The 57,671-nt window shown below is 71.1% G+C and carries 43 protein-coding genes, 1 tRNA gene and 1 other RNA gene (2 of these 45 running past the window's edge); 15 read left to right on the top strand and 30 right to left on the bottom strand.

Features of this window, described 5'->3' with window-relative positions:
* Together AC0Z9V_RS12990 and AC0Z9V_RS12985 are read left to right on the top strand one after the other, a co-directional pair.
* A protein-coding gene (locus AC0Z9V_RS12990; RefSeq protein WP_133080320.1) for an ABC transporter ATP-binding protein crosses the window boundary here: on the top strand, nt 1-472 show its 3' portion. The gene continues 461 nt to the left of window position 1, outside the view; only the last 472 of its 933 coding nucleotides appear in the window; its start codon lies beyond the left edge, outside the window; it ends in the stop codon at nt 470-472.
* Nucleotides 469-1,614, top strand: coding sequence for an ABC transporter permease (locus AC0Z9V_RS12985; protein WP_459289161.1), 1,146 nt, complete (start codon nt 469-471; stop codon nt 1,612-1,614). Before AC0Z9V_RS12990 ends, AC0Z9V_RS12985 begins: the two co-directional genes overlap by 4 nt.
* Here AC0Z9V_RS12985 and recR read toward each other — a convergent pair.
* From recR to ffs, 4 genes are all read right to left on the bottom strand, one after another.
* The gene (recR, locus tag AC0Z9V_RS12980) at nt 1,611-2,207 is read right to left on the bottom strand and encodes a recombination mediator RecR (RefSeq protein ID WP_133080322.1); all 597 of its coding nucleotides are present in this window, start codon (nt 2,205-2,207) and stop codon (nt 1,611-1,613) included. The two genes, AC0Z9V_RS12985 and recR, sit on opposite strands and share 4 nt — an antisense overlap.
* A gap of 187 nt (nt 2,208-2,394) precedes the next feature.
* The gene (locus AC0Z9V_RS12975; RefSeq protein WP_485141768.1) at nt 2,395-6,135 is read right to left on the bottom strand and encodes a DNA polymerase III subunit gamma and tau; all 3,741 of its coding nucleotides are present in this window, start codon (nt 6,133-6,135) and stop codon (nt 2,395-2,397) included.
* The gene (gene gluQRS, locus AC0Z9V_RS12970) at nt 6,132-7,085 is read right to left on the bottom strand and encodes a tRNA glutamyl-Q(34) synthetase GluQRS (RefSeq protein WP_485141767.1); all 954 of its coding nucleotides are present in this window, start codon (nt 7,083-7,085) and stop codon (nt 6,132-6,134) included. Before gluQRS ends, AC0Z9V_RS12975 begins: the two co-directional genes overlap by 4 nt.
* A gap of 31 nt (nt 7,086-7,116) precedes the next feature.
* An RNA gene (ffs, locus tag AC0Z9V_RS12965) (signal recognition particle sRNA small type) lies at nt 7,117-7,212 on the bottom strand.
* Between the two features lie 112 nt (nt 7,213-7,324).
* Between ffs and AC0Z9V_RS12960 the strand changes: the two genes are divergently transcribed.
* A tRNA-Ser gene (locus AC0Z9V_RS12960) sits at nt 7,325-7,409 on the top strand.
* 49 nt (nt 7,410-7,458) lie between these two features.
* Here AC0Z9V_RS12960 and AC0Z9V_RS12955 read toward each other — a convergent pair.
* The gene (locus AC0Z9V_RS12955; protein WP_485141766.1) at nt 7,459-8,376 is read right to left on the bottom strand and encodes an oxygenase MpaB family protein; all 918 of its coding nucleotides are present in this window, start codon (nt 8,374-8,376) and stop codon (nt 7,459-7,461) included.
* A gap of 185 nt (nt 8,377-8,561) precedes the next feature.
* Here AC0Z9V_RS12955 and AC0Z9V_RS12950 point away from each other — a divergent pair, with 185 nt between their 5' ends.
* On the top strand, nt 8,562-9,065 hold the full coding sequence (locus AC0Z9V_RS12950) for a glutathione peroxidase (RefSeq protein ID WP_133080326.1): 504 nt from the start codon (nt 8,562-8,564) through the stop codon (nt 9,063-9,065).
* 24 nt (nt 9,066-9,089) lie between these two features.
* On the opposite strand, the gene AC0Z9V_RS12945 is transcribed toward AC0Z9V_RS12950, so the two are convergent.
* Nucleotides 9,090-10,010, bottom strand: a complete 921-nt coding sequence (locus tag AC0Z9V_RS12945; RefSeq protein ID WP_459268849.1) for a Cof-type HAD-IIB family hydrolase — start codon at nt 10,008-10,010, stop codon at nt 9,090-9,092.
* 86 nt (nt 10,011-10,096) lie between these two features.
* Between AC0Z9V_RS12945 and AC0Z9V_RS12940 the strand changes: the two genes are divergently transcribed.
* The 3 genes from AC0Z9V_RS12940 (at nt 10,097) to AC0Z9V_RS12930 (ending at nt 12,090) form a co-directional block, all read left to right on the top strand.
* Nucleotides 10,097-11,026: a ribokinase gene (locus AC0Z9V_RS12940; RefSeq protein WP_485141765.1), complete on the top strand. Its 930-nt coding sequence runs from the start codon at nt 10,097-10,099 to the stop codon at nt 11,024-11,026.
* Nucleotides 11,027-11,099: 73 nt separating this feature from the next.
* Nucleotides 11,100-11,399, top strand: coding sequence for a type II toxin-antitoxin system VapB family antitoxin (locus AC0Z9V_RS12935; RefSeq protein ID WP_133080328.1), 300 nt, complete (start codon nt 11,100-11,102; stop codon nt 11,397-11,399).
* A complete protein-coding gene (locus tag AC0Z9V_RS12930; RefSeq protein WP_485141764.1) occupies nt 11,392-12,090 on the top strand; it encodes a LytR C-terminal domain-containing protein in 699 nt (232 codons plus the stop codon). The genes AC0Z9V_RS12935 and AC0Z9V_RS12930 overlap by 8 nt, the downstream gene beginning before the upstream one ends.
* A gap of 18 nt (nt 12,091-12,108) precedes the next feature.
* On the opposite strand, the gene AC0Z9V_RS12925 is transcribed toward AC0Z9V_RS12930, so the two are convergent.
* The 12 genes from AC0Z9V_RS12925 to AC0Z9V_RS12870 all read right to left on the bottom strand — a co-directional run bounded on the left by AC0Z9V_RS12925 (nt 12,109) and on the right by AC0Z9V_RS12870 (nt 22,272).
* Nucleotides 12,109-12,609 (bottom strand): DUF6328 family protein, encoded by a 501-nt coding sequence (locus AC0Z9V_RS12925; protein ID WP_485141763.1) that lies wholly within the window; start codon nt 12,607-12,609, stop codon nt 12,109-12,111.
* 106 nt (nt 12,610-12,715) lie between these two features.
* Nucleotides 12,716-13,543, bottom strand: a complete 828-nt coding sequence (gene thiD / locus AC0Z9V_RS12920; RefSeq protein ID WP_208740490.1) for a bifunctional hydroxymethylpyrimidine kinase/phosphomethylpyrimidine kinase — start codon at nt 13,541-13,543, stop codon at nt 12,716-12,718.
* A gap of 4 nt (nt 13,544-13,547) precedes the next feature.
* Nucleotides 13,548-14,483, bottom strand: a complete 936-nt coding sequence (locus tag AC0Z9V_RS12915; RefSeq protein WP_485141762.1) for a TIGR01777 family oxidoreductase — start codon at nt 14,481-14,483, stop codon at nt 13,548-13,550.
* A complete protein-coding gene (locus AC0Z9V_RS12910; protein WP_485141761.1) occupies nt 14,480-14,947 on the bottom strand; it encodes a hypothetical protein in 468 nt (155 codons plus the stop codon). Before AC0Z9V_RS12910 ends, AC0Z9V_RS12915 begins: the two co-directional genes overlap by 4 nt.
* Nucleotides 14,944-15,609 carry a TetR/AcrR family transcriptional regulator gene (locus AC0Z9V_RS12905; RefSeq protein WP_485141760.1) on the bottom strand — a complete coding sequence of 222 codons (666 nt, stop codon included), beginning with the start codon at nt 15,607-15,609 and terminating at the stop codon, nt 14,944-14,946. Before AC0Z9V_RS12905 ends, AC0Z9V_RS12910 begins: the two co-directional genes overlap by 4 nt.
* A gap of 103 nt (nt 15,610-15,712) precedes the next feature.
* Nucleotides 15,713-16,603: a L,D-transpeptidase family protein gene (locus AC0Z9V_RS12900; protein WP_485141875.1), complete on the bottom strand. Its 891-nt coding sequence runs from the start codon at nt 16,601-16,603 to the stop codon at nt 15,713-15,715.
* Nucleotides 16,540-17,571 (bottom strand): LGFP repeat-containing protein, encoded by a 1,032-nt coding sequence (locus AC0Z9V_RS12895; RefSeq protein WP_485141759.1) that lies wholly within the window; start codon nt 17,569-17,571, stop codon nt 16,540-16,542. Before AC0Z9V_RS12895 ends, AC0Z9V_RS12900 begins: the two co-directional genes overlap by 64 nt.
* A gap of 374 nt (nt 17,572-17,945) precedes the next feature.
* Entirely contained in the window at nt 17,946-18,455 is a 510-nt protein-coding gene (locus tag AC0Z9V_RS12890; protein WP_485141758.1) for a hypothetical protein, read from the bottom strand.
* Between the two features lie 175 nt (nt 18,456-18,630).
* Entirely contained in the window at nt 18,631-19,893 is a 1,263-nt protein-coding gene (gene tgt, locus AC0Z9V_RS12885; protein ID WP_485141757.1) for a tRNA guanosine(34) transglycosylase Tgt, read from the bottom strand.
* Nucleotides 19,894-19,960: 67 nt separating this feature from the next.
* Nucleotides 19,961-20,830 (bottom strand): DUF6707 family protein, encoded by an 870-nt coding sequence (locus AC0Z9V_RS12880; RefSeq protein ID WP_459289187.1) that lies wholly within the window; start codon nt 20,828-20,830, stop codon nt 19,961-19,963.
* 105 nt (nt 20,831-20,935) lie between these two features.
* Nucleotides 20,936-21,475: an NUDIX hydrolase family protein gene (locus AC0Z9V_RS12875; RefSeq protein WP_133080337.1), complete on the bottom strand. Its 540-nt coding sequence runs from the start codon at nt 21,473-21,475 to the stop codon at nt 20,936-20,938.
* A 95-nt stretch (nt 21,476-21,570) separates the two neighbouring features.
* Nucleotides 21,571-22,272, bottom strand: coding sequence for a VOC family protein (locus AC0Z9V_RS12870; protein ID WP_485141756.1), 702 nt, complete (start codon nt 22,270-22,272; stop codon nt 21,571-21,573).
* Between the two features lie 77 nt (nt 22,273-22,349).
* On the opposite strand from AC0Z9V_RS12870, the gene AC0Z9V_RS12865 reads away from it, so the two are divergent.
* Nucleotides 22,350-22,946, top strand: a complete 597-nt coding sequence (locus tag AC0Z9V_RS12865) for a YdeI/OmpD-associated family protein (protein ID WP_133080339.1) — start codon at nt 22,350-22,352, stop codon at nt 22,944-22,946.
* On the opposite strand, the gene AC0Z9V_RS12860 is transcribed toward AC0Z9V_RS12865, so the two are convergent.
* On the bottom strand, nt 22,943-23,938 hold the full coding sequence (locus AC0Z9V_RS12860) for a glycoside hydrolase family 76 protein (protein WP_485141755.1): 996 nt from the start codon (nt 23,936-23,938) through the stop codon (nt 22,943-22,945). The two genes, AC0Z9V_RS12865 and AC0Z9V_RS12860, sit on opposite strands and share 4 nt — an antisense overlap.
* A 141-nt stretch (nt 23,939-24,079) precedes the next feature.
* Between AC0Z9V_RS12860 and AC0Z9V_RS12855 the strand changes: the two genes are divergently transcribed.
* The 4 genes from AC0Z9V_RS12855 (at nt 24,080) to AC0Z9V_RS12840 (ending at nt 30,287) form a co-directional block, all read left to right on the top strand.
* Nucleotides 24,080-24,865, top strand: coding sequence for an SDR family NAD(P)-dependent oxidoreductase (locus tag AC0Z9V_RS12855; RefSeq protein WP_208740498.1), 786 nt, complete (start codon nt 24,080-24,082; stop codon nt 24,863-24,865).
* Between the two features lie 47 nt (nt 24,866-24,912).
* Entirely contained in the window at nt 24,913-26,076 is a 1,164-nt protein-coding gene (locus AC0Z9V_RS12850; RefSeq protein WP_485141754.1) for an acyl-CoA dehydrogenase family protein, read from the top strand.
* Between the two features lie 296 nt (nt 26,077-26,372).
* A complete protein-coding gene (gene ppc / locus AC0Z9V_RS12845) occupies nt 26,373-29,204 on the top strand; it encodes a phosphoenolpyruvate carboxylase (RefSeq protein ID WP_485141874.1) in 2,832 nt (943 codons plus the stop codon).
* 129 nt (nt 29,205-29,333) lie between these two features.
* Nucleotides 29,334-30,287 (top strand): NADP-dependent oxidoreductase, encoded by a 954-nt coding sequence (locus tag AC0Z9V_RS12840; RefSeq protein WP_485141753.1) that lies wholly within the window; start codon nt 29,334-29,336, stop codon nt 30,285-30,287.
* On the opposite strand, the gene AC0Z9V_RS12835 is transcribed toward AC0Z9V_RS12840, so the two are convergent.
* The 7 genes from AC0Z9V_RS12835 to AC0Z9V_RS12805 all read right to left on the bottom strand — a co-directional run bounded on the left by AC0Z9V_RS12835 (nt 30,284) and on the right by AC0Z9V_RS12805 (nt 41,077).
* Nucleotides 30,284-31,627, bottom strand: a complete 1,344-nt coding sequence (locus AC0Z9V_RS12835; RefSeq protein WP_485141752.1) for a tryptophan-rich sensory protein — start codon at nt 31,625-31,627, stop codon at nt 30,284-30,286. The two genes, AC0Z9V_RS12840 and AC0Z9V_RS12835, sit on opposite strands and share 4 nt — an antisense overlap.
* 19 nt (nt 31,628-31,646) lie before the next feature.
* A complete protein-coding gene (locus tag AC0Z9V_RS12830) occupies nt 31,647-32,282 on the bottom strand; it encodes a DedA family protein (protein WP_459268865.1) in 636 nt (211 codons plus the stop codon).
* A gap of 62 nt (nt 32,283-32,344) precedes the next feature.
* Complete coding sequence (locus AC0Z9V_RS12825) at nt 32,345-33,253, bottom strand: RluA family pseudouridine synthase (protein WP_485141751.1); 909 nt, start codon at nt 33,251-33,253, stop codon at nt 32,345-32,347.
* Between the two features lie 39 nt (nt 33,254-33,292).
* Complete coding sequence (locus tag AC0Z9V_RS12820) at nt 33,293-34,111, bottom strand: Fpg/Nei family DNA glycosylase (RefSeq protein ID WP_133080345.1); 819 nt, start codon at nt 34,109-34,111, stop codon at nt 33,293-33,295.
* Nucleotides 34,104-39,146 carry an Lhr family helicase gene (locus tag AC0Z9V_RS12815; RefSeq protein WP_485141750.1) on the bottom strand — a complete coding sequence of 1,681 codons (5,043 nt, stop codon included), beginning with the start codon at nt 39,144-39,146 and terminating at the stop codon, nt 34,104-34,106. Before AC0Z9V_RS12815 ends, AC0Z9V_RS12820 begins: the two co-directional genes overlap by 8 nt.
* Before the next feature lie 688 nt (nt 39,147-39,834).
* Nucleotides 39,835-40,551: a DUF4232 domain-containing protein gene (locus AC0Z9V_RS12810; RefSeq protein ID WP_485141749.1), complete on the bottom strand. Its 717-nt coding sequence runs from the start codon at nt 40,549-40,551 to the stop codon at nt 39,835-39,837.
* Nucleotides 40,552-40,621: 70 nt separating this feature from the next.
* Nucleotides 40,622-41,077, bottom strand: a complete 456-nt coding sequence (locus tag AC0Z9V_RS12805) for a 23S rRNA (pseudouridine(1915)-N(3))-methyltransferase RlmH (protein WP_459268875.1) — start codon at nt 41,075-41,077, stop codon at nt 40,622-40,624.
* Nucleotides 41,078-41,271: 194 nt separating this feature from the next.
* On the opposite strand from AC0Z9V_RS12805, the gene AC0Z9V_RS12800 reads away from it, so the two are divergent.
* Nucleotides 41,272-41,613 (top strand): hypothetical protein, encoded by a 342-nt coding sequence (locus AC0Z9V_RS12800; protein ID WP_485141748.1) that lies wholly within the window; start codon nt 41,272-41,274, stop codon nt 41,611-41,613.
* 25 nt (nt 41,614-41,638) lie between these two features.
* Here the strand turns inward: AC0Z9V_RS12800 and AC0Z9V_RS12795 are convergent, their stop codons facing one another.
* The 4 genes from AC0Z9V_RS12795 to AC0Z9V_RS12780 form a co-directional block, all read right to left on the bottom strand.
* On the bottom strand, nt 41,639-43,621 hold the full coding sequence (locus AC0Z9V_RS12795) for a serine/threonine-protein kinase (protein ID WP_485141747.1): 1,983 nt from the start codon (nt 43,619-43,621) through the stop codon (nt 41,639-41,641).
* A gap of 85 nt (nt 43,622-43,706) precedes the next feature.
* Nucleotides 43,707-48,005 (bottom strand): FtsK/SpoIIIE domain-containing protein, encoded by a 4,299-nt coding sequence (locus AC0Z9V_RS12790; RefSeq protein ID WP_133080352.1) that lies wholly within the window; start codon nt 48,003-48,005, stop codon nt 43,707-43,709.
* 61 nt (nt 48,006-48,066) lie between these two features.
* Nucleotides 48,067-49,413, bottom strand: a complete 1,347-nt coding sequence (locus tag AC0Z9V_RS12785) for a type 1 periplasmic-binding domain-containing protein (protein WP_485141746.1) — start codon at nt 49,411-49,413, stop codon at nt 48,067-48,069.
* Nucleotides 49,410-52,526, bottom strand: coding sequence for a hypothetical protein (locus AC0Z9V_RS12780; protein ID WP_485141745.1), 3,117 nt, complete (start codon nt 52,524-52,526; stop codon nt 49,410-49,412). Before AC0Z9V_RS12780 ends, AC0Z9V_RS12785 begins: the two co-directional genes overlap by 4 nt.
* 212 nt (nt 52,527-52,738) lie before the next feature.
* Here AC0Z9V_RS12780 and AC0Z9V_RS12775 point away from each other — a divergent pair, with 212 nt between their 5' ends.
* Nucleotides 52,739-53,020 carry a pyrophosphorylase gene (locus tag AC0Z9V_RS12775; RefSeq protein ID WP_133080355.1) on the top strand — a complete coding sequence of 94 codons (282 nt, stop codon included), beginning with the start codon at nt 52,739-52,741 and terminating at the stop codon, nt 53,018-53,020.
* A gap of 278 nt (nt 53,021-53,298) precedes the next feature.
* A protein-coding gene (locus AC0Z9V_RS12770; RefSeq protein ID WP_485141744.1) for a DUF6531 domain-containing protein crosses the window boundary here: on the top strand, nt 53,299-57,671 show its 5' portion. 1,525 nt of this gene lie beyond the right edge of the window; 4,373 of the gene's 5,898 nt are visible here — the first part of the coding sequence; the start codon lies at nt 53,299-53,301; its stop codon lies beyond the right edge, outside the window.

Genomic DNA, 57,671 nt, shown 5'->3' with positions numbered 1-57,671 from the left:
CCACGATCCGGAGGTCCTGCTGCTGGACGAGCCCGCGTCCGGTCTGGATCCAGGATCCCGCGTGGAACTGAGGTCGCTCCTGCGCTCGCTCGCCGCCGGAGGCAAGACCGTCGTCGTCTCGAGCCATGTGCTGTCGGAGCTGGACGAGATCGCGGACCGTGCCGTCTTCGTCAGTCGCGGACAGTCGGTCAAGAGCCAGACGCTCGACGAGGCCGGCAGCCAGATGCGCCGCTACTACGTCCAGGCGGAACCGATGTCGGCGCTCGCCGCCGCCCTGCAGAGCTACGGGGTCCGCTACGAGACGCGCGGGGACTCACGGCGCGAGGAGTTCCTCGTCCAGCTCGGCAGCACCGCGGAGGCATCCTGGCTGCTGCGCACCCTGGTGCTGGGCGACGTCGTCGTCACCGCCTTCGCCCCCGCCGGCGGGGCGCTCGAGGAGACCTACATGAGCCTGGATACGGACAGACGATGAGCACAGCGACCGAACCATCGACCCCGCAACCCGTCCGGAGCACCACCGGCCTGACCTTCTGGTCCGCCGTCCGCACCGTGTTCTCCCTCGAGATGCGACAACGCCTGCGCGGCAAGGGCTGGTACTGGATGCTCGGCATCTGGTTCGTGGTGATCGGCTTCATCTTCGTCCTGGCGACCGGCGTCCTCGGCACCACCGACAACGAGGGCGGCATCCTGTTCGACCTGGTCGTCGGGTTCGTCCTGCTGTTCGGCCTGCTCGTCGCCCCGGGATTGTCCGCCAACGCCGTCAACGGGGACCGGGCCGGCGGAACGCTGGCGATCCTGCAGGTGACCCTGCTGACGCCGGGTCAGCTGCTCACCGGGAAATGGCTCGCGTCGTGGGTGGGTTCGCTGGCTTTCCTCGTCCTGAGCTGCCCCTTCATCTTCTGGGCACTGGCCCTCGGCGGGGTGAACGCGCAGGAGGCCATCGTCTCGCTCCTGATGCTGGCCGTGGAACTGGGTGTCGTCTGCGCGATCGGGGTCGGGGTCTCCGCGCTGGCGAACCGTCCGCTGTTCTCGATCGTCAGCACGTACATGCTGGTGGCGCTGCTCGCGATCGGTACGGTGATCGTCTTCGGGCTGAGCACCACGCTGGTGATGGAGGAGCGGACCATGACGACGTCCTACTACACCTACCCGGAGAGCAGTCTCGACGCTACGGGCACTCCCGATCCGGGCGCCGAGATGGAGTGCGTCACGCAGACGAGCCAGGGCATGATCCCGCGCACCGAGTACATCGCGTGGCTGCTGGCCGCCAACCCCTTCGTGGTGGTTGCGGACGCTGTTCCCTACAGCGTCGAGGACCTTCCCGAACTCGATCCTGCGACCGACGCGGCCGGCCTGCCGCAGGGCGGCCCCTACTACACCCCGGGCATCATGGAGACGATCAGCCAGGGCGTGCGGGCCGCGCAGGCCGGACCCGATGTCGAGCAGTCGTGCGAGGAGCTGGCGGAGTCGCTCCGCCCGCTTCCGCAGGAGACGCCGATCTGGCCGCTGGGCCTCGGCCTCCAGCTCCTGCTCGCCGGGGCGCTGCTCCTCATCGGGCGGCGCAGGCTGACCATGCCCGCCAAGCGCCTCGCCCAGGGCACGCGCATCGCCTAGGACATGGCGCGGCGGCCCTCGAACGCCCGGCCGAGGGTCACTTCGTCGGCGTACTCGAGGTCCCCGCCGACGGGCAGGCCCGAGGCGAGTCGCGTCACAGGGATCCCGATCGTCTTGAGCATGCGCACCAGGTAGGTCGCCGTCGCCTCGCCTTCGAGATTGGGGTCGGTGGCGATGATGATCTCCTGGATCTGCTCGTCCGTGAGGCGTGCGAGGAGTTCGCGGATGCGCAGCTGATCGGGACCCACGCCGGCGATCGGGTTGATGGCTCCGCCGAGGACGTGGTACCTGCCGCGGAACGAGCGCGTGCGCTCGACGGCGATCACGTCCTTCGACTCCTCGACGACGCAGATCATGGTCGGGTCGCGGCGCGGGTCGCGGCAGATGGCGCACTTCTCCTGCTCCGCGACGTTGCCGCAGATGGTGCAGAACTTCACCCGCTCCTTGACCGTGGTGATCGCCGTGACGAGGCGTTTCATGTCCTCACCGTCGGCTTCCAGGATGTGGAACGCGAGACGTTGCGCCGATTTCGGGCCGACGCCGGGCAGGCGTCCGAGCTCGTCGATCAGCTCCTGGACTGCGCCTTCGTACACGGTGTTTCCTCTTCTGAATCAGGTGGTGGTGCCGGTGTCTCCGGCACCGGAGCCCGTCGCCGCAGGACCCGGAGGAGGGGCGGCCGGAGGGTGTCCCTCCATTGTCCGCCCTGCACGGGGCCGGTCCGTCCGGAAGGACGTTCCCGCGTTACGCCCTCAGCGTTCCCGGATCGGCTCGGGCGGGATACTACTGGCCATCGACGCCGCGCTCCTCGATCAGGCGTCCGTTGAGGATGCGCTCGATCGCCGTCCGGCCGACGAGCCCTGATTCCTCGATGGTCTCGTCGTCCGCACTGGGCTCGTCGTCGACGAAGCGCAGGTCGGCGGCGCCCCGGGTGGCAGCGGCTTCCTCGGCGCGCTTCCGCTCGGCTTCGTCCAGCAGCTGCTGGTAGCGACTGACGGGCTTCTGACGGATGTTGTCCGCCGACGCCGGCCGATCCGGTGCCACTGCGGCGCCCGTCGTGCCGGCGGGTGCAGCGCCGACGGCGGACGGCGCAGTGTGCCCGGACGCAGTTGCGGACGTGCCAGCAGCGGCGGCGGTACCGATGAAGCTCGGGACGGCAGCGATGCCGCCGGGGCGCGCGACGCCTGTCGCACGGCCTGCGGCGCCGGGCCCCTCCAGCGATGTAGGCGCGCCACCGGTGGCCTCCGGGTCACCCGTCGGTCGGGTCGTCGTGGACCCGCCCGCCGGCGGGTTCGACTCCACCGACGGACTCCACACCACCGAGCGGGACGCCGCGGCCGCCAGCGCCCGGTCCGCAGTGGGGCGTTCAGGCGTGGGAACAGGGCCGCTCGCGGCACCGCCCGACGCCCCCGGTTGCGCCGGTGCGGGCGTCGCGCTGCCCCGCGTCCTCGTCGAGCCGGTCCGGGCCGGTTCGGCAGGACCGCCCGGCCGCGCCGGGCCCTGGCCGTTCGGCAACGGGCTCCTGCGCTCGGACGGGTCCTCCGGCACCGAGCCCCAGTCCGGTCCAGGATCGAAGGCCTCCTCCGGTGGTTCGACGAGGGCCCACGAGTCGTCGGACATGGACGGATCCCACGCGCTGGTGGCTTCAGGTTCTGTCTCTGTTCGGCCGTCACGCGCACCTCGGGCTCCTCCTGCTGCGCGTGAGGTGGCGGGACCGTCGGGTCGACGGACGGGCGCCTGCCCTCCTGTGGCGGCGGGGGTCGCGGGACCGTCGGGTCGACGGACGGGCGCCTGCGCCGGTGCACGGGGCGCCGACTCCGGCGCCGCGCTGCCGGTCCGGGAATGCCCCGATGAGCTGTCGGACGTGCGGCGCGCTCCGGTATGGGAGGTCCCACTCACGGCGGGCGCGGGAGCGGGAGCGGATGCGGTCGCAGGAGCCGCCGGCCCCCCGGGCATTCCGACGGCACCGGCGGGACCGCTTCGTGCCGGGCCGCCCTCGGCTACGGAGACGCCGACCGGCGCGGACGCCGTGGGAGCACCGGGTCCTGCCGGACGAGTCGGCTCGGAAGCAGCGGGGGGAACGGAAACGGCGGGAGCAGCGGGAGCCTGCGGCGGAGTGCTACCGGTGCTGCCGCCGTCGTGGTGGACGTCCTGCGAACCGCCGGCGGTCGTCGTCGGGCCCTGCGAAAGGTCCGGTGCGGGCGAGGGCGTGGCGGGACCGCGGCCCGGGTTACTGGCCGGGGCCGCCTGGCTGCTGGGTACTTTTGGGCCCGACTCACCCGACCCGCCGGCATCGTGCACCGCTTCGATGGAACAGGTCAGGCCGAGCACCTTGTGGATGGCCTGTTTCAGGTTGTCCATGTGCGGCCCGCGCTGGAATCCGATCGCATTGCCCTGGTTGGCGAACGCGAGGACCAGCTGGTTGCCCTCGAAGGACCGCGGTTTCGCGGAGACGTTGACGATGAGCCAGGTCGCGCGCTTGATCCGTGCGACTTCGTCCATGATCTCGGGCCATGCCCGCCTGACCATCTCGACGTTCCCGCCGGAGGCGGCAGGCTGTCCCTGCTGGGGTGGCTGGGCGCGACGAGCCTCCTGCGGCTGATCCGCCGAGGGTGTGGGCCGCTGCGGTGCAGGGCCTGCGGGCTGCCGGCCACCGGCGGCCGGAGGCTGCTGAGGCCCGGCTGCACCGTCCTGCTGCCCGCGGTCGGCGCCCGGCTGCCCCTGCCGGGGCATCGTGTGCTGCTCCCCGGTGGCCGGCCGGGACTGCGTCGGACGGGTAGCGGGGGGCGCAGCGGCAGCGGACTGCTGCGTCGACTGGGTGCCGGTGGGCGCAGAGTCGACGGGTTGCTGCGTCGGATGGGTGCCGGCGGGCGCAGCGGCCGCGGGGTGCTCGTTGACGGCGGGCTGGGTCGGGTCGTGTCGACCCGTCTCGACACCGGTCCCGGGACGGGCAGGATCCTGGGTGCCGGTCGAGGGGGCCGGAGCCCCGGCGTCCTGCCCTGCCGATGGCTGGGGCTGTCCCGGCGTGCGCGCGGGTCCGGCTGCTGCGGGCTGCTGCGCAGGTGCGGGGTCGGCGAACGCGGTGTCGGTCGAGACGCCCCAGCTTCCGCCCCAGTCGGGTGACGGATCCTCGCCGGCCGGGCGTGCCGGCTGGACGCGGGAGGCGGCGGGCACGGCCGGGGTGTGGGCTCCGGGAACGGCTGCCGGGGCAGCGGCGGCCGCGGCACCCGTGTCCATCGCGGGGAGGGACCAGCGGGCGGCGGCTTCCTCAGCGGTGCGGGGGACGCCCTCGAGCCGGGGGCGGGCGGGAGCCTTCGGTGCCTCGTCCACCTCGGGCGATTCGGCGGTGGGCGCACCTGCGGCGTACTCGAGGCGCCTCTCGATGCGGTCGACACGGGCGAGGGTACCCCGCGCGGTGGCGTCCGCTGCGGGCAGCAGGAGCCGCGCGCACAGGAGTTCGAGGTGCAGGCGCGGCGATGTGGCACCTGTCATCTCGGTCAGCGCGGTGTTCGTGACGTCGGCCGCCCGGGAGAGTTCGCCCGCGCCGAGCTGGTTCGCCTGGGTGCGCATGCGGTTGAGCTGGTCGTCGGGCACGCCCCGGAGGATCGAGGCGGCACCCTCGGGCACGGCGTTGATGACGATCAGGTCCCGGAACCGCTCGAGCAGGTCCTCGACGAAGCGGCGGGGGTCGTGCCCCGTCTGGATCACGCGGTCCACGGCGTTGAAGACCGTCCCGGCGTCGCCCGCCGCCACCGAGTCGACGACGTCGTCGAGGAGGGTCGCATGCGTGTAGCCGAGGAGGGAGACGGCCAGCTCGTAGTCGAGTCCACTCTCGCTTGCGCCCGCCATCAACTGGTCGAGGACGGAGAGGGAGTCACGGACGGAACCGCCACCGGCGCGGATGACCAGGGAGAGCACGCCGGGGGCCACGGGCACGTTCTCCTGGTGGCAGAGCTGCTCGAGGTAGGCCAGGAGCGGTTCGGGCGGTACCAGCCTGAACGGATAGTGGTGCGTCCGCGAGCGGATGGTGCCGATGACCTTGTCCGGCTCCGTGGTCGCGAAGATGAAAAGGATGTGCTCCGGCGGCTCCTCGACGATCTTGAGCAGCGCATTGAAGCCGGCCGAGGTGACCATGTGGGCCTCGTCGATGATGAAGATCTTGAACCGGTCGCGGACGGGGGCGAAGGTCGCGCGCTCGCGGAGATCCCGGGCGTCGTCCACGCCACCGTGGCTGGCGGCGTCGATCTCGATGACGTCGAGGCTGCCCGAGCCGTTACGGGCGAGTTCCACGCAGCTGTCGCACGTGCCGCAGGGCGTGGAGGTGGGGCCCTGCGCGCAGTTCAGGCATCGGGCGAGGATGCGGGCGGAGGTGGTCTTGCCGCACCCGCGGGGGCCGGAGAAGAGGTAGGCGTGGTTGATGCGGTCCTTGTCGATGGCCGCCATCAGGGGTTCGGTGACATGCTCCTGGCCGATGACGTCCGCGAAGGTCTCGGGACGGTAGCGGCGGTAGAGGGCTGTACTCACGAAGAAACCTTATCGGTTGGTGCTGACGGTTTGCATGCCGGTGCGGCGGAGGCGGGAAACAGCGTGGCGGGGTCCACGATCCACGGCTCGTCGTGCAGCCGGTCGGGGTCGAAGGCGGCCAGGGCCGCCTCCAGCGATCGGCCGGGAAGGCCGAGGGACGCCAGGATCACGGCCAGGACTTTGGCGGGGGTCCAGCCCAGGCCGGCGAGGTCCTCCAGCGTCACGGCGCCGTCCCGTTTCGCCAACCGGCGCCCCGCCAGGGAGACCGCGAGGGGCACATGGGCGTACACGGGGACGGGCAGCCCGAGCAGGGAGGCGAGGTAGGCCTGGCGGGGCGCGGAATCGAGCAGGTCGTCCCCCCGCACCACCTGGTCGATGCCCTGCGCGGCGTCATCGACCACCACGGCGAGGTTGTAGGCGACGACGCCGTCGTTCCGTCGCAGCACGAAATCGTCCACCGGAGCGGTGACGTGGCCGGCCAGCAGGTCCTCGACGGTCCACGACCCGACGCCGGACCGCAGACGCAGCGCGGGTGGGCGCTGCGCACGCAGGACGCTCCGCTGGTCCTCGCTGAGGCTGCGGCACGTGCCGGGGTAGAAGCCCGGCCGGGCATGGGGGGCGCTCGCAGCCTCGGCGATGTCCCGCCGCGTACAGAAGCACTCGTAGACGAGGCCCTGCCCGGCCAGGAGGTCCAGCGCCGCCGCATAGCGGCCGGCCTGCCCACTCTGCCGGATGACCGGCGCGTCGGAGACGAGACCCAGTGCGGCCAGCTCGGCCAGCTGATGCTCCTCGGCTCCGGCACGGACACGGTCCAGGTCCTCAACACGGACCAGGAAGTGCCGACCCGTGGAGCGGGCGAACAGCCAGGCGAGGACGGCGGTGCGGAGATTGCCGACATGCAGCAGGCCGGAGGGGCTGGGAGCGAACCGTCCGGCGCCCTGGTGTGCCACCGCTCCGACCTCCCGCTGCCGCCGTGCTTAAAGTGAAGACCCCCCATGCACCTGCCAGAGCCCGCTTACCCTTGCTACCTTCCGGTCCTGGGGGAGTTCACAGGATGACACCACATGAGGGGCCGGGAAATAGTCTACACAGTCGGAAGGACGGCTTTCGACCCGACGACACAGCCCCGCGGACGGCACGATTCGGCAGGATCCACTTGTATGGGTATTCTGGTATCTGCTCCAAATGAGGAGGATTCGCCTAGCGGCCTATGGCGCACGCCTGGAACGCGTGTTGGGTTAACGCCCTCGGGGGTTCAAATCCCCCATCCTCCGCCTTGTTGCTCCACCAGCAGGACCCCGGCCCCGGCCGGGGTCCTGCTGTTTAATGCGCCGTCGTGCCGGCGGATCCGCCCAGCCGGCGGATCCGGGTCTTCGCGGCCTTCTCCGCGGGCCCTTCGGGTCCGAGCCCCAGCCGGATCACGCCGAGCACCAGGCGCACCGCCGTCCGGATCGGCAGGCGGACCGGTCCGAGCGAGGGGACCCGGAGGCCGAGCAGCTCGCGGTGCCTGGGGTCGAGGGTCGCGACGGCTCCCGCGAACAGCACCTGGTACCCGAGGCGCTGGGACCGGGGGAGCGGAGGACGGCGGATGTAGGTCAGTGCCTCCTGGACCTGTTCGCTGTCGGTGAGCTCGGCGTCGAACGCGGCGAGTTGCGATGCGAGCTCCGCCTCGGACCGCGGCGGATCCTCGAGGCCCATCAGTTCGCCGGCCTGCGCCCACTCCGCGACGTACTGCTCCGCTCCGCCCGGGATGCGTCCGCCGTAGGCGGCATGGGAGGCCACGAAGGCATCCGTGAACGCGAGGTGCACCCACCGGATGAGGTCGGGATCGCCCGCCGAATAGGGCCTCTCCTCGCCACGGCTGTCGAGATACGTGCCGTTCACCCTCGTATGCAGCCTCTGCACGAAGGCCGAGCCCTCCCGTGCCGCCTCCGTGGATCCGTACGTCACCGTGAAGATCCAGCGGATGGTGTTCGCGAGCCGGCCGAGCGGCTCCTCCCGGAAGCCGGAATGCGCATGCACACCCGCCATCGCCCCGGGGTGGAGCGTCTGCAGCAGGAGCGCGCGGATGCCGGCGACGGTCGGCGTCATCGAGCTGTGCACCGTCCAGACGGCCGAGTCCACCGGGAAGTACCCGACGTCGTCACCCTTCTCGAATTCGAACTGCCACTGGGGGATCGCCGGATCGCCGTCGGTGAAGGTGGTCCGGAGCTGCAGCTTCCACGTGTCGATCAAACCCATGCGACGACCTATCCTGTTGGGAACCGCAGCCGATCCGGCGGGCGGTGTGCGCGGCCTCCTCGGCCGTCGTTGCTTCCAACGTCTCCCCAAGCGCATTTGCTCCTGCCTCCCGCATCATCGGGCAGGCAATCCACGCGGCGGGGCTGAACGAAGCAGGATCACGACCACCTACCAGGGAGCAGCCCATGTCCTCGTCCGGCCTGTACGGGATCGACCTCACCATGAACGACGGCAGCAGGAAGACCTTCGGCGATTTCCGTGGACAGCCCGTGCTGGTGGTGAACGTCGCCTCGAAGTGCGGCTTCACCCCCCAGTACGCGGCCCTCGAGGAGCTGTACTCCACCTACGCCGAGGCGGGGCTCGTGGTCCTCGGGATGCCCTGCAACCAGTTCCTGGGACAGGAACCGGGGAACGACGACGAGATCGCCGAGTTCTGCTCGACCACGTTCGGCGTGACGTTCCCGCTCCTGACCAAGGGCGATGTGCGGGGCAAGGACCAGCACCCGCTGTACCGGCAGCTCACGGAGTTCAGGAACGGGGTCCTGCCCGGGCTCGTGAAGTGGAACTTCGAGAAGTTCCTGGTGAACCGGGACGGCGAGGTCGTCGCCCGCTTCGCGCCGACGGTGGAGCCCGGCGCCCCCGAGGTCATCGCGGCGATCGAGGACGTCCTGGCGCGGCCCGCGGCCTGACAGGCCTCCGCTCGGGACGAGGCGTCAGCCGAGCGAGGCGACGCAGCGTGCGAGGAAGGCCGCCCCGGCCTCCTCGTGGACGAGCCGGCCCTCCGTCATGACCTCGTAGGGCTTCACGGGCACCCCGTCCGCAGGGCGGACATCCACGTGCGCGACGTCGAAGCCCTGTTCGTGCAGGTAGTCGGCCATGGCGTAATCGGTGCGGGAATCGCCGACCGTCCGCCAGGTGGAGGGCACCTCCGTGAGCGGTGCGACGAGGGTCAGGGCACGCTCGGCACCGAGGTCCTTGCCCACACGCACCGACTCGATGTCCGTGGAGATGATCGTCGGGTCCACGCGGTAGTCGATGTCCCCGTGGCTGTTCGGCTCCTCGCGGTCCAGCCGGCACGCCCCCATGTCATGGCTGTGCAGGATGTCGAGGGCGTCGTCGTCGAACAGGCGCTGGCCCTCGAGGTAGGCGGCGTTCGTGGCGTCGAGGGACTGCTCGACGGACACCATGGACAGCTTGGTCTCGTCGAAGAACATCAGGTCCGCGTACTTCTCCTCGACGAGGTCCCGGACGTCGTCGGCGAAGCTGGTCGGCAGCGCGAGCTCCCGGTCGACGAAGACCTGGCCGGCGCCGTCGGCCGTGAAGGAGAACCAGGTGGCCCCCTTCTCGCAGACCGCGTGGAAGGTGACGCCGGACGGGATCCCCACGGCGAGCATCGGCTCCATGACCTGCTCCCGGATGAAGGCGTCGGAGCGGCCCGTGTTGAAGACGACCGGCCAGCCCGCCGAGGCGAGGGTGAGCAGGTCGGCGATGATCCCGGCAGGAACGGTGCGCGTGACGGGGCTCGCGACGGGGCCGTCGACGTCCAGCAGGAGGCCCTGGACGGGCACCCCGTCACGGGGACCGGGAACGGCGGGGGCGTCGGGCAGCAGATCGATCGGGGCGTCCGTAGGCATGACCCCATTATGTTCCCGGGCCGCATGCTCCTTCCATTCGTGTCCCTGCGCCCGCCCGGTGACCGGGGTCGTGGAAGACTGCGGGAATGATTCCAGGCAGATCCCAGGGCATCACCGTCGTCGGGTCCATCAATGCGGACCTCGTGGTCACCCTCGAACGGCACCCGCGGCCGGGCGAGACGGTCCTGGGCCGCTCCATGACGGTGCTGCCCGGCGGCAAGGGCGCCAACCAGGCGGTCGCAGCGGCGCTGCTCGGCGCCGAGGTGACCATGATCGGCGCCGTGGGCGGCGACGCGCATGCCGAGGTCGCACTCTCCGCCCTGGCCGATGCCGGCGTGGACCTGCAGTCGGTCCGGCGGACCGGCGGAGGCACGGGTGTCGCGGTCGTCGAGGTGGCCGACGACGGCGAGAACACGATCGTGGTGCTGCCCGGTGCCAACGCCGAGGTGACTCCCGAGCTCGTCGGCGCGTCCTCGGCTGCCATCCGCGAGGCGGCCGTCGTCGTGGTCCAGGGTGAGCTACCCGCGGAGGCCACCGAGGCTGCGGTGAGGTCGGCCTCCGGTCGCGTGATCGTCAACCTGGCGCCCGTCATCGCCGTCGATCCCGAGGTGCTCCTCCGCGCCGATCCGCTCGTCGTCAACGAACACGAAGGAGCCCTGGTCCTCGCGCAGGCCGGGGGTGGGAGGGCGCCGGACCACGAGGGCGTCGTCACGGGCCTCCTCGCCCGGGGGTTCGCCTCGGTGGTGATGACGCTCGGCGCGGCCGGCGCCCTGGTGTCGGCCGGCGGCGCCATCCGGGCTGTCCGAGCCCCGCACGTGCGCGTGGTCGACACGACGGGCGCGGGCGACGCGTTCGTCGGAGCGCTCGCCGCTCGGCTCGCGGTCGGGGACCGGCTCGAGGACGCCGTCCGGTTCGCGGTCCGGGTGGGATCCTTCGCCGTGCAGCGCCCCGGCGCACAGCCCTCCTACCCGTCGGCCGACGACCCGCTGCCGGCCCTCCCGCATCCCGAGCCGTAACCTTTCGGCCACGAGTTGGCGCGGAGGAGGGCCCCACATTCCATTGGCCCGAGCAATTACCTAGGCTGTAGCAGTGATCTTCAAAGCAGTAAGCGACGGCCGGCCGTACCCGGAGCACGGACACGTGACCCCGAAGGACTGGGCGGAGGTCCCTCCCCGGCAGGTGCGGCTCGACGAACTCGTGACCACCAAGACCACCCTCGACCTCGAGGCGCTCCTCGCCGAGGACTCGACCTTCTTCGGTGACCTCTTCCCCCACGTGGTGCAGTGGAACGACGTGATGTACCTTGAGGACGGCCTGCACCGCGCCGTCCGGACCGCCCTGCACCAGCGGACCATCCTGCACGCGAGAGTCCTCGTGCTGCATGACTGAGGAGGGTTCGCCGCGCGAGCGGCGGGCACAGGCCAGACGTGACCCGACCGAGTGGCACGGCCACCGGATCGTCACCGAGACGGACCTCGGAGCCGTCTTCGTCGAGGACGACGCCGCGCGGCGCCATCGCGCATCGGTGCGCAGGATCCGCCACGGGGTGGTCCTCGTGCTCCTCCTGGGACTCGTCACCGCCGCCGTCCTCGTGGCACTCGCCCTCGCGCGCGGCGACATCAGCATCGGTTCCCCGGCCCCCGCGCCGGTTCCGACGTCGACGTGCCCGGCCGGGCCGTTCGACTACCAGGACCCGAGCGCCATCACGGTCAACGTCTACAACAGCACCACCATCGACGGACTGGCCGGTACCGCGGCGGGGCAGTTGCGGGAGCGCGCCTTCGCGGTCCGCGACATCGGCAACCGGGAGATCGGCCCTACGGGCATCACGGCGATCATCGTCTCGGGTGAGGGCGGCCGCGCGAATGCCTTCACCGTGCAGCGCACCATCCCGGACTCGACCTATGTGGCCGACGAGCGCGAGGACAGGTCGGTCGACGTCATCCTGGGTTCCTCCTTCGAGGGCCTGGTGCCGCCCGAAGGTGTGGACATCACTCCCGCGGGGCTGACCTGCGCACCCGAGGAGGGGGCCACGTCCACGCCCACTCGCGCGCCGGCCCAGGCCCCCGCCGGCGGGTAGGGAGCAGGCGCACGGCGGTCAGTCGCGGTTCCGCAGCGCACGACGGCGGACGGCCAGCGGGTACACGACCCACAGCAGCATCACCACGAGCAGGATCGACGCTCCGACGACGAGACCCGCCGTACGATCCACCACGAGGTCGAAGATGAGCCAGGCGGTACCGGCGAGCACGAGCCCCACGAGGGCGATGGTCATCCGGATGATCGCAGCGGTGTGCTGGACGAGGGTGGACTTCACGCGCAGGCCGAAGAGCACGCGGTGCAGGTTGACGGAGGACAGCACCAGGGCCGTGATCAGGGCGGACAGGCAGACCAGGCACAGGTAGACCACGACCTGCACGTCATCGAGTTCCTCGAAGCGGCTCTGGAACGGCAGGGTCAGCAGGAAACCGGTCAGGATCTGGATGCCGGTCTGCATGACGCGCAGCTCCTGCAGCATCTCCTGCCAGTTGCGGTCGAGGCGCTGGTTGAGGCTCTCCCCGCGTCCGTCGTCGTCCGCCGGCCCCTCCTGACGCTGCATCGGCGAGCCGGTGGAGGCTACCGCGCCTCGGCTGTGCGGAGCACGCGCAGCCGAGGCGCCGTCGGACGCCGGTCCGGGCGTGGTACCCACGGTGTCCGCCCGTCCGCTAGCGGGACGACCGCGCGCCGCCCTGCCAGACGGCGTCGAACGGGGCATTCGATACGACCCGGTTGCGGATGCCCTCCGTGACGAACTCCTTGGCCGTGCGGGCAGCCTCGAGCGGGGCCGCGCCCTTCGCCAGTTCGGCGGCGATGGCTGCGGCGAGCGTGCAGCCGGCTCCGCTGACGGCGACCTCGCCGACCTTGGGAGCGGACAGGACCTCGAGGGTCTCGCCGTCGAAGTAGACGTCCACGGCGTCGGGTCCCTCGATCCGGACGCCACCCTTGGCGAGGACCACGGCACCGCTCTGGGCGTGGATGATGCGCGCCGCCTCCTCGAGGTCCGCCAGGTTCTCGATGGTGATGCCCGAGAGCGATTCCGCCTCGAAATGGTTTGGGGTGACGAAGGTGGCCAGCGGGAGGATGTTCGCCTTCAGTGCCTGGTCGGTGTCGAGCGCGGCCCCGGGCTCCTGCCCCTTGCAGATCAGCACCGGGTCGAGGACCACGTTGTCCCACGCCTGGCTCCTCAGCGCGGCCGCGACGGTGTCGATCGTCGCGGGGGTGCCGAGCATGCCGAGCTTGACGGTGGTGAGGGGGTAGCAGGACTGGATGGCCTCGAGCTGGTCGGCGATGACCTGCTGGTCCACGGGGACGAAACGGTGCTGCCACTCCTGCTTCGGGTCGAAGGACACGATGCAGGTCAGGGCCACGACGCCGTACACGCCCAGCTCCTGGAACGTCTTGAGGTCGGCCTGCGCACCGGCGCCGCCCGTGGCCTCGGAACCGGCGATGGTCAGGGTGACGGCTGGGGACGGGGAAGTCTGGGTCTCGGACATTTCCCTAGTGTGCCCGAACCGGCTCCGGCGCGGCCACCCGATCCCGCCGGAGGATGTCGTCCAGCGCCGGGCCGAGGGTGGGGTAGTCGAAGGTGAAGCCCGCGTCGAGCAGCTTGCGCGGGGACACCCACCGGCTCTTGAGGACCAGTTCCGCCTCCGTCCGGATCAGCACGCCGCCGAGGTCCAGGAGCCACGCCGGGGTCGGCAGGCCCGCGGGGACGCGCAGGCGCCTGCGGACGGCGGCCATCAGCTCGGCGTTGGTCACGACCCCGGGGGCCGCGACGTTGACGGGCCCGCTCAGCGAGCGCGTTTCGACGAGAAACGTGATGGCGCGGAACAGGTCGTCGAGGTGGACCCAGCTGAACTTCTGCGTCCCCGCGCCCATCCGGCCACCCAGGCCGAGCCTCGCCAGGTTCCCGAGCGGCGTCATCACGCTGCCCGGACCGAGCACGATCGAGATGCGCAGCGCCACCTTCCGGACGTCCGGGACGTCGGCGTCGGCGAGTGCCTGTTCCCAGGCCCGTGCCACCGACACCGAGAAGCCCGAGCCGAGTTCGCCGTCGTCCTCCGCCTGCGGCCGGTCCGTCGCGTGCCGGTAGATGGTGCCCGTGCTCGCGTTGATCCAGACCGGCGGCGGCGTGCCGCCCTCCGCCCGGCACAGCGCGAGGGCGCGGCCGAGTTCCTCGGTGGTGCCGACGCGGGAGGAGAAGATGGTGTCCGCATTCCGCCTGTTGTAACGGCAGTTCACGCTGCGCCCAGCGAGGTTGACGAGGGCGTCCGCGCCGTCGAGGGCATGGGCCATGGCGGCCGTGTCGCCCCAGACCGCCGGGCCGGACCGGCCGACCGTCCGTACCTCCACCCCCGCCTCGGTGAAGCGGCGGACCAGGTGGCTGCCGATGAATCCCGATGCTCCGGCGAGGACTACTGTGGTGATGCTCATTGCACGCGGACCAGCTTCCAGACACTCGCGCGGGCGAAAGCGCCCACGCCTCCGATGATGAGGGCGACCGGGAGGTTCTCCAGCACCGACCTCGAGGGCGACAGCAGGGCGATCAGGGCCAGGGGGACGAGGGTGAAGGCGGCGAAGAAGACGCCGATGTGCACCCACTGGTTCGTCACCGGGCGCAGCAGGAGCCCGACGAGGATGCCGAGCGGCAGCCCCGTGACCAGGCCGATGCCGAGCCCGTACCAGAGGGCCAGCACGAAGACGCCGGGTGCGTCCGCGCCCCAGGGGAGCGCGAAGACCAGGGCGAGCGTGACCAGGCCCACGAGGAACCCGACCGCCACGGCTCCCGCGCCGAACGTCACGCGGCGGGACGGAAGCCCGGCCCCGTCGTCGGGCCTCCCCTCGTCGAGTGTCCCGTCCGGTGCCCCGTCGTCGGGCGTCCCCTCGTCCGCGCTCACTGCCGTGTCCCACGGATCAGCTGGACGATGTCCTCGACGATCTTCCGGACGACGGGAAGCCGCGAGAGGATCACGAGTTTGGACAGGAGCGGCGCGGCCTGGTCGATGAGGCGGCGGGTGCGGACCTGGCGGGGCGAGGAGTCGTACACCCAGAAGAGGGTGATCGCCATGTAGGCGTACCAGAGGAGCTCCGGGAGGTCGTCGCGGATGGCGAGCGGTGGCTGGGGCTTCGACAGCGAGACGGCGTGCCGGAAGAGGGAGATGGCACGTGCACGGGCGACGGCAGATTCACTGCCGAAGGGACTCGTGGTGGCCGAGGGCTTGATGGCGATGCTGATGAAGTTGGAACCGAAGTCGTGGTACGGCGCCAGGACGTCGACGCCGGTGTTGAGGACCACCCGTAGGAGCTCCCCGAGGTTCTGCCCCTCGCGGAGCAGCGGCAGCGCGAGCGCCCGGTGCTCCTCCTGCAGGCTGCGGTAGAGCTCGTGGACGAGATCGTCCTTGGAGGCGAAGTAGTAGTACGCGCTTCCGGTGGAGACCTCGGCCGCGGAGGCGATGGCCCGCATGGTGGTCTTCTCGTACCCGTTCTCGCGGAACAGCCGGAGCGCCGTCGAGACCAGCAGCTCCCGGGTCGCTTCACTCTTGGCTGTCGGCGTCGGCATTCGGCTCCCTTTCGAACATGTTCAATTCGGAGTCTAACCCGAAACTGAACATGTTCAAACAGGAGGGTGAGGCGCTGGACCGGCCCGTTTCATGGAGCCGCTGCTACCGGAACAGGTCCGAAGCGACGCCCATGATGATGCGGTCCCCCGGCGTGGACTTCCTGAGGTAGTCCTCGACCGCCCAGTCGTCGAGCGCGATGCACCCGGCGGTCGGAGCCTTGTTCTCATGCAGGAAGATGGCGAAGCCCGCGTCCTGGACGATCGCCGAGTCCGGCGGCCGGTTGTAGTTGATCACGGCGCCCTGCCGGTAATCGTGCGTGGCCCGTGTCGCGAAATACCACATGTCCTCGTCGTACCCCGTCCACGCGGAGGACTCGAAGTACTTGTTGTAGGTGGCCGTGTAGGGGTTGCCGCCCCAGCGTGAGCGGGGGTTCAGCGTGCGGTAGGGCAGCGCGGTGCCGGGGTTGCCCAGACCGAATGCCTCGGTCACGGAGTAGGACCCGGTGGGGGAATAGTTGAAGCGGGTCGGCCCGGACGGGACTCCCGGCCTCCTGAAGCCGCTGGATCCCACCCTGGCATCGGTCGTCCAGTCGGTGACATACGTTCCCGCCACCTTCTGGCAGTACACGGCGCTGGCGGAACTCTGCCCGTACCCGCCGGCGATGGTGAGGAGGACCCTCTTCGCCCCGCCCGTCGGGTACCTGGAGCGTCCGTCGTTCAGCGTGGTGCATGCGGTGTGCCGGTGATCCCGGCCGCCGGAGCTCTTCCAGGAGATGTACCCGCCCTGGAAGGGCTGGACACATTCACCGCCCTCGCAGCGCTCCGGCGTCTGGGGGTAGCCGAGGTAGCTCAGGTGCCAGCCCATCGATTCGTACTTCGCTCTCATCCCTCCGCGGACGGGTTGGGACCCGGTCGCGGGGGACCAGAAGATCACGCCTCCCTGGAACCACTGGTAGCAGCCACCGTTGCGCTGTCCGCAGACCTCGGCTTCCAGCGGGTAGCCCAGTAACCGGTGTGGGCGCCCAGATTCTCGTGACGGGCGCGGATATCGCCGTTCGTCGAGTGTCCGCCGGTCGCCGGGGACCAGTAGGTCGAGCCGCCCTGGTACTTCTGGACGCAGCCACCGTTCAGCTGCCCGCACACCTCGTTGTCGAGGGGATACCCGAGTACACCGTTCTCCGCGCCGCGGGCCGCCCAGGCGGCGAGCATCCCGCCGCGGCTGACGTGGGCGCCTGTTGCTGCCGACCAGGAGATCACCCCGCGCTGGAAGGTCTGCTTGCAGCCGGCCGATCGCAACCCGCAGGTCTCCCTGGACGTCGGGTAACCGAGCCAGCCGTTCTCCGCCCCGGTCCGTGAGTATGCGCCGCCGATGGCTCCGGGGGTCCATACCCCGAAGGCGCCGGACGACGCGGACCACAGGATCCGGAGTCCGCCGAACTCCTGGGCGCAGCCGTTGTCCCGCGTGCCGCATACCTCGGCCGACGACGGGTAGCCGGCCGCAGCGTAGCCGCCGTACCGGTTGTACAGCGCGCCACCGACGGCGCCCCGGGTCCATACCTGCTGGTGCCCGCCCACCCTGCTCCAGGTGAGGTCGATCCCGCTGGAGAACCGCTGGGAGCAGCCGCCCGCGGTGCACCGCTCGTCGGTCACCGGATAGCCGACGGCGGCCAGGCCTCCGGTGGCTGCCCACCGGGGGCCGGTCCTGCCGGAGGTGAACAGTACTGCGGGCGCTCCGGTGGAGGGGGTGTAGTGGATTTCTCCGCCGACGAAGGTCTCCACGCAGCGTCCTGCTGCGGTGCAGGACTCGTCGGAGGTCGGTTCGCCCAGCGGCCCGGCAGCACCGCCGAGTTCCCGCCACTTGGCGGCGATGCCTCCGATGGGAGTGAAAGGACCCGCGGCGGCGGCGCTGACCCCGGGGTCCGGTAGTGCCGTCGGGGTAGGTGGTTCCTGCAGGTCAGGCACCGCCGGTGCGGCACTCTCCGGTGGGATTTCAGGTCCGGGACCGGGTCCCTCATCACCGGGCTCGGCCGTGGCGGTCGGGACCGGGCTCGTCGGCACTCCGGCCGGCGGAGGCTCGGGCGGAGCCGATTCCGCGGTCGACGGCTCCGGAACCGCGTCCGGGCCTGCAGGCGCAGGTGTCCGCAGCGCGCCAGCAGGGGGAGTCGTGTCCGGATCCGCTGTAGCCGGTGCCGGCGGAGTCGGTGCGGGGGTCTGCTCCGCGACCGGAGGGGGAGGGGCGGGCGCTGCGACCGCGCCCGGAGCGAGCCCGGAGAGAAGGAGAGCGGCCAGCGAGACGACAGCGAGTGCGCGCGCCGGAAGGGACGTGGATGAAGTGTTCACCGGAAGACGACCGCCTGACATGTGGAGGGTGCCGGGGCCTCGGCGAAGGCATCAGCGCGGACTTCGACCGTGCCGCCGGCTGGTACTGCTTGCAGTATCCTCGTGCGGCCGGCCACGCTGCTGGTGCTCCCGACTGCGACGACGACAGAGAACGTCACTACGGTGTCGGCCGTATTGGTCAGCGTCCCGGAGAAGGACCAGACGCCGGCTGCATCCGCCGTGCACACCACGTCGCTCAGGGCATCGTTGGCGATGGCGGTCGGATTCGCCGGCACCGACTCCCTGCTGGTCTCCAGGGTCGCCTCGACGCTCGGTTCGGGATCGGGGGACGCAGGGGCCGGCAGGTCCGTCCCGGTGGCGTCGGCAACCGACGTCGTCGCCGCGTCCGGCGATGCGGGCATCGTCCCGGGCGACGTCGAGGCCGCCGACGGTCCTGAGGCCGGCGCGTCGGGCGCATCGGCAGGTGGCGGCGTGCAGCCGGAAAGGGCGATGACGCCCAGTGCCACCCCCGGAGAAGCCTCCCGACACTCCGCATTCTTCCCCTATTTCCCGCGGTGAACTTCTCGTTCGGGAACCAGGGGCTTCTGACCGGGAAGGTTGTACAGCCGGAGATGATCAGCGATCGTCCGCGGTGCGGTCCAGATTCGGTAACGATCCCGCACGATCTGCGGGGAAGGATGGTCAGGCGTAGTACCGCCCCAGCACGTCGGCCTTCAGGTCGTAGAACGTGCCGTCCTCGATGGCGGCCCGGGCGTCATCGACCATGCGCACCACGAACCGCTCGTTGTGGATGGAGATCAGGGTCGCGGACACCATCTCCTTCGCCTTGAACAGGTGGTGGATGTAGGCGCGGGTGTAGTGCGTGCAGGTGTAGCAGTCGCAGCCCTCGACGAGCGGCGTGAAGTCCCGCTTGAAGCGCGCGTTCGAGAGGTTCCACCGGCCGTCCGGCGTGTAGAACGCGGAGTTGCGGGCCACACGGGTGGGGGAGACGCAGTCGAACGTGTCGGCGCCGTGCTCGATGCCGGTGAAGAGGTCGTCGGGCTCGGAGATGCCCAGCAGGTGGCGGGGCTTGTCCTCGGGCAGCTCGTCGCTGCACCAGCCGAGGATCGTCCCGAGGTTCTCCTTCTCCAGCGCCCCGCCGATCCCGAAGCCGTCGAAGTCCATGGCGCCGAGGTCCGCCGACGCCTTCCTCCGGAGGTCCTCGTACTGTGCGCCCTGGATGACGCCGAACAGGGCCTGGTACGGGCGGTGGCTGCGTTCCGCGGTGAGGCGCTCGTGCTCCGCGATGCAGCGCAGCGCCCAGAGCCGCGTCCGTTCCAGGGATTCCTCCTGGTAGCCGCGCGAGTTCATCAGGGTGGTGAGCTCGTCGAACGCGAACATGATGTCGGCGCCCAGCTGGTGCTGCACCTGCATGGAGATCTCCGGGGTGAAGCGGTGGCGGTCGCCGTTGAGGTGGGACTTGAACCAGACGCCGTCGTCGTCGATGGAGGCCAGGCGCTCCTTGCCCACGGCGACGCGGTCATCGGCGCCGGCCTTGTCGGCGTCGACCGGGACGTCCATGGTGATGACCTTCTTGAACCCCGAACCGAGGCTCATCACCTGGAAGCCCCCGGAATCGGTGAAGGTGGGGCCGGGCCAGTTCATGAAGGCGCCGAGCCCGCCCGCCTCGTCGAGGATGTCCGCCCCGGGCTGCAGGTAGAGGTGGTAGGCGTTCGCGAGCAGGGCCTGCGCGCCGAGGTCCGCCATGGCTCCGGGGAGGACGGCCTTGACCGAGGCCTTGGTCCCGACGGGGATGAACGCCGGCGTGCGGATCTCGCCGTGCGGGGTGGTGATGGTCCCGGTGCGTCCGTGCCGCCGCCCGCCGGTCCCGGCTCCCGGCGTCGTCTCCTCGAGGCGGCTGCTGACGGAGAAGGAGAACGAGGACTGCTGGGACTGTGGATGCACCACCCTATTTTGCCAGTCCTTTTGCCAGTCCTTTTGCCAGGCCGCGGCGCTGCTCGTGTCCGGGTGCCTACCGGTCGGCGAGCTGTGCGTTGAGGGAACCGACGGCGGCGAGTTCGGCGGCGATCCGCCGCTCGAGCACGTCGCGGCCCAGGGTCTCCGACCCGCCGTGCGCGCGCAGGTAGAGCAGCACGCCGATGCGGAGGACCCGCCAGTCCCGCTCGACGTCGATCGTGCCGGCCGAGGACGCCCGGAGGATCTCCGGGTCGTAGACGTTGGGCTCGTTGAGCTGGCGCTGCCGGTACATGGCGGCGGTCTTCGCGCGCAACGGGTCCGTCTCGGCGTCGTCCGCAGCACGGATGGCCGCGGAGTACCGGGCGGAGCGCGCCTGGTCGTGCCGGGTGAGGTAGGCGGCGATCGCGAGGCCGCCCTCGATCCACTTCCACCGCCCGAAGTTGCCGTCGAACGGCAGCTCGGCCAGCAGGTCGGCGACGGTCAGCGCCGCGGCGGTGTCGCCCTCGTCGACGAACAGCGCGAGCGCGAGCTGGTGCAGGTCCTGGAGATTGCTCCCCGACTTGAGGTTGATGCCGCGGGCGAGGCGCCCGGCGATCTCCTGGACGGCGCCGCTGCCGGCATGCGCCTGGGCGATCTGCGCGACGAGCGCTTCGGGCGAGCCGTGGTCGGCGGCGACCGCCGAGGCGCCGAGCTCGGCGTCGGCCGGTTCCAGGTAGACCATCGAGCCGGTGGCGATGGACACCCGGCGTCCTCCCGCCACGGTCGCGAGAACGAGTGCGGGCACGCCGAAGTCGTCGTTCTCCACCTCGACGGCGGTGACCTCCGCCGTCTCCTCGCCGTCGGGGAGCGCCAGGACGTCCCCCGCCGCGAGCACCTCTGCCGGAACCGCGCGCAGCCCGGTCCTGTCCACCCTGTTCACCATCATGTACGTCGTGCCAACCTCTGCCAGTAACCCCGTGGATGTCCTCCGGCGCCCCAGCGCGCCCGTTTCACGATACGGTAACGCGGACCCCGGCGGGTTCCTCCGTGGCTAGCGGCCCCACCCGGCATGGGCCAGGGCCTGACGCAGCAGGTCGGCGCGGCCACCGGAGAATTCCGCCTGGATGGACGGGCTGAGCGCCTCGGACGGGGTGAGCCAGGACAGCTCCAGGGCGTCCTGGCGCGGGTTGCACTCGCCCGTCACGGGGATGAGGTACGCGAGGGCGACGGCGTGCTGGCGGTCGTCGGTCAGCCCGGTCTCCGAGGGGGAGGGGAAGTACTCGGCGATCGTGAAGGGCAGGGGCGACGGCGGCAGCTGCGGGAGGGCGAGGGGCCCGAGGTCCTTCTCGAGATGGCGCAGGAGCGCCGCCCGGATGGTCTCCCGGTACATCACACGACCGGAGACGAAGGTCCGCACCATCTCGCCCTGCTCGTTGGCCTGCAGCAGCAGTCCCACCTCGTTGACGTACCCGAGGGCGTCGCACCGGACGGGGATCGCCTCCACGTAGACCATCGGCAGGCGGCGGCGGGCCTCGTACAGATCGTCTTCGGAGAGCCAGCCCGGATTGGGGTCAGGGGTGCGTACGTTCATACACCAGTTCTATAGCAGACCCCCACCCGGCGACAGGCGGCGCGCTGTTCTTCGGCCCGTGGCTGAATCCGCCGGCCCGGTGCCGCCCCGACGATTCAGTCGTGGATGTCCTGCTGCCGGCCGTCGATCCGCACCACGGCGCCCCACGGAGCACGGAGGCGGAGCGACGACCTCCGGCCCCCGCCGACGGCTCCGGCGTCGACGCCGGCAGCCGTCAGGCCCGCGACGAGGTCCCGCACGTCGCCGTCGTGCTCGATGGCCAGCTCCACCCCGGGGCGCTCCCCCAGCTCCACGGTCACGAGCCCGCCGTTCTTGGCACGGAAAGCGTGCCCGGCGCCGGCGTCCGAACCGGCCCGGGACCGGGCTCCGATGTCCTCCAGCACCCGGACGGCGGATCCCACGTCGGGCGTCTGCCAGCGGGCGAGGACCGAGAGGGACGACGCCGGCGCGGTCGTCTCGCGGGGGCCCGCGGCGGCGAGGAGGGGAGTCCCGTCCGGGGCGATAATCCGGGCGGTGGTGCCGTGGTGTCCCTCCACCAGGTCCACGGGCGTGCCGGCGGCGATGGTCCGTCGCGCGAACTCCCGGACGTCCGAGACGTCGAAGGCGAGGCTCACGCTGCCGTCCTCGGGGCTGCCGGAGGCGCAGGGGTGCAGGGCCACGCGACCGCTGCCGGCGTCGAACACCTCCTGCGCACCGTCCGGGAGTGGCCCCCGGGAGGAAGCCAGTCCGAGCGCGCGGAGGAAGTCCCGCGCGGCCGTCGGATCGGAGGTGTGGACGAGGGGTCGGACGCGGAGCATCAGGTTTCCTTCGGAACGGTGCGGGGAATGGCGGGGGCACGGTTCCCGAACGGCCCGGGTAGCCCTAGGGTGGTCGCATGAAGGCCGAACTGCCGGAACTCCTGCTGCCCGACGCGCTCGCCTGGCGCGGCTGGCTGGAGGCGAACCACGAGTCCTCGCCCGGTGTCTGGCTCATCGAGCACAAGAAGGGCGGGGACACCACGCTGCTGACCTATGCGCAGGCGCTCGATGAAGCGCTGTGCTACGGCTGGATCGACGGCCAGGCCCGCTCGCGCGACGGGGGCAGCTACTTCCAGCGGTTCACGCCGCGCGGCCCGCGCAGCATCTGGTCCGTGCGCAACCGGACCTACGTGGACAGACTGCGCGCGGAGGGCCGCATGTGCGCAGCGGGCGAGAGGGCCGTCGCGGCAGCGCAGGCGGACGGCAGGTGGGAGCGCGCCTACGCCGGACCCGCGACGGCCGAGGTGCCGCCGGAGCTGATGGCGGCCATCGAGGCCGACGACGCCGCGCTCGCCACCTTCCGCACCCTGTCCTCCCAGAACCGCTACGCCCTTATCTTCCGCCTGACCCAGCTCAGGACGGACGCCGCGAAGGAGCGGAACATCGCGAAGTTCGTCGCCATGCTCTCCCGCGGGGAGACCTTCTATCCCCAGGGCAGGAAGCAGGTCGGCTAGCGGCACCGCGTCCCGGCTTCCAGTACCATCCAGGCCTGGAGCTGCGAGGACAGGCTGACCGGCCCGTCCTGCCGGGGCGGGAAGACGAGCATCGACCGGTCGACGGCCAGCCGGTCGGCCCAGATCCGGTCCGCGGTCGCCCCGAGGAGCGCGCGTGCCGTCGCCGCGGCCGTCCCCCCGATGTCCGCCGACACCGCCTGCGCCAGATAGCGCGCGAGGATCCCCGTGAAGAGCCCGCCATCACCCCCGGAGCCGAGCGGCAGCACGCCGTCGTCGTCCGCGACGCCCCGGGCGACAGCCTCCACCAGGTCCGCCGCGTGCCGCAGGTTCTCCGGACCGCCGACCGCGACGAGCGCGCCCAGCACGGTCCCCTGGTTGTAGGTGTGCAGGGACCGCTCCACCCGGCCGTCGGCCTTCACGCCGTCGAGGTAGAGCCCGGTGCCGGGATCGAACAGCCGGTCCTTCAGCCAGTCGAGCAGTTCCTGCGCCCGGGCGCCCTCCCCGCCGCGTGCGAAGAAGAGGGCGGCGGGCGCCGTGGTGGGGGTGTTCTTGTAGTCGCGGGTGGTGTTCCAGTAGACCCCGCCGCCCAGGTCCTCCGTATGGGCCGACCGGAGTGCAGCCCCGAGGACGCGCACGCGGCGCCGGGGCCGCCGTCGACCCTCCATCGCATCGAGGCGCTGGAGGGCCAGCGCGAGCCAGGCCATGTCGTCGTAGTAGGAGTTGCGCCATCGTCCGCCGTTGCGCAGCCACACGCCGCGGGCCAGCTTCCGCGCCTCGGAGAGGGCATCCCCGGTGGGATCCCGGAGGTGCTCGTCGAGGAGGCAGTCGAGGAAGTGCGCCTGCCACCAGTAGTGCCAGTGGTTCCGGGCGCCGGCCGGTGGCGGGAAGGCGATGGCGCCGAGCCGCGTCCCGGGGACGCGCAGGCTCCGCCGGGCGAACAGGTGCCGGACGCTCTGCGCGGCCTGCGAGGCCGCCTCGTCAGGGATGGGCATGTGACCACCCTAGCCACACCGGGAGGGGTCCTGGTTGGGCAGGATGCGCAACCGATCGCCGTCCGGGTGCGCAGTGGGCCACGTCACAGTACGCTGGGCCGAAGGACCGACGGCGGTCCTCGCCGGGCGGAAGGATCAGGCATGGACATCAGCGGAGCGGTCGCCCTCGTCACGGGCGGGGCCTCGGGACTCGGTCTCGCCACCGCCCGCAGACTGTTCGACGACGGCGCGTCGGTGCTGCTGGTCGACCTCCCACAGTCCGCCGGGACCGACGCCGCCGCGGAACTCGACCCCTCGGGGGACCGGGTCCGCTTCGTCGCCGCCGACGTCGCCGATCCTGCCCAGGTCCAGGCGGCAGTCGCCGCGGCCACGGAACTCGGCCCGCTGCGGATCGTCGTCAACTGCGCCGGCATCGCCACGCCGGGCAAGGTCCTGGGACGGGACGGGGTCCTGCCGCTCGAACAGTTCGCCCGCGTCATCACCGTCAACCTGGTCGGCACCTTCAACGTGATCCGGCTCGCAGCCGAGGCGATGGCGGCCACCGCCACGGTCAGCGGTCTCGGAGGATCCGAGGAGCGCGGCGTCATCATCAACACCGCCTCCGTCGCCGCCTTCGACGGCCAGATCGGACAGCCTGCGTACTCGGCCTCTAAGGGCGGCGTGGCCGCGATGACCCTGCCCATCGCCCGGGAACTCGCCCGCTCCCTGATCCGCGTCGTGACGATCGCCCCGGGCATCTTCGAGACACCCATGATGGCGGGCCTGCCCCAGGAGGCCCAGGATTCCCTCGGCGCCCAGGTCCCGCACCCGTCCCGCCTCGGCAAGCCCGTCGAATACGCCGCGCTCGCCGCTCACATCGTCGAGAACCAGATGCTCAACGGCGAGACGATCCGCCTCGACGGCGCCATCCGCATGGCGCCGAAGTAGCTCCACCGCACCACCCCCGGTCTCAGCTCGATCGAAAGGACGGCTCGATGGAGAGCCCGCTGCCCACCGCCGATTTCCTCGGCTTCGAGTCCCTCCTGGCGACCTCCGAACGGGAGAAACTCCAGGACGTCCGGGACTTCCTCGCCAAGGACGTCTCGCCGCGCGCCGTCGAATGGTGGAACCGGGCCGAATTCCCGCACGAACTCCTGCCCGGGCTGGCGGCGCTGAATCTCAGCACGCCCGTTCAGCAGGGGTACAGCCACCTGTTCAGCGGACTGGTGATCGCCGAGCTCACCCGCGCCGACACCTCGATCGCGACGTTCTTCATGGTCCACCACGACCTGTTCGTCGAGGCCCTGCACACCTTCGGCAGCGACGACCAGAAGGCGCGGCTCCTGCAGGATGCGATGGACCTGAGGATCACCGGCGCCTTCGCCCTGACCGAACCGGAGCACGGGTCCGACGTCGCCGGTGGCATGACGACCACCGCCACGCGCGACGGCGACACCTGGGTCGTCAACGGCGCGAAGCGCTGGATCGGCAACGGGACGTTCTGCGACTACATGCTGCTCTGGGCGCGCGATACCGAGACCGGCGGAGTGCGCGGCTTCATCCTCGACGCCACGCTGCCCGGTGTGACCCGGACGGCGATCGCCAACAAGACGGCGCTGCGGACGGTCCAGAACGCCGACGTCACACTGACCGACGTGCGCATCCCGGAGGCGGACCGCTTCGCCGGTATCGAGTCCTTCAACGACACCCGGCAGCTCCTGCTGGGCTCACGGATCCTCGTCGGCTGGCAGGCCGTCGGCCAGCAGCTGGCCGCGTTCGACGTCGCCCGGCAGTACGCCCTCGAGCGACACCAGTTCGGCCGACCGATCGCAGGGTTCCAGCTCATCCAGGACCAGCTCGTCACCATGATGGGCAACACGACGGCGAGCCTCAGCGTCATGGCGCGCATCGCCCAGCTGCAGGGGCAGGGTGCCTCCGACATGGCGCAGGCCGCCTTCGCCAAGTCCTTCACCACGGCCCGGATGCGGGAGACCGTCGCGCTGGGACGGGGGATCCTCGGCGGCAACGGCATCGTGACCGATTACGGGATGGCCAAGATCTTCGCGGACGCCGAGGCGGTCTACACCTACGAGGGGTCCTACGAGATCAACAGCCTGATCGTGGGCAGGGCGCTGACGGGCATCTCGGCGTTCGCCTGACCGGTGCGGCGACGGTGGACGCGAGCTGCGGCTTCCTGCACGCGTTTTGGGCGGGAAGTGCGTGTGGGGCGGCGACACGCCGTCGTCCGCGCCGTTCGGCTGATCAATGCCGTGCACGAACCCGCGGTGGTTGCGGGCCGGGCCGTCCCAGGCCGCAGCAGGGCGGCGCCGGCGTTCACATGACGGACGTGGTGAGGCCCACGCCACATCACTGGGTAGTATCCCAACAGCAATCCGTCGTATCCAGTGCCGCATACGCCCCGTTTTCCGTGCCCTGAAAGCAGGCTGTTGTGACAGTGCCCCTCGAAGTGTCCCCCGCGCGTGCCGCCGACCAGTTCAGCGAGACGGTGGGGGACATCAGTTCCGACCTGCGCGCCGATGTCCGGCGCGTCAGCACCCTCCTCGGCGAGTCCCTCGTCCGGCAGCACGGACAGGAGCTCCTCGACCTCGTGGAGCGGGTACGCCTCCTCACGAAGCAGTCCAAGGAGTCGGGCAGCGGGGACGACGCCGCCGGGCGCGCGGCACTCGCCGAGCAGGTCCGCGAACTCCTCGCGGCCCTGCCCATCGGTCAGGCCACCGAACTGGTCCGGGCCTTCGCCGCGTACTTCCACCTCGCCAACGCGGCCGAGCAGGTGCACCGCGTGCGCGGCCTGCGGACGCGGTCCGAGGAGGACGGCTGGCTCGCCCAGACCGTCTCCCGCATCGCGTCCGACGCCGGTCCGGAGGCTCTCGCCGACGTCGTCCGGGAGCTCGACGTCCGCCCCGTGTTCACGGCCCATCCCACCGAGGCGTCGCGCCGCTCCGTGCTGGACAAGCTGCGCCGCCTGTCCGACATCCTCGCGGAGTCGACAGTGGAGGGATCCCAGCAGCGCCGCCGGCAGGACCGACGGCTCGCCGAGGTGATCGACCTCATCTGGCAGACCGACGAGCTGCGGCAGGTGCGGCCCACGCCGATCGACGAGGCCCGCAACGCCATCTACTACCTGGGGAACATCCTCACCACCTCGATGCCGGAACTGCTGGAGGACCTCTCGGACCTCCTCGCGGATCACGGCGTCGCCCTTCCCGCGGGTGGCGCGCCGCTGAGGTTCGGGTCGTGGATCGGCGGTGACCGGGACGGCAACCCCAATGTCACGGCTTCCGTGACCCGCGAGATCCTGCAGATCCAGAACCAGCAGGCCGTCCGTATCGCCATCCACTTTCTCGACCGGCTGATCTCGTCGCTCTCGTCGTCGACCACGATCGTGGGTGCCTCACCCGAGCTGACGGCGTCGATCGAGAAGGATCTCGCCAACCTGCCACGCCTCGACAGGCGTGTGCTGGAACTGAACGCCCAGGAGCCGTACCGGCTCAAGCTGACCTGCGTGAAGGCGAAGCTGCTCAACACGGCGGCGCGTGTCCAGCAGCAGACGGCGCACGAGCCGGGTCGCGACTACAACGACACCGCCCAGGTCCTGGCCGACCTCGAGCTCGTGGGGGACTCGCTGCGGCGGAACGCGGGGGGCCTGGCCGCCGACGGAGCCCTCGCCACGGCGTCGCGCGTCATCTCCTCCTTCGGCCTGCACCTGGCGACCCTCGACATCCGTGAGCACGCCGACATGCACCACGACGTCGTCGCGCAGCTCGCCGACCGGCTCGGCGAGCTGGAGGTCCCCTACCTCGACCTGGACCGGGAGGGGCGCCGCCGGGCGCTGTCCCGCGAGCTGGCCTCGCGGCGGCCGCTGGCGGCGGTCAACCCGCCGCTCGACGACGGCGCGCGACGTACCTTCGACGTCTTCCGCGAGATCGCCTCGGCGCTGGAGACCTACGGGCCGGACGTCATCGAGACCTACATCGTCTCCATGACCCGCGGCGCCGACGACGTCCTCGCCCCCGTGGTGCTGGCGCGCGAAGCGGGCCTTCTCGACGTGGTCGGTGACGGCTCGGGCGGCCCGGACTCCGGTGCCTTCGCGAAGATCGGCTTCGCCCCGCTGCTCGAGACGGTGGACGAGCTCCGCGTCTCGGCGGAGATCGTGGACACCCTCCTGTCCGATCCGACGTACCGCGAGGTGGTGCGGCTCCGCGGCGACCTGCAGGAGGTCATGCTGGGGTACTCCGACTCCAACAAGGAGTCCGGCGTGCTCACGAGCCTCTGGGAGATCCACAAGACCCAGCGGCGCCTGCGCGACGTCGCCGCGAAGCACGGTGTCCGCCTCCGCCTGTTCCACGGGCGTGGGGGGTCGGTGGGCCGCGGTGGCGGCCCGACGTACGACGCCATCCTCGCCCAGCCGAACGGCGTCCTCGAGGGCGAGATCAAGTTCACCGAGCAGGGCGAGGTCATCAGCGACAAGTACTCGCTCCCGGCCCTGGCCCGCGAGAACCTCGAGCTGTCCCTGGCCGCGGTCATGCAGGGCTCCGCCCTGCACCGCACGCCGCGTACGTCCGACGACGAGCGCGGCCGCTGGGCCGAGGTGATGGAGACGGTCTCCGATGCGGCGTTCGCGCGGTACCGCTCGCTCATCGACCACGAGGACCTGCCGGCGTACTTCCTCGCGTCGACGCCCGTGGAGCAGCTCGGCTCGCTCAACATCGGCTCGCGCCCGTCCAAGCGGCCCGACTCCGGCAGCGGGCTCGGTGGACTCCGCGCCATCCCGTGGGTGTTCGGGTGGACGCAGTCCCGGCAGATCGTCCCGGGCTGGTTCGGCGTCGGCTCCGGCCTGCGCGCGGCGCGGGAGGCGGGGCACGAAGGGCTGCTCGCCGAGATGCTCGGCCGATGGCACTTCTTCCGTACCGTCGTCTCGAACGTGGAGATGACGCTCGCCAAGACCGATCTCGAGATCGCCGCGCATTACGTCGAGGCCCTCGTGCCGGGCGACCTGCAGCACCTCTTCGGCGTGATCCGGGAGGAGTACGATCTGACCCTGGCCGAGATCCGGCTGCTCACGGGGGAGCACGAGCTGCTCGACGACCAGCCCGTGCTCAAGCGCTCCCTCGCGGTGCGCGACCAGTACCTCGACCCCATCTCCTACCTGCAGGTGGAGCTGCTCCGCCGCGTGCGGGCAGAGGCCGGCGAGCCCGACGGGCAGCTGCAGCGGGCCATGCTGATCACCATCAACGGCGTCGCCGCGGGGATGCGGAACACGGGCTGACACGCGGCCCGGGTGCCGCGAGTCGTGGCGCCCGGGGATGCCCCGCCGGAATACCCGCCGGAGGGTGCCGGTTGCCGCCTGTGGAAGCGGAGAAGCAGGCCTCAGGGCCGGTTCAACCAGAGGAGCACCATGAAGGCAGTGTTTTACGAGCGGTACGGCGATCCCGACGTCCTCCAGTACGGCGAACAGCCCGACCCGAAGGTCGGACCGGACTCCGTGCTCGTCGAGGTCCGTGCGGCCTCGGTCAACCCGGTCGACTGGAAGATCACGGGCGGTCACCTCGATGGCGCCCTGCCCACCTACTTCCCGGTGGTCCCGGGCTGGGACGTCGCCGGCGTCGTCGTTCAGCCCGGCCCGTCCGTCACCGAGTTCCAGGCCGGCGACGAGGTGATCGGCTACGTCCGGATGGACACCGTCGGGCTGGGGACCTTCGCGGAGCAGGTGGCTGCTCCGGTCCGGACGCTCGCCCGCAAGCCGCGCAACGTGTCATGGGCCGAGGCCGCCACCATGCCGCTCGCCGGGCTCACCGCCTACCAGGCCCTCCGGGCCGTCGGTGCAGGGGAGGGCGATACCGTGCTGGTGCACAACGGCGCCGGCGGCGTGGGGACCTACGCCATCCAGATCGCCACTGCCTGGGGTGCGCGCGTGCTGGCCACGGCGTCCGAGAAGAACCACGACTTCCTGCGTTCTCTCGGTGCCGAGCCGCTGACCTACGGCGAGGGACTCGCGGACCGCATCACCGTCGCGGCTCCCGAGGGGCTCGACGCCGTCGTCGACTTCGTGGGCGGGGACGACCTGCCGGTCTCCCTCGAGCACCTGAGGACTCCGGGGCGGGTAGCCTCCGTGGTCGATGCAGGGATCAAGGACGAGGGCGGGCGATACATCTTCGTGCGGCCCGACCCGGAGGACCTGCTGGCCCTGACCGAACTCGTGGAGGCCGGCAGCGTGAAGCCCGTCCTCGCGGAGACCTTCCCTCTGGAGCGCGCGGCAGACGCCTTCCGCAGCAGCATCGAGGGACACGTGCGCGGCAAGCTCGCCGTGACCGTCGGCGACGAGGGCCAGGCGGGCCTGCCGGCCGCCTAGTAGCGCGTGTCCTCGTAGTCGTCGCCGAGGAGGTCGAGGGGTTCGCGCTGTGCGTCCTCCTCGGCACGGAGCCAGCGGCGGTACGCGTGGTCCACGCGGTGCCGGCGGGAGCCCGCGGTGATCAGCAGCAGGAAGATCGCCATGGCGGACACGAAGGCGACGTCGACCGCGAACGGCTCGCCGAGCATGCGTTCGACGGCGATCCACAGCAGCCCCCAGCACGTCGCGGCGGCTACCGAGAGCCGGCCCCGGTCCGTCGAGCACACCACGGCCGCTGTCATGAGGACCGTGATGATGCCGAGGATCGCCCAGGTGGTGCCCTTCCACCCGAACAGGTCGATCCCGGTGGCCGTGAAGAACGCCGCCGCGTTGGCCGCTGTCGCGACGAGCACCCAGCCGAGATAGAGACCGATCGGCGTGTCGACGGCGGCTCCTTCGAACCGCGTCTCGCCGGGGTGGTCGTTCAGGGTCTGGATGGCCACCAGCAGCGCGAAGAACAGCAGCAGGATGACCACGAGGCTCAGCACCGGCTGGTCGGCCTGTGCGCTGAGGATCCAGGCGAGGTTGAGGAGCATCGAGGCCGCGACGGTCCAGCCGAGCCTCCGGTGCCGCTCACGCCGACGCTGTGCCGGCAGCCACTGGAACACCGTGTACGCCACGAGGCCCGCGTAGATGACGCTCCAGATGGAGAAGGCCGCCGACGACGGCGCGAGCAGTGTCGCGTCCGGGGCGAACGCTCCGCCGGCGGCGTCGCGGATGGACGGACCGCCGAAGGCGCCTACGCCCGCCGCGGAGCCCAGGATGCAGGCCACGGCGCACAGCGTCACCGCGGACTGCCGGACGAGATCCGGGTCCCAGGTACCGACGTGGCGGACGGCGGCACCCCCGTGGCGGCCGAGCGCCTTGCCTGTCACGCCCGCGGCGACCCGCGCCTTGTCGGCGGCGACGCGGAGACGCTCCGCGGAGGCACCGGCCCTGTCGCGGTCCCCGCCGGTCGACCCCGTCACGGCGCGGAGCGCCTCGCGGGCAGCTCCCGTGGCCGATCCCACGATCCCGGGTAGTGACCGCCGTCCCGAGGGCGGACCGTCGACCGGCGCCCGATGCCCTGCTCCCTGGTGCGCCGTCGCCTGGTTCGCCGTCGTCCGGTGCGCCGTCGCCTGGTTCGCCGTCGCTCGGGCGGCGGTGCCCGATGCGGCTCCGCCCGATGCTGCTCCGGCAGGACCGTCGTCGTCCGAGGTCGCCGTGGTCGCCGTGGTGCGCGGCTGCGCGGCCTTCAGCCGCTCGAGGACACCTGCCGTGCCCGACCGCGGCTCCTCGACCGGGGCGTCGGAGGCTGCCATCGGGGGCCGACCCGGCCTGTCAGGGAGCCTGGGTCCCGGGTTCGTCGGGGTGCTCATGCGCTTTTTTGGCCTTCCGGTGTTTCTTCAGGGCGAGGACTGCCGCCGTGATCGCTCCCACCAGCGTACCGACAGCCATTCCCAGCAGTGCACTGACCCCTGCCGGCAGCCCCGTGGACGCGCCCGCGACGAAGCCGAGGCCGACCAGCCATGCCGTCCACAGCACACCTCCCGCTGCCGCCGCGAGCATGAACGGCCGGAGTGGGAGCTCCGCGATCCCGGCGGCGGCCATGCTCGCCGTCCGACCGCCGGGGAGGAAACGCACGGCGACGACGGCCGCGTAGGTGGGCGAGGTGCCGGCCTTGTCGATGGCCCTGCGCAGACCGCGATGGACGGAACGGCCCCATCGGAAACGGTCGAGGAAATGCGTGAGCTTGCGCCGGAACAGCAGGAAGATGGCGACGTCCCCGAGCCAGCTGCCCGCGAACGCGGCGACGAGCGCGAACGGGAGGAGGAGCATGCCGTGGGCCGACATGGTCCCGGCGCCGATGACCATCAGTTCCGAGGGCACGACCGGAAGCACCACGTCGACGAAGATGACGGCCACCATGACGAGGAGGTAGAGCGGTGCAGGAATGTCGGTACCGGGCAGGTCCACGCTGCAAATCTACCGTCCGCGCCCCGGATCCGGACCGGGATCTCCGAGGGTGCGAGGGGACGTCAGGCGAATTCGGCGAGGGTGAGTCCGGAGGTGAACCGCCGGTCCGAGCCATCCAGGGGGTCGGTGAACGCGATGCTGTGCGCCAGGAGCTGCAGCGGCCTGCCGTAGTCGTCGGGTGCCTGCGGATGCAGGACGGGGTAGAACGGGTCGTTGATGATGCCGAGTCCGAGCGACGCCATGTGGAGCCGGAGCTGGTGCGTCTTCCCGGTGTGCGGTTGCAGCCGGTACAGCCCCAGGTCGCCGCGCCGGTCGATCAGGCTGACCGTGGTGAGCGTGTTCGGGGGGCCCTCGACCTCCTGGGCCAGGAGATAGGTGCGGGATTTCACGATCCGGCTCCGGACGTCGAGTGGTTCGACGTCGAGGCGCAGCTCGGGCCGCACGGGCGCCACCGCACGGTACTCCTTGGTGATGCGTCGGTTCTCGAAGAGGAGCTGGTAGGCGCCGCGGGTCCCGGGATCGATGGAGAACATGAGGATCCCGGCCGTCATGCGGTCCAGCCGGTGCATGGGGATGAGGTCCGGCAGGCCGAGTTCCACGCGCAGCCGCACGAGCGCCGACTCGGCGACGTACATGCCGCCGGGCGTGGTGGGCAGGAAGTGCGGCTTGTCGACGACGAGCAGGTGGTCGTCCCGGTGCAGGACGGACAGCTCCACCGGGAGGCGTTCCTCGACGGGCAGCTCACGGTAGTACCAGACGAAGGTGTGCTCACCGAGGGGGGTGGAACGGGTCAGGACCTCGCCGCCGAGCGCCACCACCTCGCCGCGGTCGAAGCGTTCGCCGATGCCCTCGGGGTCGACGTGGTCGAACCGGTCGAGGATGTACTCCAGCGCCGTCTCCCACGGGCCCTCGGAGGGCAGGCGGAGCCGGGTGGCATTGACGCCGTTGCGCACGGGCAGGGGTGACGCCATGGCCATCAGCGTGCCGGCCGTTCCGTTGCATCCACTCCGTCAGGGTAGTGCCCGTGCATCTGCCGTCTCCAATCGGGGCTGGCAGTGCGGGCAGTAGTACAGCTCGCGCAGCTCGGTGTCCGAGTCGCCGAGCTGCTCCAGCGCCACGGGGGTGCCGCAGCGCAGGCAGCCCCGCCGGGAACGCCCGTAGACCCACAGGGTATTGCCCCGCAGCTGCCCGGTGGTGGCACGGGTACTGCGTTCCTTGTTCGCCTCGAGGAGCTTCTTGGAGAGCTCGACCATGCGCGGGAGGTTGGGCACCTCGGCCACCGGGGTCAGCGGGTGGACGCCGGCGAGGAAGCACAGCTCGCAGCGGTAGACGTTGCCGATGCCCGCGAGGTTGCGCTGGTCGAGCAGCGCCAGGCCGATGGGCCGGTCCGGCTGTTCCCGCAGGCGGCGCAGCGCTTCATCGGGGTCCCAGTCGGGCCCGAGGAGGTCCGGTCCGAGGAACCCGACGGCGTCCTCCTCCTCGGCGCGCGCGATGACACGCAGGAAGCCGAGTTCGAACCCGACGACGACGGCGTCCTCCGTCCCGAGGATGCATCGTGCCTTGAACGCGGGTCTCCGCCACTTCTCCCCGCGGGCGTAGACGTGCCAGAGGCCCTCCATCTTGAGATGCGAATGGATGTCCCAGCCGTCGTCGCCCCCGCCGCGGATCAGCAGGTGCTTCCCGCGGGCGACGACCTCCTGCACCGTGGAGCCGGTGAAGTCGACCGTGGCGAAGCGCGGGACCCGGATGTCGCAGCGGGTCAGGACCTTCCCGGCCAGCGCCCGGTGCAGCTCGCGCGCCGCCCGCCAGACGGTATCCCCCTCAGGCACGGATCCTCAACCCCCTCGGCGTCGTGTAGAAGCCGGCATCCGCGAGTGCCCTGCCGATGTCGGTGTCGAGGATCTCGCCGCCGTTGACCTTCTCGAGGGCCATCTTGTCCGCTGCACCCCGTCGGATGACCGTCACCAGCGCCAGCGCGGCCGAGCGCAGCACGTCGACGTCCTCGGTGAAGGTCAGGAGGGTCTTTCCGCCCCGTTCGACGTACAGCGCGAGGGCGCCGTCGACGAGCACCACGAGGGCGCCGGCCTTCCGGCCCGCCCGGTGGCCGCCGTCGGCCTGCGGCCAGCCGAGGGCCGCACCGTAGGGGTTGGCGGGGTCCGTGGCGGCGAGCGCGACGGCCTTCCTCGGAGGGGCCTCCCCGCCGAGGACGTCCTGCGCCGTGGGCAGCTGGTTGTCCGCACTGAAGGAGCGCAGGCGGTCCACCGTGGCGGGCACGGCGAACTGGGCGGCGCCGAGCTGCTCGATGAAGTAGCCCCTCCTGCACCGGCCCATCTCCTCGAGCCGCGCCAGCACCTTGTACATGAGCCCGAAGCCACCGGGGATACCTTCGTTCCCCACGGCGCCGCGCGTCACCACGCCATACCGGTCCAGCAGCAGCTCGGCCTGGGCGTGCGCGTGCAGTGTGGTCTCGGACTCCGTGGCGGGCAGCATGTTCCAGCGTCCGGCCGCCAGGGGAGGGGTGGGTCGCTGGTAGCCGCCGCCGGCACCGTCCGCTGCGTTCAGCCGCATCGAAGCGCCCGTGAGCGACTTCCCGGGAGCCCGGCCCAGCCTGCCCGCGCGGGAGGTGCGGGCGCGCGCCGGTACGGCTTTCTGCTTGTGTGCGGTCTTGCCGTTGGCGAGGAGCGAGCGCACCGGGGTGAAGGTGTCGTTACTGATGCGGCCGGCCCACACGAGGTCCCAGAGGGCGGTGACCACGGCGGTGTCTGCGACGGGCTCCTGCACGTCCAGCAGGTTGGTGAGCTGCCGGAGGAAGTATCCGCCACCCCCGGAGAGGGAGTCGAGCAGCGCCGTGTGCAGGGCGGACGGTTCGAAGGTGGGGTCGGGGCGCAGCGTGAGGGACGCGTTCTCGGCCAGGTGCAGGGCGATCCAGCCGTCGTTCCCGGCGAGCGAGCCCGCCCCGGACCACAGCACCTCGCCCGTGGCCGTCAGCTCGTCCAGCATCGCGGGCGTGTAGTTGGCCACGCGCTGCGCCAGGATCAGTGGCTCCCAGGCGGAGGCCGGGATCGGCACGCCGGAGAGCTGGTCGATCACCGTGATCACGCCGTCGAGCCCACGGAGGTTCGATCCGATGTGCTGCCACGCCGGGAGGAACCTGCCGTACGCGGACGGGTCCACCGGTTCCACCTCCTGGCGCAGCGCTGCGAGGGATCGGCGGCGGAGGCGGCGGAGCACCTCGGCGTCACACCATTCGCTCGAGGCGGGGGTGTGCACGGTGATGGTGCCCGGTGCCGCCCCGGATTCGGCGGAGATGTCAAGCACCGGCGTCGCTTCGGCGGGCCGGAACTCGCCCTCCACCACGCGCCCGGCGCCGGCGAGCCGCTGCAGGGCTCCGGCGACGACGGCGACGCCGAGGCCCAACCGGGCGGCGGCCTCCGCTGCGGTGAACGGACCGTGGGTGCGGGCGTAGCGGCCCACGAGGTCCCCGAGGGGATCGGCGACGGGTTCGATGAATGCGAGCGGGATACCCATGGGAAGCGGTACGCCGATCGCGTCGCGCAGGCGGGCGGCATCCTCGACGGCGGAGATGCGCTCCGCCCCGGCGATGTTGATGGTCAGCGCACGGTTCGCCTTCACCAGGGCGGCGACGTGCCCGCGCACCACCTCGGGGGAGGCCCGGCCCGGAGTCGGCGCGGGCTGCGTGGTGGCGGCGAGCAACTCCTCGTCCGTGGGCTCCTCTCCACCGGCACTGATGTGAGCGACGTCGTCGGTATCGATGCCGTCGGCGCCGTTGCCGTGGGTACCAGCCCCATGATCGGCCATCTGCAGGGCAGCACTCGGTGCGGCGGGGTCCTGCCCTGCGGACCGACCCGCAGCTGGTCGGTCCTCCCCGGGAGCCTCCAGCCGCTGGCCGATCTCCTCCACCGTCAACGGGCCGAGGAGCCGCAGCAGATCCGTGACGCCCTCCAGCCCACGCGCCAGCCGGTCCGGCTTCAACCGCTGGAGCTCCAGCTCCGTCTCGACGATCACCCGGGCGTCCAGCAGCTCACGGAGCTCGGCGCGCCCCAGCAGCTCGTTGAGGAGGGTGGGATCGAGGGAGAGAGCAGCGGCACGTCGCTCGGCGAGCGGGGAATCGCCCTCGTAGAGGAAGGACGCCACGTAGCCGAAGAGCATGGACCGGGCGAAGGGGGAGGGCTGCTGCGTGGTCACCTCCACGATGCGCAGTTCCCGGCGTTCGAGGGACGCCGCGAGCTCCTTCAGGGCAGGGAGATCGTAGACGTCCTGCAGGACCTCGCGGACGGTTTCGAGCACGATGGGGAAGGTGGGGTACTTCTTCGCGACGTCCAGCAGCTGCGCGGAACGTTGACGTTGCTGCCACAGCGGTGATCGTTTTCCGGGATTCTGGCGCGGCAGCAGGAGGGCGCGCGCTGCGCATTCCCGGAAGCGTGACGCGAACAGGGCCGAGCCGCCCACCTCTGCGGTGACGATGCCGTCGAGTTCCTCGGCGTCGAAGAGGAAGAGGTCCGCTCCGGGGGGTTCGTCGTCCATGAGCGGTACCCGCAGCACGATGCCGTCGTCGGACGCCATCGCGGAGCCGTCCATGCCGTAGCGCTGCTCGAGCCGCGCGCCGACCGCCAGGGCCCAGGGGGCATGCACGGGCATGCCGAAGGGGCTGTGCAGCACCACGCGCCAGTCGCCGAGCTCGTCGTGGAACCGCTCCACCACCAGGGTCCGGTCACTCGGGACCACTTCGGTGGCCTCGCGCTGCTCCGTCAGGTAGGTGATGAGGTTGCCGGAAGCCCAGTCGTCCAGTCCGATCCTCGCGCAACGCTCTTGCGCCTGCTCCACGGTGCCACCCGACATCTCCCGGTTGAAGGCGCCCAGCGCCCGGCCGAGTTCCACGGGCCGACCCAGGGAATCACCCTTCCAGAACGGCAGCTTGCCGGGCTGCCCGAAGGCGGGGGAGACCAGCACACGATCGTGCGTGATCTCCTCGATCCGCCAGCTCGTGGCGCCGAGTGCGAAGACGTCGCCCACGCGCGACTCGTAGACCATCTCCTCGTCGAGCTCGCCGACGCGCCGGCCGCCGGCACGCGGACCCTCGCCCTCCGAGCCGACGAGGAACACCCCGAAGAGGCCCCGGTCCGGGATGGTGCCGCCCGAGGTGACGGCCAGGCGCTGCGCACCGGGCCGGCCGGTGATGGTGCCCTCCACGCGGTCCCAGATGATGCGGGGGCGCAGCTCGGCGAACTCGTCCGAGGGGTACAGGCCCGCGAGCAGGTCGAGCGTGGCATCGAACGCGGATCGCGGCAGCGTGGCGAACGGGGCCGATGCGCGGACGACGTCGAACCATTCCTCGACGTCGATGGTGCCCAGCGCCGCGGCGGCCACGGTCTGCTGGGCGAGGATGTCCAGCGGGTTGGTGGGGATGTAGAGGGGCTCGATCTTCCCCGCGAGCATGCGCTCCACCGTGACCGTGGTGTTGACGAGGTCCCCCCGGTGCTTGGGGAACAGGACTCCCTGCGAGACCTCGCCCACCTGGTGTCCGGCGCGGCCCACGCGCTGCAGGCCACTGGCCACGGAGTGCGGTGACTCGACCTGCACCACGAGGTCCACGGCGCCCATGTCGATCCCGAGCTCCAGGGAGCTGGTCGCCACGACGCAGCGCAGGCGTCCCGACTTGAGATCGTCCTCGATGAGTGCGCGCTGGTCCTTGGACACCGAGCCGTGGTGGGCCCGGGCCAGGAGCGCCTCGGCGCCGGCGCTCTGGCCCGCCTGCGCCATCATCTGCGCCGGGGTTGCCGTGGTGTGCGCGAACGACGGCGAGCTCGCGGCTGGTTCGGCGGCGTCCGGCATGCCACCGGCGGCCCAGGCGGCGTCGCGTTCCAGGCGTTCGGCGTGGATCTCGTTGAGCCGGGCGGTGAGGCGCTCGGCGAGCCGCCGCGAGTTCGCGAACACGATCGTGGACTGGTTCGCCTCGATGAGGTCCACGATCTTCTCCTCCACATGCGGCCAGATGCTCGCCTGCGGTACGGCGTCGCCGTCGTCGTCGGTGTTGGCCGCAGCTCCGCCGAGCTCCGTCATGTCCTCGACCGGTACGGTGACGGTGAGATCCCACTGCTTCTTCGACGGCGGTGCGACGATCTCCACCGGGGCGTTGCCGGAGAGGAAGCGGGCCACGGTCTCCTTCGGCTCCACCGTGGCCGAGAGACCGATGCGCTGCACCGGCTTCTCCAGCAGTGCGTCGAGCCGCGCGAGGGAGACGGCGAGGTGGGCGCCGCGCTTGGTCCCGGCGACGGCGTGCACCTCGTCGATGATGACGGTGTCCACCTCCATCAGCGTCTCGCGCGCTTTCGAGGTGAGCATGAGGAACAGCGATTCGGGGGTGGTGATGAGGATGTCCGGGGGGCGCGTGAGCATCGCGCGGCGCTCGGCCTGTGGGGTGTCGCCCGAGCGGACGCCCACGGTGATGCTCGGCGCGGGCAGTCCGAGGCGCTTCGCCGTCTGCGTGATGCCGATCAGGGGCGCCCGCAGGTTCCGCTCGACGTCGACGCCGAGGGCTTTCAAGGGCGAGATGTAGAGCACCCGGGTGCTGCGCTTCGGCTTCTTCGGCGATGCCTTGCCGCCCTTCGCCGCAGGCTCGGAGACGTCGGGATCGCCGCTGCCCTCACCGGAGGCGATCAGCCGGTCCAGCGCCCAGAGGAAGGCGGCGAGGGTCTTGCCGGATCCGGTGGGCGCGACGACGAGGGCGTTCGACCCGGCGGAGATCGCCGACCAGGCGCCCTCCTGGGCCGGGGTGGGCTCGGCGAAGGCTCCCGCGAACCACTCGTGGGTTGCGGGGGTGAACCTCGTCAGTACCTGCGTCACTTCTTCATTCTGCCCCAGCGCACCGACACTCCATCCGGTCCCGCCGCACCGGACCGCGTCCTGCGACAGGCCGGCGGAGAGGGAGTACGTTGCGTAGGACGGCGTACGGAACGAACGACGGAACCACCGACGGAGAGGCGACGCATGGGAGCCGGGACCGGGGAGGCCCAGCCTGCCGCGCCCCGCGGGGACGTGGCCAACAACTGGGTCCCGGTCGCGGGGGTCGGGGCTCTCTTCCTCGGCGGAGCCGTGACGGCGCTCGTGGTCGACGGCGACACGCGGCGGACGGCGGCCTATTTCGTGGTGAGCACCCTGGTGCTGATCCTGGTGGCTGCTCCCTGGCTCGTCTCCCACCCTCCGGCGCTTGCCGCTCCTCCGGGCGCCTATCTGGTGCTCGGCGTCGCCGTCGAACTGGGCGCACTCGTCGGCGGTGCCGTGGAGGCCTTCCACGGACTCGGGGCCTGGGTGGTGCTCGGGGTCGGTCTTGCAGTGTACGGGCAGTTGGAACGGGCCCGCGTGATGGTCACCGCGGGCGGAGCCGCGGTCGTCCTCGGTGTCGTCGCCATCGCGGCGGCTCTGCCGTGGCTGACGCTGGGGCTCGCGCTGGCCACCTCGGCGTTTCTCGTCCTCGCAGCGTGGCGACTACGGCGGCTCGGGCCGCATGCGCAGTACCGGGCGGTTCGCGCGGCTAGGCGGCGGGCTGCAGCGTTCCGACGGTCATCAGGACGATCGACGACGCCGAGCATGCCGGGATCTCCTGCGCCAGGACGAGCGAGTCGGTGGCGCCCGGCGGGTAGACGCGGACTCCGGCCGCCGACGTGATGCCGCACCCGTCGCCGTAGTTCTGGGCGTTGGTCTGCTGCAGCGTGGCCGTCGCCGATGCCCCGGGAGCCAGGACCACAGGGGTCGTGGCGGAGCCGTCGCGATCCGCGGGAGCGCCGATCTGGGTGCCGGACGCATCGACGAAGGACACACCGGGGAACCCGTCGACGACGCACTCCTGGTCGGATGCGTTGGTCAGCACGATCGTCCTGTAGACGCTCCCGGCTGCTGCTCCGCCGGCCTGGTCCTCGACGGCGCCGCTGAGTTGCGCCGCGGTGCAGACACCGGCGGCTGCCGGCGTCGACGCGGATGCACTGGGGGAGGGCGACGGGGTCGCGCTCTCCGTCGTGGCGGTCGGAGCGGGGGTCGCCGGGGTGGTCGGCTCCGCCGAGGACTCCGCTGTGGCCGACGGCGAAGCCGACGGTGCCGATGCCGATGCAGAGGTTGATGACGAGGACGGTGACGAGGTCGCCGTCACCCCGGCGTCCTCCGATCCCGACGACGCGCAGCCGCTCACGACGGCGATCACTCCCACGGCCGTGACGGCCGACATCCAACGCTTGCTCCCCAGCAGACTAGTCATGCCCTCACCCTACGTCCGGGAATCGGGGTGTCCCGCAGGCGGCGCGTGGTGTGGCGGGATCGTTACACGCCTACTCGTGGTGGTAGGACCGGCCGCCGGCGATCTCCTGGGCGCGGTACACCTGCTCCGCGAGGATGAGGCGGACGAGCTGGTGCGGGAACACCAGCGGGGAGAGGGACCAGATGAAGTCGGCGCGCCGGTGCACGTGATCATCGACGCCGTACGCGCCGCCGATGATCACCGTGACATTGCGGGAGGACTCGAGCGGGCGCAGGAGGGTCCGCGAGAGCGTGGGGGAATCGATGGCCTTGCCGCGCTCGTCGAGCAGCACCACGTAGTCGTCACCGAGCCTGGCGAGGAGCCGCTCGGACTCCTCCCGGCGCGCGGCGTCGTGCTCCCTCGCCGAGTGGGCGATCAGCTGCCACGACAGGTCGAACGGTTTCTTGAGGCGTTTCACGTAGCGCTCGATGCCCTCGGCCACCCAGCTCTCGTGCTTGCGGCCCACTGCGAGCACCCGGATTCCCATGTGATCAGGCTATCGCCAGGGGAAGGACTCCGGCCCCGCAGTGGCCCCGGGGATGAACTGCGGGCGAACGCCAGGCAAAGGACAAGCGCTTGCACAAGACCTTCGTGCGCGGAAGCTTTCCTGCCCGGTAACCGGCACCGTAAGTACGCTTACTAAATTCTGTGAGGACCACGAAGTGAACGAAGGGGGCGGCAATGTCGACCATCACCGGCGGATTGGACGCATCAGGCACAGCGGGGAAGGACATCCGGCTGATCCTGGCCGGGCACGTGCACTTCCCGTCGTCGTCGCTCTTCGCAGGGATCCCCGTGTCGGTCGCGTCGTCGACCTGCTACACGCAGGACCTCAACGTCCCCGTGGGCGGGATCCGCGGCCGGGACGGGGCGCAGGCCTTCAATCTCGTGCACGTCTATCCGCACACGATCGTCACGTCGGTGGCCACGCTCGGGTCCTATCCGACCGTCGGGGAGTACATCCCTCCGGAGGAGGCACGACGACGCCTGACGGCGGGGATCGGGACTCCCGTCCGGCGCTGAGCGGACGGGAGCACCCGGGCCGGGGTCAGCCGTTCGCGTCCTCGCGGGACGTGATCCCGAAGCCCGGGGACTGCAGTTCGGTGAAGTTCCCGACGGTCGCGCGCACCGTGCACTCCGGCGTGATCTGCAGGGCGGTGACGGTGAGCCCCGAGCTGTCGACGGCGAGCGCCCCACCGCAGCCGTCGGAGAACCGCACTCCGTCCTCGCCGCCTGCGACTGCTGTGAGCATCTGCGACGGCTTGCCCGACGCCGGACTGACGTAGAGCGGGTTCAGCTCGTCCGGGCCGCCGGCCCACACGGGGATGAGCGTGATCTTCAGGGGGCTCGGCGTCACCACACGCGCCGGGGTTCGGACCTCCACCCCGGTCAGACGCTGGACGGGGTAGGCGGTGCCCGGAACGGCCGGGTCCTGCGTCGCGGCCGACGTCGCCTCGGACCCACCGCGGAGCCACGCATCGAGCGCCTGCTGGTCGGTGGGCTGCGCCGACACCGAGGCAGTCACCTGGACCGACCCTCCCGCCGGGACCTGCAGGTCCGACAGCGTCCAGCCGCACGCGACATCGAGCCCGGTGATGGAGGCCTGGTTGCGCTTGGCGGGGGCACCCTCCCAGCTGACGGCAGGGCACGCCTCACCCTCGGCCATCCCCGGGACCACCTCGAGGAACTCCCCGGACAGCGGCGCCTTCTGTGCTGCGTAGGTGAGCGTCAGGCGGATCCGGCCGGAGGATGGCTCGTAGGCTGCGGCCCGCGAGATCGTCAGGCCGGTGGGCAGGGCTGTGTCCTGCGTCTGGGCCGACAGCGGAGCGCCGGCACCGGCGGACGCCGCCGGCCGCTCGGCAGGGCTGAGGACCACGAACCCGACGACCATCCCCACCAGGAGGAGCACAGCCGTTCCCGCGAGGAGGAGGGCCTTGCGGGTGCGCCAGAACGGGCGCGCGCCCGCGGGTTCGAGTCGGGTCCCGGCCACCGGCCGCACGTCGCGTCGCGGCAGAGGGCGGACGATGGTCGCGTTGCCCGCCTCCCCGAGCCGCGGGACCTCCGTGCTGTCGTCGGCGGGCGGGGCTGACGCCAGGGCTGCGAGCTCCGCGTCCGTGAAGGCGCCGCGGACCACCGTGGCGGGGCGATCCACGTCGTCGAAGTCCGCCGGGGCTTCCCCGGGCGCGAGGGGCGCGCTCGCGGCGAGGCGCAGCGCGAGGCGTCGGAGCGTCGCTGCCGCCTCGGCGGCGGTGGGGCGCTCCGCGGGGTCCTTGGACAGGAGCCCGGCCAGGACGTCCCAGAGGCCGTCGTCCACGGGGATCCTCGGCGGATGGGCGGAGACGTGGCGGTAGGCGACGCTGAAGTCCGTGCCCGGGCCGGCGAAGGGGGTGCGTCCGGCGAGCAGCTCGTAGAGCAGGACCCCCGTGGAGTAGACATCACCGGGAGGGCCCGAGCGGCCCTGGCTGATGAGTTCCGGCGGCATGTACTGCGGAGTGCCGATGAGGCCCGTCGTCTGGCGGACCCTCTCGCCCACGACGTCGGAGATGCCGAAGTCGGAGACCCGGACGTCGCCTGGGGTCCACCCGGTCCAGGGCCGGGCGAGGAGCACGTTGTCCGGCTTGATGTCGCGGTGCGTCACGCCCCGGGTGTGGGCGAACGCTAGTGCGTCGAGCACCTCGGCGGTGACGCCCAGCGCGTCCGCGGGACGCAGCGTGCCGGCTTCCCGCACGACGTCCCGCAGGGAGCCGCCGGCGACGTAGTCCATGACGATGGCCAGCCTCGCGCCCTCCACCACCATGTCGCGCACCGTGACGATGGAGGAGTCCTGCAGCCCGAGCAGCACGGACCGCTCACGGACGAACCGCTCCACCAGTGAGGCGTCATCGGCGTGCTCGGGAAGCAGCACCTTCGCGGCGAGGATCCGGTCGTCGCTCGCGGTGACGGTCCACACCTCACCGACGGCTCCGGAGCCGACCCGCTCACCGAAGCGGTAGGACGCGCCGAGCGCCTGGCCCGTCTGTGCGAGTTGCATACCCTTCCCTCTCCCTCTCTCCGACGCCGTCGGTCTGATCTGCCGGGCGCACCCGTGTCGGGGCCCCTGTCATCGTAGGTGCCGGTCAGCCTCCGGGACTGATCGACTGGACGAGCGACACCTGTCCGCCCACCCCGAGGTATCCGCGTCCGGTGGTCAACGCCACCGGCGCCTTCCGTGGCAGCGCCGCACCCAGCAGCTCGCCGTCGTAGTCCACATCCGGCTGCAGCAGCACGCCGAGGCGTGACTTGCGGACCGTCTTGGTCCAGTGTCCGTACAGTCCGCGGAGATCCGCGGCCCGGCCCGCCGCGATGACGCACAACCCCGACGTCCCGGAGGCCACGATGCCGGCGATGGACTGGTCGGGGTCCTCGAACCGCTCCGCGTCGTCGACCAGGAGGAACACCGGGCCGCGCTCGAGCCGCAGGGACGCCAGCAGGGCCGGGACCTCGTCCGCGCCGACGGCCGTGCGGTCGAGGGCAGCGGAGGCCAGGGGGGAGCGACGGTCGCAGATGCCCCAGACCTGGGCTGCTCCCTGGGGTGTGGCCGCTCCCCGCAGGGTCGCGGCGAGCGCCATGAGCAGCGTGGACTTCCCGGAGCGGGCGGGCCCGGCGATGAGCGCATGCTCACCCTCGTAGACCTCCAGGAACGCGGGGGAGAGGTCCGACTCCTGGAGTCCGATCGGGATGCGCCACGGCTCGGCGTCCAGGTGCGGGCCGACCCCCAGGTCCTGCAGGGTGACGTCCGCAGGCAGGCGCCGGATGGCCCGGGACTTCGCGGGGGCGTCGGCCCAGCCCTGCCGTACCCGGTCCACGGCGGCGGCGACACCGATGCGGGGCGTGGCCACATGCATCTGGAGCGCGGTGCGGGGGTCCACGCAGCGACCCGGGAGCGCGGCCGGGATCTGCTTGCCCCGGACGCCGAGGGAGGAGTAGTCGTAGGTGTCCGCCAACCGGAACAGCCACCGCTGGAGGGTCACCTCGTTCATGGCCGAGGGCACCGCCTTGGCACGTGTGGTGGAGACCGCGAAGGAGAGTCCGAGCGCCGGGCCGTCCGCGTACGCACGGTACAGCAGGTCCAGCAGCTGCTGCCCCTCGTAGTCCTGGAGCTCGTCCCGCAGGGAGGCCAGGCCGTCCAGCAGCACCACGGTGCGGCGGTGCGTGCCAGGCTCCGCGCGGCGCCGTTCCAGCTCGCCGTGCAGATGTCGCAGGAAGCGGGCCTGCTGCTCCTTGGCGCCGGCCCCGGAACCCACGTAGGCGACGGTGTGCGGCAGCCCTTCCAGGGCCGCGAGCGCCCGCGAACCCAGGTCGAGGACCATCAGGTCGAGGTCGGCCGGATCCGTGTCCCGGGCGAGGGACAGCGCGATGGACGCCAGTGCGGTCGTCGTACCGGAACCGGCCACGCCCATCAGCATCAGGTTGCCCGCAGACAGGTCCCAGCCCGCCGCGGACTGGCGCTGCAACTCCGGCTCGTCCATGAGCGTCACCAGCACCGAGGAGCCCCGCACCCCGCCCACCCTCGGCAGGTGGTGCGGGTCGGGTTCGTCCGCGCCGTCGTCGTGCCCCTCGGGGAGGAACCCGTCCAGCTCCACGCGTTCGCCGAGGGCCTCGGGCCAGACCTGCCGCGGCGGTGCGTAGCCGGCGTCGGCGTTGGCCCCCACCACGGCATCGATGAGGAGGTCGAGGTCGTTCTCGTCCGACGCCGCGGCTGCGGACGCCGCCGCCGGGGGCACGGGGACGCCGAACCGGCGCACCTCGCGGACATCCACCGCCGCGCCCCCGCCGGCCTGCACGCGTCCCGTGACGAGGGCCGTCTGCACGGGTGTGATCTCGTCCTGGCCGAGCTTCACGTAGGCCCGGCCCATCTGTGCCCGGCCGATCGCCGAGGCCGCCGGGACGCCGATGACGTTGCTGGAGTCCTCGCGGCTCTGCACCCGCAGCGCCACCCGGAGGTTGGTGTTCGCGAGGATGTCCTCGCTGACGACGCCGGCGGGGCGCTGCGTCGCCAGGATCATGTGCACGCCCAGGGTCCGGCCCACGGCCCCCACGCTGACGAGCGCCTTGAGCACGTCCGGGAAGTCCTTCGCCAGCATCGCGAACTCGTCGATCACGAGGAGCAGCCTCGGCATGGGCTCGGCAGGGTTCGTGGCGAGGTAGGCGTTCAGGTTGTCGATACCCTCGCCGGCCGCCGCGAAGACCCGCTGGCGGCGCTCCATCTCCGCTTCCAGGGCCAGGAGGGCGCGGTCGGCCAGTTGCTCGTCCAGGTTGGAGATGGTGCCGATGGTGTGAGGGAGGCGCTCGCAGGCCTTGAACGCCGCCCCGCCCTTGAAGTCCACGAGGATGAAGTTCAGGCGGGTGGGATCGTTGCGTGCCGCGAGGCCCGCCACGAGGGAGCGCAGGAACTCGGACTTGCCGGAGCCGGTGGTGCCGCCCACCAGGCCGTGCGGGCCGTCCTTGACGAGGTCCAGCGTCAGGGTCCCGTTCTCGTCCGTGCCGATCGGCGTCGACACCCCCGGGGAGGTCTCCCACATGCGGCGGATCGTGGCCGGGTCGGGGTGCTCGTAGCCCAGGAGTCGGGGCAGCCGCACGAGGGCGGGAAGGGAAGCCCCGGGGACGCTGAGCTCCGGGTCGTCGAAGTGTGCCAGGCGCATGGCGCAGCGCAGCGCCTCCTCCTCGTCGAGGCCAGCGAGGATGACGTCGTCCACGCGGACCAGGTCCTCCGGTTGCTCGACGGTGGCCGCTGCATCCGACCCCACCCTGATGATGGTGGTGCAGGCCGCCGGCAGTTGCTCCTCGGACGTGGCGATGACGATGCCCGCCACCCGGGACGTGCGCTGGTGCGCCGTCAGGGAGGCCCCCGGAACGGAGCGGCCCATGCCGAGCAGTGCGCGAGCCGGGGCATCCCGGCCCTCGGTGAGGACCTCGGAGTCCAGGACCACCAGCAGGGCCGGCGTGGGCAGTTCGGCGACCGTGTCCTTGAGCGAGCGGAGCATGGCAAGACTCGTCTCACGATGATCGGACATCCACCGCCGGCCCGTGCTGCTGCCGGCCTGGCGGGTATGCGGGAGCCAGGAAGCCCACTCCCACTCGTCGGCGCGTCCGGCGTCGCAGAAGACGCCGACGGTCAGGTCTGCGGGTCCGACGTGCACCGCGGCCTGGGCGAGGAGGGACCGCGCGAGCGCCAGGGTGCCGTCCCGCGGTCCCACGATGCCCACCACTCCGGCGTCGGTGAGGTCCACCAGCACGGGTGCGGCCAGCAGGCGCGCCGCCGCGAGGGAGTCCCTGACCTTCTCCTGCATGCGGGGGCCGGCCGACCGATCCACCGGGGGCTTCCACGGGACGTCGCCCGTGCCGGCGTGCAGGGCCAGGAAGTCGTCGGCGTCGGCGCGGCGCTGCCACAGGGAGGTGGCGGGGAGAGCCGCGCGCCGTACGACGGTCGCGGGGTCGGGGATCAGCCGGTGGCGCAGGGCGGTCTCGGTCTCCGCTGCCGCACGGATCTGCTGCTCGAAATCCTCGATCGCTGCGGTGAAGCGGGCGTCCTCGTCCTTGAGTCCGCGGGCGTGACGGCGTTTCTGCTCGAACCACATGCCCACGGCCATGACCGGGCTGAGCATGGCGAACATCGCGAAGCGGAGGTCCCGCAGGATGATGACCATGGCCACGGCCATCACGAGGGGCGCGAGCACGCTGATGTAGCTGAACTTGCCGGCGGGCGGGACGTCCTTGGGGCTCGGGGGGATGAGCGCGTCGGCCGCCGGGGCCTTTCCGGGACGGGGCGGCCGGTTGAAGGGCGCCGTCGCCGCGGGGGTCAGGTTGTGCAGGCTGCCCGGCGCGGGGGCCGGGGTCTCGTCGAGGGACCGGCGCAGCAGGAGCACTGTCCCGCCCGCCGTGATCGTGGCGATCTCGCGGACCAGGACGCCGTCGTCCCCCACCCTCTCGCCGTCCACGAGGGTCCCGTTCGTGGAGCCGCTGTCCAGGACCCGCACGCCGTCGTCCTCCCGGCGAAGGCGGCAGTGCTCCCAGGATGCGCTCTCGGCGGGCAGGGTGAGATCGGCGTGGGGTGACCGGCCGATGAGCATCTCACGACCGCGAGGGACGTCGGTCACCGTGCCGGTGTGCTGGCCGCCGGCGAGTGTCACGCTCCAGTCGCGCACGCGCTGGGGAGCCGGCCACGGTGCCCGGGCGATGCGGCTGCCCTCCAGGAGGACGAGCTCCGACACAGGGGTGGACCCGCGGACCTCGGCCTCGTCCACGAACACGGACTCGTCGGGCCCGAGGCGTGGCCCGCCGGCGATCTCCACCAGGTCCGCCAGCGTGGTGGCCGGCGCTGCGTGCGCCACCTCGCACTCGAAGCGACGCTCGTCCAGGTCTATCAGCACGCGCACCGGGCGATCCTTCTGTCAGTGGAGTGGACCCGTCCACGGAGCGTGGGCCGGGGACGTTCGGTCAGGGGCCGGGCGTGGGGGCCGGCGCCGGCACCCAGACGAGGCGCGGGGCGTCCTCATCCGCCGGGCGCAGGCCCAGGTCCTGGGGGGACGCGTAGACCGGCATGGCTTTGGCGGTGAGCGCCTCGGGGCGCGAGAAGTCCAGCGGCGGTCCTGCGAGCCCTTCACCGGGACCCAGCGAGACGGAGCGAAGCGCCTCGCCGACCTCCGACGGATCGCCGCTGCCGGCAAGGGCGACCGCCCGCACCAGGGCGACGACGGCGTCGTGGCTGGCCGCGTCGGCTGCCCAGGCATCAGCGGAGAACGGGGCGTCACCGGTCAGGTTCTTGACGTCGGCGTCGCCCGCCGCCAGGCGCACGGCGGACAGGAAGGCGGACATCCCGCGCCCCTGGGCGTCCTGCTGCAGGGCGGCGCTGTCGCCGGCGGACGGCGCGATGCCGACCAGCTGCCCTGAGGCGGTCCCGTCGAGATCGGAGAGCGCGGAGGCGAAGTCCGGGGCGGTCGCGCCGTCGGGCAGGATCAGGGGTACGGAGACGTTCCGGGACTGCAGGGCCTGGACCAGACGGGCCAGCCGCTGCGGAGTGGCGGCGGAGACGACCACGGCGTCCGCGGAACCGGTGGCTCCCGTGGACCCGTTGCCCGCGGGGGCGTCCGGCGCGCGCTGCTGGTCGCCGGTGAGGATGGCGGCTTCCTGTCCCAGGCCCGTCACGTCGTCGAAGTCCTGGAGGTCGAGGGTCTGCGCGATCGGTACCGACGCAGGGGTGGGGCCGCCGTCGGTGACGAGCAGGACGCTGGTCCTGCCGTTCACCGCCGTCCGGAGGGCCACGTCGACGGAGCTGCGGGACGGCATCGTGGTCCAGAGGGACGGCGCTGCCTCCGCCGGCTGCGCGTACGGCAGGATCGCCGGGAGTCCGAGCTTCGAAGCGGCCTGGGCCGCCGCCCGGGCCTGCGTGCCCGAACTCGCGATGACGACGCCGGACACGCCCTGCTCGGCGAGTGCCTGGACGGCGGCGCGTGCGCCGTCCTCGGTCCCGCGGTCGTTCGCGGTGGGGAGGGTGAGGGCGGCGCCGCCCTGGGCGAAGCGCTGTGCGGCGACGACTGCGCCCTGAGCCGCCCGGTTGTACTCGGAGCCGGGCTCGCCGGACTGGCCGAACGTCAGGACGACGCCGATGGTCAGGTCCTCGGGCAGGCCTTCGGCCTGCAGCGCCACGGGAACGGTTGCGGCCACGGGGTCGGGCCGGATGGCCTCGGCGGGGCGATTCACCACCGCGGTCAGGGCGATCACGGCCGCGACGACGAGGGCAGCCCCGACGACGAGCAGCGTCATGAGTCTGGTGCGCGGGCTCATACGCCGGCGTCGATCGTCAGGGTGTACAGGGTCTGCGACGTCGCGCCCTCCGGCACCTCGAGGTGGAAGGGCGGCAGTTCCTCGACGGCCGCGAGGGAGGCCTTGAACTGTGCCTGGCGCAGCAGCAGCCCGTCCACGTCCCGTGAGCGGATGTTGGTGTACCCCTCGGCGTTCTGGGAGGCGAGGGCCAGCTGGAAGTCGGCGGTGTCGGCCTTGGCTGCGCTGGTGGCCATGGAGCCGAGGAGGCCGGAGCCGTTCACCGTGCGGTCGCCGAGATCGAGCATCACGTTGTTGAGGCTCGACGCCAGCAGTGCGCTCGCGCCCTCGACATCGCGGGTGGAACCGGACGTGCTGGAGGCGATGTTCGCGAGCGAGGACCGGGTGCTCCTGTCGAGGCTCGCGGCCAGGGCGTCGCCGCGCTCGTTCAGTTCGTTGCGCTGCTTGTCCACCGTCCCGCCGGCCTCGGTCACGACGTCGTCCGAGGTCGCTTTCAGGCCGGTGATGGAGCGGTCGAACGCCGTGATGACGGAGGCGGAGCCAGCGTCGCCGATCTCGGCGACCTCCCGCACCTGGTCGTCGACGAGCTTCGAGATCTCGGTGGAGGTCTCCTTCGAGACGTCGCGGAGGGACTCCCTGATCTCGACGCCGAGTTCGTCCTGCTGCTCCTGCAGCCCCTCGAGGCTCTGGGCCACCAGGTCGGAGGAGCCGATCGCTTCGACGAGCACCACCTTGAGGGCTTCGAGTTCGTCGCGGGTGCTGCTGACGTCTTCCGTCGCGGCCTCGTCCAGCTTCTTCACGGCCTCGTCGATCGCGTCCAGCCCGGAGTCGTTGCCGGTGATGGCTTCGTCCAGGTCGTCGAAGGCCCTGGAGATCTTCTGATCCGGGTCCGTGGTGTCGACGGCGTCGAGGACCGAGTCCCAGGCGGTGGCCTGCTCACGGAGCCGGACGTCCAGCGGGTCCGCGAAGTCGCGGGGCGGGATCAGGTCCAGCACGGGAAGCGCCTCGACCGTCGTCCGGAGGTGCACAGCGCTGTCCATCGTGGGGCCCGTCGTGGACCCGTCCGTTGCGAATCCGTCCGTTGCCGGTTCGTCCGTTGCCGGTACGTCCGTCGTGGACCCGCCTGGCGACGGCTTGTCTGCGGAGGGATCGCCCGGCGTCACGGTGGGCGTCGGCGTTGGGATGATCGTGGGGGAGGGCGTGGGCTCGGATTCGGTGGGCTCGGGCTCGGGCTCGGGCTCGGGCTCGGGCTCGGGCTCTGGCTCGGAGTCGGACGGCTCGCAGGGCATGGACGTCAGGTAGGAGCGCAGCTCCTCCACCTCGTCCGTGGAGAGCCGGCCCCTCCGGGGAGAATCGCCTTCGGCCAGCTCGCACAGCTCGTCGGCGAGCTGCTGGGTCTGTTGCGTCATCGAGCCGTCCCGCCGTGAGCCGTCGACCAGTTCGCCTCTGGCTTCCTCCGCTGTCTCGCTGATGGCCTTCAGCTTGTCCCGGAGACCATCGACGCTGTCGCGGGCCACCTCCGAGGCATCGCGGGTCGCGGCGACGGACTTCCGGGCGGACGTGATCGCGTTCCTCACCGCTGCGAGGGCCGTCGCGTAGTCCTCATCGTCCGCGGCACCGGCGAGCAGCGTCTCGAGGTCCGCATCCACCTGCTCCAGCGCGTTCGTGGAACTCTCCTGGTCGGCGATCGCGTTCTCGATCATCTGCGGCTGCAGGCCCGCGACGAGCGCGTCGCCCTTCGCCTTGAGGCCCAGCAGGGCAGCCGTGACGGTCGTTGCGGAACTGCGCAGCGAACAGGTCACCGAGCCCTGTTCGGCGCACTCCTCCGGTGTCGGGTTCTCCGGGCCCACCGTGATCCTGAGGGAGTCGGCGACGGAGTCGCGGCAGTCTGCGCTGACTTTTGCATAGGCATCGAGCTGCGCCGCCATCGTCAGGATGCTGGAGTAGACGGTGGCCGTCTGGCCCGGCTTCGGCACCTCGGCGGAACAGCCGTCGCCGGAGATCGGGACCGTGGGGGGCACGGCCGACGTGTCGCCCAGCATCGCGTCCACTGCGGACACGGTCTGCTGCAGCTGGGACATCGTCGTGGACTGCGTCGCGTTCGTCGCAGCTTCCAGGTCCCCACTGAGGACCTGCAGCTGCTCCTTCAGGTCCAGCATCGTCCGGGCCAGGGCCTGGGAGTTGTCGCGCAGTTCACCGGCAGTCTCGACGCCCAGGGTCTCGGCGGTGGTTTCGAGGTTCTGCCGGACGTCCGTGATGGTGGATCCTGCCTTGGTCAGCACGATGTTCACGTCGGAGACCAGGGAGATGGTGCGCCGCTGCAGATCGAGTTCGGACCCCGTACCCGAGGAGAATGCGCTGGTGACCACGCCGTCGGCGCTCAGATCGTTGTTCAGGCCCGGCTGCACCGCCAGATCGAATGCGGGCACCTGGAAGTCCTCGACGTCGGCCACGAGGCGCAGAGTGGTACTGGCTCCGGAGCGTGGCGGGGCCAGGACCGTGGCCCACTGCACGACCGCGGAGCCGTCCTTCGTGCTGCTCAGAACCCCGTTGGTGCCCGTCGAACCGTCCGCGGAGCCCGGGGTGACGTCGTCCGCCCGTACGCCCTCCAGCTTCGTCGATGCGGCGATCGTCAGCGGAGCACCGACGAGGGCGGTGTCGGAGCGGGTCTGGCCCGCCGCGTCGTACTCGATGGCCTGTGGCTTGACGGTGAGGTTCTCGAGTGTCAGGTCTATCTCGACCGGGCCGGTGTGTCCCTGGAGATCCGTGAGATCGGACCCGGACCTGTTCCCGGCCCGGTACTGGAGGCTCACCCGCACCGGCAGCTCGCCCACCGTATCGGCGGTGTTGTACTCCGTGTCCTTCGCAGAGGACTCGCCGGTCGCGGTCACCGAGATGGTGGTTCCCTCGATCGTCTCCACGCCTGCGGCAGGGGAGAGGTTCACACGCACGGTCTGCAGGAGCTTGACCGGGTCCGACACCGGCTCCGGGTCGGGGGTGGGTGTGCACGACGTCGTCGCGATCAGTCCCACGGCAACGAGGACGGCACTCAGCCCCCGACCGGGCGCGCCGAGGCGCCTCGGGTTGTGCTGGTGCATGCGAGACCGTGTGGCCATGATCGTCCCCAATTCCGTTCGGTGCCTTGAGCATCATACGTGCGGGCGAACGCATTCTTCGTCCGGCACTCCTGCGGTTGTTGCGGACGTTTCAGGCGACGTTCACTCCGGTAGTGGCTTTTACGAATTGGTATTGGTAGCGTCACGAGCGTCCGCTCGCCGGTCGTTCAGCCCGGCATTGAAGCGGTTGTCTCTTGGGGAGGATATTTTTCATGTCGCGTGTGTTGTCTACCGAGCAAGCGAAGGCTGCTATCGGCCAGGTCCAGTCGATCATCAATGGTGGTTTCACCGATCAGATCTCGGCGCTGGATGCGCAGGGCAGGATCCTGTCGGACCCGAATATCTGGGACGGGCCGCTGGCCTCGCAGTTCCGGGGTTCGACGTGGCCGGAGACGAAGGCCGCCCTGGACAAGGCCAAGCAGGAACTGGAAGAGCTGCGGACGCAGCTGCAGAAGATCTCGCAGGACATTTTCTCCGCCGGCGGCGGCGCCTGAGTACGCATTCGCCGATATTGAGTACGCATTCGCCGATATGAGGTGAGGTGATCGCGCCGCTGGATCGAGCGGCGCGATCACCTCATCGGTGCGGATCAGTTCCACCGGCCCGTATTTCTCCCGACCCGGGTTCTTTGCGTTTTCCACCGGCCTGAGGTGATTTCCGGGCCGGCGGGGTTCTACGGTCTCTTTCGGGTGTGGGATGCCGTCCGGCAATGTCGGCGGCTGGTCGTTTTTCGGTTCTTTCTGCTGTTTGTTGCTTCTGGGGGGCGTTGGTTGTGACCGATTTCGTTGAGGTGCCGTTGTTGCCGGTATCGGATGCGTCCGATGGCGGGCGGTTCGATTACGGGGTGGCGGGAACGGTGAAGTCGGCGTTCGAGTCCGCGGCGTCCCGGCTCGAGGAGCAGTCGGCGACCCGGGCTTCCTATGTCTCGACGGCGAGAGAGGATTTCAAGGGTCGGTTCTCGGAAATCTTCCAGGCGAATGCGACAACGGCGGCCAGTGACGCAACAGCGTTGGCGGCGGCGTTGCGGACGGTCGCCGGGTATGTAGGGCAGATGATCGACGCCGGTCATGAGGAGGACACCCGGCGGAAGAAGAACAACGAGTGGGTGCGCGAGCACAACGACCGCAACGGTTTCGAGCAGTTCGGCGACTGGTTGTTCGGCGAGGAGGCTCGCCCGAACATGGATCCCGGCAGCGCTCCCTCGTTCGCGCCGGCGTCTGCCTCGACGGGTTCCCGCCAGACACCTGCGCCCGGTGGCGGTGGGTACGGGGGCGGGACGTCCTCGGCCCGGCCGGAGCACCTGCGCACCTTCGCGACCAACGCCCGTGGACTGGACGAGGGTCTGTCCTCGGCGCCGGGCGCCCTGTCCGGGCACCTGTCCTCGTTCGCGTCGAGCTGCTACTGGGGGACCATCGAGGCCTCCGGTGTGATCAGTGCCTACCGCGAGTATCTGCGGGCGAATGAGAACGATGCGGTGTGGGCGGTCACGGTTGCTGACGCGTTCGCCGCGGCCGGTGGCGAGGGTGCCGTCTCGACGGTGTCGGATGCGGGCCTGGCCGAGGCACTGGCCGCGGCCGGGGTCAGCGCGTCCCGGTCGGCGTTGAGCATCGACCCGCCGACGGCGGCGGGCGCGATGCCGACCAGCGGGTATGCGAATGATCCTGTGAACACCGCGACCGGGAACTTCATCGAGCCCGAAACAGACCTCGGGTTCACCGGCCTGGCCTCGAACCTGGTGCTCTCACGGATGTACAACTCGCTGGGCTCGGGCCTGGTGGTGCCGGGGGTGTTCGGTCCAGGCTGGGCTTCAGTGCTGGACCAGCACCTGAGCCTCTCGGACGAGGGTGCCCGCTGGGTGCTGGCCGACGGCCGGGCCGTCGACTTCCCCCGCGAGGGCACCGGCTGGGGCCGGGCCGTGGGCGAGAACTACTGGCTCACCCGCGAACCCGCCACCTCTGCGGACCTGACGGAACTCGACTCCGTGTCTGACGGCGTGCATGCATCCTCCGAGTTGCTGGTGGTCCGCAACAACCAGGGCGGATGGTGGGCCTACTCCCTCGCCGGTTTCTGGTTGGGGGCCGGGTCCGGACCTGGCCGGACTGTCTCGGTGATCCGCGAAGAACCGGCTGACCTTCGCCTGCCCGACGGCGGGAGCGTGACTGTGGGTGCTGCACCTGCCGGCGGTGCTGCCGATGACGGGGTGTCGGCTGGCGGGCCCGCCGGTGGTGTGCCGCTGGTGGCCCGGTTGTCGCATGGGCGGGGGCGTTTCCTGGAGATCGACTACGTGGAGGGGCGTGCCGCCGTGGTGCGGTCCTCGGACGGGCGTCGGGTGGAGTACGGGTACGACGACGCCGGCCGTCTGGTCGGCGTGACCACCGAGACGGGGACCCGGTCGTATCGGTGGAACGAGCAAGGCCTGATCGACGCCGTGGTCTCCGCGGCAGGGGTTGTGGAGGCGGAGAACACGTATGACGAGCAGGGCCGGGTGATCCTGCAGGTCACGCAGCACGGGCGGCGGGTCCGGTTCGCGTACCTGCCGGGCCGGGTCACCGTCGTCTCGGACGAGGACGGCACTCGGTCCAACTCGTGGGTGGCGGATGCGAAGGGCCGCCTGGTCGGGGTCCTCGATTCGGAGGACCGGCGCCAGTCCATGGCCTACGACAGGCACGGGAACCTGGTGTCCCTGACCGAGCGCGACGGCTCCGTCACGGTGCACGCCTATGACGAGCGGGGCCGCAGGATCCGGACGGTGACCCCTGAGGGCGCGGACCTGACCTACGGGTGGGACGAGCACGACCGGATCACCACCCTGGTCACCGCCACCGGGTCCGTGGTCAGCTACGACTATCCCGATGGGATCACCCGGGACCCGTGCGTGGTGCACGACCCCCTGGGCGGCCGGACGATGCTGGAGTGGGATGACGGCCAGCTGGTGCGGGTCACGGACCCGGTCGGCGTGAGCGTCGGCTTCGAGTACGACGGGTTCGGGGACCTGGTCGCCACCCGCAACGCTGTCGGGGATGTTGCCCGGATCGTCCGGGACCAGGCCGGGCGTCCGGTGACGGCGATCAGCCCGTCCGGGGCCGCAACCCGGTTCGGCTATGACGCGGCGGGTCTGCTGGTCCGCCGTGAGGATCCGGACGGGGCGGTGTGGTCCTTCGAGCACGACCCGGCTGGACGGATGACGGCGTCGGTCGCCCCGGACGGGGGCCGGACCGAGCTGGAGTACGGGCCGACGGGGGACCTGGTCCGCACCACCGACCCCCTCGGGCGAGTGATCGAGCGGGTGGTGGATGAGCTCGGCAACGTGACCGCGGCGGTGCTGCCCGACGGCGGCTCCTGGGGGTTCTCCCATGACGCGATGTCGCGGCTGGTCGGGATCACGGATCCGGCCGGCCATGACTGGGTCCGCGAATACGACAGGGTCGGTGCGTTGACCGCGGTCGTGGATCCGACCGGAGTCCGCACCGACACCACCACCGACCGGACGGCGGGGACGGCGACGATCACGGACGCCTTCGCATCCGCGACCTACACCTTCGATGCGTACGGGCGGCCCACGAAGGTGGCCGGCGCGGACGGGTCGGCGGAGCTCATCACGTATGACGCGGCCGGGAACCCGGTGGAACTGCTCGACGGGGAGGGCGGCTTCACTATCCTGGGCCGGGATGCGGCGGGGAAGATCACCTCCATCACCTCGCCCGTCGGCGCGGTGACCCGGTACGAGTACGACGCGTGCGGGCGGCCGTGGAAGACCACCGACCCGACCGGCGCGACCACCGTGCTGGCGTATGACGCCGATCAGAGGGTTGCTTCCCGGACCCTGCCCACGGGTGAGGTCGAGTCCTTCACCTATGACGCGTGCGGCAGGTTGATCCTGCGCCGCACCCCCGGCAACGGGACCGCCCGGTACGGGTACGACGGGTGCGGGCGCCTGACGTACTCGCAGGACACCTGGTACGGGACCCGCCGCTTCACCTACAACACCGCCGGAGAGCTCACCTCCACCATCAACGGGGTCGGTGGAAAGACGTACTTCGCCTACGACGCCCGGGGACGCCTGGTCCGGATCACCGACCCCCTCGGCGGGGTCACCACCCGCACCTACACCGCCACCGACCAGGTCGATTCGGTGACGGATCCGCTGGGGCGGGTCACAACCGCGACCTACGACCCGGCCGGGTGGCAGCTGTCCCAGACCGACCCCGAGGGCCACACCACCATCTGGACCTATGACACCGCCGGCCAGGAGGAAAGTACGTCGGTCGACGGAAGGCTGATCGCCTCCGTCGACCGCGATGCCCTGAACCGGCGCATCGTCATCACCGACCACACCGGGAACGTCGGCGCCGGTGCGGGTGCTGACGGGCTGGTCGTGGATCACGAACTCGGCTTCAATCGGCGCGGGCAGCTCACCTCCCGCACCCGGGGAGGGCAGGGCTTGTCGTGGGCGTACGACGCCGACGGCCACCGGACCAGCTTCACCGACGCCCGCGGCACGACCACCACCTACACCCACGACCCCGCCGGACGGCTCACCACCGTCACCAACCCGTTGTTGGGCGACGCGGTGTTCACCCACGACGCGTCCGGCCGCCTGACCCGCGTCACCGCCGGGAACCTCGCCCAGGAATGGACCTACCGCAACGGCACCCTGACCGAGCACACCCGCACAACTTCCTCCACCCGCGAGGGACGCGCCGATTACGTGGGCCGCTCTGACAGTGCCTCGAGCAATACCGCGGGCACGGATGTGACGCTGATCGGTCGGGACGACGACGGGCGGATCACCGCCCTGACCCGCGCCGGGGTCATCACCCGCTACGGGTACGACGGAGCCGGGCAGATGATCATCGCCACTACCACGCCCGTCAGGAGCGTGGACGCGTCCGCATCAGATCCGGCGCCTGACGCCTCATCGGCAGCGGGGCGGGAGCAGCTGCCGGCAGTGGCCTCGGAGTGGGAGTACGACGCCGGTGGACGCCTGATCCGCGAGAGCACCCCCGCGGGGACACGGGTGTTCGATTACGACGCCGCGGGTCAGCTCCTCGCCATCACCGGCCCCGACGGGTCCCGGACGGAGTTCATCCACGACGGGCTGGGTCGGCGCACCCGCCTCATCGGCGTCGACGGGTCCTGGACCGA

The organism is Arthrobacter sp. UYP4, from assembly GCF_057291175.1.
Note: the sequence above shows the minus strand (reverse complement) of the source record. Positions and strands in the feature narration are given on the sequence as shown.

Bases quoted from the DNA above. Each gene is read 5' to 3' on its own strand.
- AC0Z9V_RS12985 (WP_459289161.1), top strand. From the start codon at position 469: ATGAGCACAGCGACCGAACCATCGACCCCGCAACCCGTCCGGAGCACC.
- AC0Z9V_RS12955 (WP_485141766.1), bottom strand. From the start codon at position 8,376: ATGGGTTTGATCGACACGTGGAAGCTGCAGCTCCGGACCACCTTCACC.
- AC0Z9V_RS12950 (WP_133080326.1), top strand. From the start codon at position 8,562: ATGTCCTCGTCCGGCCTGTACGGGATCGACCTCACCATGAACGACGGC.
- AC0Z9V_RS12945 (WP_459268849.1), bottom strand. From the start codon at position 10,010: ATGCCTACGGACGCCCCGATCGATCTGCTGCCCGACGCCCCCGCCGTT.
- AC0Z9V_RS12940 (WP_485141765.1), top strand. From the start codon at position 10,097: ATGATTCCAGGCAGATCCCAGGGCATCACCGTCGTCGGGTCCATCAAT.
- AC0Z9V_RS12930 (WP_485141764.1), top strand. From the start codon at position 11,392: ATGACTGAGGAGGGTTCGCCGCGCGAGCGGCGGGCACAGGCCAGACGT.
- AC0Z9V_RS12925 (WP_485141763.1), bottom strand. From the start codon at position 12,609: ATGCAGCGTCAGGAGGGGCCGGCGGACGACGACGGACGCGGGGAGAGC.
- thiD (WP_208740490.1), bottom strand. From the start codon at position 13,543: ATGTCCGAGACCCAGACTTCCCCGTCCCCAGCCGTCACCCTGACCATC.
- AC0Z9V_RS12915 (WP_485141762.1), bottom strand. From the start codon at position 14,483: ATGAGCATCACCACAGTAGTCCTCGCCGGAGCATCGGGATTCATCGGC.
- AC0Z9V_RS12905 (WP_485141760.1), bottom strand. From the start codon at position 15,609: ATGCCGACGCCGACAGCCAAGAGTGAAGCGACCCGGGAGCTGCTGGTC.
- AC0Z9V_RS12880 (WP_459289187.1), bottom strand. From the start codon at position 20,830: ATGATGGTGAACAGGGTGGACAGGACCGGGCTGCGCGCGGTTCCGGCA.
- AC0Z9V_RS12875 (WP_133080337.1), bottom strand. From the start codon at position 21,475: ATGAACGTACGCACCCCTGACCCCAATCCGGGCTGGCTCTCCGAAGAC.
- AC0Z9V_RS12870 (WP_485141756.1), bottom strand. From the start codon at position 22,272: ATGCTCCGCGTCCGACCCCTCGTCCACACCTCCGATCCGACGGCCGCG.
- AC0Z9V_RS12865 (WP_133080339.1), top strand. From the start codon at position 22,350: ATGAAGGCCGAACTGCCGGAACTCCTGCTGCCCGACGCGCTCGCCTGG.
- AC0Z9V_RS12860 (WP_485141755.1), bottom strand. From the start codon at position 23,938: ATGCCCATCCCTGACGAGGCGGCCTCGCAGGCCGCGCAGAGCGTCCGG.
- AC0Z9V_RS12855 (WP_208740498.1), top strand. From the start codon at position 24,080: ATGGACATCAGCGGAGCGGTCGCCCTCGTCACGGGCGGGGCCTCGGGA.
- AC0Z9V_RS12850 (WP_485141754.1), top strand. From the start codon at position 24,913: ATGGAGAGCCCGCTGCCCACCGCCGATTTCCTCGGCTTCGAGTCCCTC.
- AC0Z9V_RS12840 (WP_485141753.1), top strand. From the start codon at position 29,334: ATGAAGGCAGTGTTTTACGAGCGGTACGGCGATCCCGACGTCCTCCAG.
- AC0Z9V_RS12835 (WP_485141752.1), bottom strand. From the start codon at position 31,627: ATGGCAGCCTCCGACGCCCCGGTCGAGGAGCCGCGGTCGGGCACGGCA.
- AC0Z9V_RS12825 (WP_485141751.1), bottom strand. From the start codon at position 33,253: ATGGCGTCACCCCTGCCCGTGCGCAACGGCGTCAATGCCACCCGGCTC.
- AC0Z9V_RS12810 (WP_485141749.1), bottom strand. From the start codon at position 40,551: ATGACTAGTCTGCTGGGGAGCAAGCGTTGGATGTCGGCCGTCACGGCC.
- AC0Z9V_RS12805 (WP_459268875.1), bottom strand. From the start codon at position 41,077: ATGGGAATCCGGGTGCTCGCAGTGGGCCGCAAGCACGAGAGCTGGGTG.
- AC0Z9V_RS12800 (WP_485141748.1), top strand. From the start codon at position 41,272: ATGTCGACCATCACCGGCGGATTGGACGCATCAGGCACAGCGGGGAAG.
- AC0Z9V_RS12795 (WP_485141747.1), bottom strand. From the start codon at position 43,621: ATGCAACTCGCACAGACGGGCCAGGCGCTCGGCGCGTCCTACCGCTTC.
- AC0Z9V_RS12785 (WP_485141746.1), bottom strand. From the start codon at position 49,413: ATGAGCCCGCGCACCAGACTCATGACGCTGCTCGTCGTCGGGGCTGCC.
- AC0Z9V_RS12780 (WP_485141745.1), bottom strand. From the start codon at position 52,526: ATGGCCACACGGTCTCGCATGCACCAGCACAACCCGAGGCGCCTCGGC.
- AC0Z9V_RS12775 (WP_133080355.1), top strand. From the start codon at position 52,739: ATGTCGCGTGTGTTGTCTACCGAGCAAGCGAAGGCTGCTATCGGCCAG.